Origin of the sequence: Parvibaculum sp. (assembly GCF_019635935.1) — a bacterium.
Taxonomy (GTDB): Bacteria; Pseudomonadota; Alphaproteobacteria; order Parvibaculales; family Parvibaculaceae; genus Parvibaculum.
The window spans coordinates 2162205-2219875 of the sequence record NZ_JAHBYN010000001.1 but is presented as its reverse complement, the minus strand read 5'-3'; the positions used below and the strand labels follow the sequence as shown (position 1 = coordinate 2219875).

48 protein-coding genes and 1 riboswitch (2 of these 49 cut by a window edge) are annotated in these 57671 nt (G+C 62.5%); of the genes, 20 read left to right on the top strand and 28 right to left on the bottom strand.

The window, feature by feature from the left end; translation table 11 throughout:
- The 7 genes from KF719_RS11040 to KF719_RS11010 all read right to left on the bottom strand — a co-directional run.
- On the bottom strand, window positions 1-61 hold the beginning of the coding sequence (locus tag KF719_RS11040; protein WP_293508769.1) for a hemerythrin domain-containing protein. 500 nt of this gene lie to the left of the window's left edge; only the first 61 of its 561 coding nucleotides appear in the window; it begins with the start codon at window positions 59-61; its stop codon lies beyond the left edge, outside the window.
- 17 nt (window positions 62-78) lie between these two features.
- Window positions 79-1212: a peptidylprolyl isomerase gene (locus KF719_RS11035; protein WP_293508768.1), complete on the bottom strand. Its 1134-nt coding sequence runs from the start codon at window positions 1210-1212 to the stop codon at window positions 79-81.
- The gene (gene narI, locus KF719_RS11030) at window positions 1212-1976 is read right to left on the bottom strand and encodes a respiratory nitrate reductase subunit gamma (protein WP_293508767.1); all 765 of its coding nucleotides are present in this window, start codon (window positions 1974-1976) and stop codon (window positions 1212-1214) included. The genes KF719_RS11035 and narI overlap by 1 nt, the downstream gene beginning before the upstream one ends.
- Before the next feature lie 74 nt (window positions 1977-2050).
- The gene (gene narJ, locus KF719_RS11025) at window positions 2051-2728 is read right to left on the bottom strand and encodes a nitrate reductase molybdenum cofactor assembly chaperone (RefSeq protein ID WP_293508766.1); all 678 of its coding nucleotides are present in this window, start codon (window positions 2726-2728) and stop codon (window positions 2051-2053) included.
- A 3-nt stretch (window positions 2729-2731) separates the two neighbouring features.
- Window positions 2732-4255, bottom strand: a complete 1524-nt coding sequence (gene narH, locus KF719_RS11020; RefSeq protein WP_293508765.1) for a nitrate reductase subunit beta — start codon at window positions 4253-4255, stop codon at window positions 2732-2734.
- Window positions 4252-7986, bottom strand: coding sequence for a nitrate reductase subunit alpha (locus KF719_RS11015; protein ID WP_293508764.1), 3735 nt, complete (start codon window positions 7984-7986; stop codon window positions 4252-4254). Before KF719_RS11015 ends, narH begins: the two co-directional genes overlap by 4 nt.
- Window positions 7987-7999: 13 nt before the next feature.
- Window positions 8000-10738: an MFS transporter gene (locus KF719_RS11010; RefSeq protein WP_293508763.1), complete on the bottom strand. Its 2739-nt coding sequence runs from the start codon at window positions 10736-10738 to the stop codon at window positions 8000-8002.
- A gap of 313 nt (window positions 10739-11051) precedes the next feature.
- Here KF719_RS11010 and KF719_RS11005 point away from each other — a divergent pair, with 313 nt between their 5' ends.
- The gene (locus KF719_RS11005; protein ID WP_293508762.1) at window positions 11052-11828 is read left to right on the top strand and encodes a cyclic nucleotide-binding domain-containing protein; all 777 of its coding nucleotides are present in this window, start codon (window positions 11052-11054) and stop codon (window positions 11826-11828) included.
- On the opposite strand, the gene moaA is transcribed toward KF719_RS11005, so the two are convergent.
- From moaA to KF719_RS10975, 6 genes are all read right to left on the bottom strand, one after another.
- A complete protein-coding gene (moaA, locus tag KF719_RS11000; protein ID WP_293508761.1) occupies window positions 11825-12817 on the bottom strand; it encodes a GTP 3',8-cyclase MoaA in 993 nt (330 codons plus the stop codon). The two genes, KF719_RS11005 and moaA, sit on opposite strands and share 4 nt — an antisense overlap.
- Window positions 12809-12936, bottom strand: a riboswitch (molybdenum cofactor riboswitch). Its footprint overlaps the gene before it by 9 nt.
- A gap of 81 nt (window positions 12937-13017) precedes the next feature.
- The gene (locus KF719_RS10995; RefSeq protein WP_293508760.1) at window positions 13018-14214 is read right to left on the bottom strand and encodes an NnrS family protein; all 1197 of its coding nucleotides are present in this window, start codon (window positions 14212-14214) and stop codon (window positions 13018-13020) included.
- A 241-nt stretch (window positions 14215-14455) separates the two neighbouring features.
- Window positions 14456-15640: a molybdopterin molybdotransferase MoeA gene (locus KF719_RS10990; RefSeq protein ID WP_293508759.1), complete on the bottom strand. Its 1185-nt coding sequence runs from the start codon at window positions 15638-15640 to the stop codon at window positions 14456-14458.
- Window positions 15637-15963: a cyclic pyranopterin monophosphate synthase MoaC gene (locus KF719_RS10985; protein ID WP_293508758.1), complete on the bottom strand. Its 327-nt coding sequence runs from the start codon at window positions 15961-15963 to the stop codon at window positions 15637-15639. The genes KF719_RS10990 and KF719_RS10985 overlap by 4 nt, the downstream gene beginning before the upstream one ends.
- Entirely contained in the window at window positions 15960-16505 is a 546-nt protein-coding gene (gene moaB, locus KF719_RS10980; RefSeq protein ID WP_293508757.1) for a molybdenum cofactor biosynthesis protein B, read from the bottom strand. Before moaB ends, KF719_RS10985 begins: the two co-directional genes overlap by 4 nt.
- On the bottom strand, window positions 16502-16777 hold the full coding sequence (locus KF719_RS10975; RefSeq protein WP_293508756.1) for a molybdenum cofactor biosynthesis protein MoaE: 276 nt from the start codon (window positions 16775-16777) through the stop codon (window positions 16502-16504). Before KF719_RS10975 ends, moaB begins: the two co-directional genes overlap by 4 nt.
- Before the next feature lie 302 nt (window positions 16778-17079).
- Between KF719_RS10975 and KF719_RS10970 the strand changes: the two genes are divergently transcribed.
- Window positions 17080-17433, top strand: a complete 354-nt coding sequence (locus KF719_RS10970; RefSeq protein ID WP_293508755.1) for a YbaN family protein — start codon at window positions 17080-17082, stop codon at window positions 17431-17433.
- An 84-nt stretch (window positions 17434-17517) separates the two neighbouring features.
- Here the strand turns inward: KF719_RS10970 and KF719_RS10965 are convergent, their stop codons facing one another.
- From KF719_RS10965 to KF719_RS10950, 4 genes are all read right to left on the bottom strand, one after another.
- Window positions 17518-20055: a GIY-YIG nuclease family protein gene (locus KF719_RS10965; RefSeq protein WP_293508754.1), complete on the bottom strand. Its 2538-nt coding sequence runs from the start codon at window positions 20053-20055 to the stop codon at window positions 17518-17520.
- Window positions 20048-21634 (bottom strand): Eco57I restriction-modification methylase domain-containing protein, encoded by a 1587-nt coding sequence (locus tag KF719_RS10960; RefSeq protein ID WP_293508753.1) that lies wholly within the window; start codon window positions 21632-21634, stop codon window positions 20048-20050. The genes KF719_RS10965 and KF719_RS10960 overlap by 8 nt, the downstream gene beginning before the upstream one ends.
- Complete coding sequence (locus KF719_RS10955) at window positions 21631-22281, bottom strand: DNA methyltransferase (RefSeq protein WP_293508752.1); 651 nt, start codon at window positions 22279-22281, stop codon at window positions 21631-21633. Before KF719_RS10955 ends, KF719_RS10960 begins: the two co-directional genes overlap by 4 nt.
- Before the next feature lie 120 nt (window positions 22282-22401).
- The gene (locus tag KF719_RS10950; protein WP_293508751.1) at window positions 22402-25701 is read right to left on the bottom strand and encodes a carboxyl transferase domain-containing protein; all 3300 of its coding nucleotides are present in this window, start codon (window positions 25699-25701) and stop codon (window positions 22402-22404) included.
- A 258-nt stretch (window positions 25702-25959) separates the two neighbouring features.
- On the opposite strand from KF719_RS10950, the gene KF719_RS10945 reads away from it, so the two are divergent.
- The gene (locus tag KF719_RS10945) at window positions 25960-28242 is read left to right on the top strand and encodes a TonB-dependent receptor (RefSeq protein WP_293508750.1); all 2283 of its coding nucleotides are present in this window, start codon (window positions 25960-25962) and stop codon (window positions 28240-28242) included.
- Between the two features lie 276 nt (window positions 28243-28518).
- Complete coding sequence (locus KF719_RS10940; RefSeq protein ID WP_293508749.1) at window positions 28519-29901, top strand: porin; 1383 nt, start codon at window positions 28519-28521, stop codon at window positions 29899-29901.
- 89 nt (window positions 29902-29990) lie between these two features.
- Here KF719_RS10940 and KF719_RS10935 read toward each other — a convergent pair whose 3' ends face one another.
- Complete coding sequence (locus tag KF719_RS10935) at window positions 29991-30788, bottom strand: substrate-binding domain-containing protein (RefSeq protein WP_293508748.1); 798 nt, start codon at window positions 30786-30788, stop codon at window positions 29991-29993.
- A gap of 67 nt (window positions 30789-30855) precedes the next feature.
- Window positions 30856-32190 (bottom strand): MFS transporter, encoded by a 1335-nt coding sequence (locus KF719_RS10930; RefSeq protein ID WP_293508747.1) that lies wholly within the window; start codon window positions 32188-32190, stop codon window positions 30856-30858.
- A 132-nt stretch (window positions 32191-32322) separates the two neighbouring features.
- Here KF719_RS10930 and KF719_RS18135 point away from each other — a divergent pair, with 132 nt between their 5' ends.
- The 4 genes from KF719_RS18135 (at window position 32323) to KF719_RS10905 (ending at window position 34860) form a co-directional block, all read left to right on the top strand.
- Window positions 32323-33804, top strand: coding sequence for an AlkA N-terminal domain-containing protein (locus KF719_RS18135; protein WP_363318014.1), 1482 nt, complete (start codon window positions 32323-32325; stop codon window positions 33802-33804).
- Window positions 33805-33815: 11 nt separating this feature from the next.
- Window positions 33816-34331 carry a methylated-DNA--[protein]-cysteine S-methyltransferase gene (locus tag KF719_RS10915; protein ID WP_293508746.1) on the top strand — a complete coding sequence of 172 codons (516 nt, stop codon included), beginning with the start codon at window positions 33816-33818 and terminating at the stop codon, window positions 34329-34331.
- A gap of 69 nt (window positions 34332-34400) precedes the next feature.
- Window positions 34401-34580 (top strand): PLDc N-terminal domain-containing protein, encoded by a 180-nt coding sequence (locus KF719_RS10910; protein ID WP_293508745.1) that lies wholly within the window; start codon window positions 34401-34403, stop codon window positions 34578-34580.
- A gap of 103 nt (window positions 34581-34683) precedes the next feature.
- Window positions 34684-34860 carry a Thivi_2564 family membrane protein gene (locus tag KF719_RS10905; RefSeq protein ID WP_293508744.1) on the top strand — a complete coding sequence of 59 codons (177 nt, stop codon included), beginning with the start codon at window positions 34684-34686 and terminating at the stop codon, window positions 34858-34860.
- 23 nt (window positions 34861-34883) lie between these two features.
- Here KF719_RS10905 and bioD read toward each other — a convergent pair whose 3' ends face one another.
- From bioD to KF719_RS10890, 3 genes are all read right to left on the bottom strand, one after another.
- Window positions 34884-35531, bottom strand: a complete 648-nt coding sequence (gene bioD / locus KF719_RS10900) for a dethiobiotin synthase (protein WP_293508743.1) — start codon at window positions 35529-35531, stop codon at window positions 34884-34886.
- A 180-nt stretch (window positions 35532-35711) separates the two neighbouring features.
- Window positions 35712-36884 (bottom strand): 8-amino-7-oxononanoate synthase, encoded by a 1173-nt coding sequence (bioF, locus tag KF719_RS10895; RefSeq protein ID WP_293508742.1) that lies wholly within the window; start codon window positions 36882-36884, stop codon window positions 35712-35714.
- A 71-nt stretch (window positions 36885-36955) separates the two neighbouring features.
- A complete protein-coding gene (locus KF719_RS10890; protein WP_293508741.1) occupies window positions 36956-37792 on the bottom strand; it encodes a hypothetical protein in 837 nt (278 codons plus the stop codon).
- Window positions 37793-37890: 98 nt separating this feature from the next.
- On the opposite strand from KF719_RS10890, the gene KF719_RS10885 reads away from it, so the two are divergent.
- The 7 genes from KF719_RS10885 (at window position 37891) to KF719_RS10855 (ending at window position 44875) form a co-directional block, all read left to right on the top strand.
- Window positions 37891-38550: a Fe2+-dependent dioxygenase gene (locus KF719_RS10885; protein WP_293508740.1), complete on the top strand. Its 660-nt coding sequence runs from the start codon at window positions 37891-37893 to the stop codon at window positions 38548-38550.
- 83 nt (window positions 38551-38633) lie between these two features.
- Window positions 38634-39671, top strand: a complete 1038-nt coding sequence (gene bioB, locus KF719_RS10880) for a biotin synthase BioB (protein WP_293508739.1) — start codon at window positions 38634-38636, stop codon at window positions 39669-39671.
- Window positions 39672-39682: 11 nt separating this feature from the next.
- Entirely contained in the window at window positions 39683-40984 is a 1302-nt protein-coding gene (locus KF719_RS10875; protein WP_293508738.1) for an adenosylmethionine--8-amino-7-oxononanoate transaminase, read from the top strand.
- 243 nt (window positions 40985-41227) lie between these two features.
- Window positions 41228-41923 (top strand): ParA family protein, encoded by a 696-nt coding sequence (locus KF719_RS10870; RefSeq protein WP_293508737.1) that lies wholly within the window; start codon window positions 41228-41230, stop codon window positions 41921-41923.
- Entirely contained in the window at window positions 41923-42852 is a 930-nt protein-coding gene (locus KF719_RS10865; RefSeq protein ID WP_293508736.1) for an SPOR domain-containing protein, read from the top strand. Before KF719_RS10870 ends, KF719_RS10865 begins: the two co-directional genes overlap by 1 nt.
- Window positions 42853-42918: 66 nt before the next feature.
- Window positions 42919-43560: an HAD-IA family hydrolase gene (locus KF719_RS10860; RefSeq protein WP_293508735.1), complete on the top strand. Its 642-nt coding sequence runs from the start codon at window positions 42919-42921 to the stop codon at window positions 43558-43560.
- Between the two features lie 61 nt (window positions 43561-43621).
- Window positions 43622-44875 carry a cytochrome P450 gene (locus KF719_RS10855; protein ID WP_293508734.1) on the top strand — a complete coding sequence of 418 codons (1254 nt, stop codon included), beginning with the start codon at window positions 43622-43624 and terminating at the stop codon, window positions 44873-44875.
- Window positions 44876-44956: 81 nt separating this feature from the next.
- Here KF719_RS10855 and KF719_RS10850 read toward each other — a convergent pair whose 3' ends face one another.
- Window positions 44957-47311, bottom strand: coding sequence for an MMPL family transporter (locus KF719_RS10850; RefSeq protein ID WP_293508733.1), 2355 nt, complete (start codon window positions 47309-47311; stop codon window positions 44957-44959).
- A gap of 630 nt (window positions 47312-47941) precedes the next feature.
- Between KF719_RS10850 and KF719_RS10845 the strand changes: the two genes are divergently transcribed.
- Complete coding sequence (locus KF719_RS10845) at window positions 47942-49075, top strand: ferritin-like domain-containing protein (RefSeq protein WP_293508732.1); 1134 nt, start codon at window positions 47942-47944, stop codon at window positions 49073-49075.
- A gap of 180 nt (window positions 49076-49255) precedes the next feature.
- Here KF719_RS10845 and KF719_RS10840 read toward each other — a convergent pair whose 3' ends face one another.
- Entirely contained in the window at window positions 49256-50527 is a 1272-nt protein-coding gene (locus KF719_RS10840; protein ID WP_293508731.1) for a cytochrome P450, read from the bottom strand.
- 127 nt (window positions 50528-50654) lie between these two features.
- A complete protein-coding gene (locus KF719_RS10835; protein WP_293508730.1) occupies window positions 50655-51968 on the bottom strand; it encodes an Hsp70 family protein in 1314 nt (437 codons plus the stop codon).
- A gap of 269 nt (window positions 51969-52237) precedes the next feature.
- On the opposite strand from KF719_RS10835, the gene KF719_RS10830 reads away from it, so the two are divergent.
- The 4 genes from KF719_RS10830 (at window position 52238) to KF719_RS10815 (ending at window position 55394) form a co-directional block, all read left to right on the top strand.
- On the top strand, window positions 52238-53359 hold the full coding sequence (locus KF719_RS10830) for a ferritin-like domain-containing protein (protein ID WP_293508729.1): 1122 nt from the start codon (window positions 52238-52240) through the stop codon (window positions 53357-53359).
- Between the two features lie 107 nt (window positions 53360-53466).
- The gene (locus tag KF719_RS10825; protein WP_293508728.1) at window positions 53467-54351 is read left to right on the top strand and encodes a phosphotransferase; all 885 of its coding nucleotides are present in this window, start codon (window positions 53467-53469) and stop codon (window positions 54349-54351) included.
- Window positions 54348-54824, top strand: coding sequence for an MmcB family DNA repair protein (locus KF719_RS10820; RefSeq protein WP_293508727.1), 477 nt, complete (start codon window positions 54348-54350; stop codon window positions 54822-54824). The genes KF719_RS10825 and KF719_RS10820 overlap by 4 nt, the downstream gene beginning before the upstream one ends.
- 273 nt (window positions 54825-55097) lie before the next feature.
- A complete protein-coding gene (locus tag KF719_RS10815) occupies window positions 55098-55394 on the top strand; it encodes a HigA family addiction module antitoxin (protein WP_293508726.1) in 297 nt (98 codons plus the stop codon).
- Between the two features lie 3 nt (window positions 55395-55397).
- Here the strand turns inward: KF719_RS10815 and KF719_RS10810 are convergent, their stop codons facing one another.
- From KF719_RS10810 to KF719_RS10800, 3 genes are all read right to left on the bottom strand, one after another.
- Window positions 55398-55970, bottom strand: coding sequence for an ActR/PrrA/RegA family redox response regulator transcription factor (locus tag KF719_RS10810; protein ID WP_293508725.1), 573 nt, complete (start codon window positions 55968-55970; stop codon window positions 55398-55400).
- Window positions 55971-55999: 29 nt separating this feature from the next.
- A complete protein-coding gene (locus KF719_RS10805) occupies window positions 56000-57439 on the bottom strand; it encodes an ActS/PrrB/RegB family redox-sensitive histidine kinase (protein WP_293508724.1) in 1440 nt (479 codons plus the stop codon).
- A gap of 74 nt (window positions 57440-57513) precedes the next feature.
- Window positions 57514-57671, bottom strand: partial view of an MBL fold metallo-hydrolase gene (locus tag KF719_RS10800; protein WP_293508723.1) — the 3' portion only. It continues 823 nt past the right edge of the window; 158 of the gene's 981 nt are visible here — the last part of the coding sequence; its start codon lies off the right edge, out of view; the stop codon is at window positions 57514-57516.

Genomic DNA, 57671 nt, shown 5'->3' with positions numbered 1-57671 from the left:
GCTCGCCCAGCAATTCCAGCGGTGCCGACTCGATTTCTCCGACCTTCTTTATGTTGACCATAGCCCATCTCCTTACCTTCAGGGTTTTGTCTCGACCCTGCCTCTCATCTCTATGAGGCGATGCGACGTGCGGACCGGAGGCAGCTGGTGTGCGACGACCACGTCAAGACTGTCTACAAGGGGAGAAGAACTGTCCCGCAGCTTGGAGATCAGCTGGGTCCATGCCTCGTCATTGGCAGACGCGAGAAATTTCCGGATTGACCGGGCGAGTACCCCGCCGGGTGCCTCCCCCTCCCGATCAGCGGTCAACTCGACAGATTGGCGAATACGTGGCGGAAGCTGATCATAAATGCTTTCGATGTCTGCCAGCGCGGAACCGAGCAGTCCGTCGAGGCGCGGGATGCTGTTCTCTTCTTCAGATAACCGACCATCGGTATCGAGCTTCAACCGGGGCTCTGCCGCCGAGTTCCCGAGAAGCACATCCACATAGCGCGCCGCTGCCCTGGTCCAGAACCGTGCTTCGATCTTCATCGCGATATGGGGGCGGACATACTCAAAGGGTAAGCGCGCGGCGGGTGACAGTTGGTCAAGGCGGAGAACATGCCAGCCATGCTCAGTCAGCACGGGCTCGCTTGAAACCTCGCCCGCCTTCATCTCCATAAGCGCGTTCCAGATTTCCGGAAGGATGTCGCCGGGGCGCAGCTGCCCAAGCGACCCGCCTTCGCTGGCTGATGGACATGCGGAATGTTCCATCGCCAACCGTCCGAAAATTTCCGGACGTGACCTTAGCTGAAAGATGAGGTCAGTCGCTTTTGCCCGCGCAGCGGCAGGATCAATGGCATCCTCACCGGAAACCGCCACCAGTATGTGCGCGGCCTCGATCAGAGGCGGAGACATAAATGCTTCTGGCTGGGCATCATAGACGGCTAGAAGATCGGCCTCGGAAGGTGCGTCGACATCTATTTCTTCACTGAGCACAGCGCGAATGAGTGCTTCTTCACAGGTCTCCTCTTGTCCGTCAAAATTGCGCTCCGGGTCAGCTTCCAGGCCAAGCTCTCTGGCGCGATCAAGCAGGACGGCCTTCACTGCCAGCGCACGTCCAGCCTGGGCACGTGCTTCTGACAGCGTCGCTGCCTGATGGTTCTGGATTTCCGTTGCCAGTAGCGTTTCAGGTACTTCCACGCCATGGAAGACGGCCGTAGGACCAGACATCACACACCTCCTGCTGATGATTTGGCCCGCTTGCTGTCAGCCGCCAGATCCCGCCGGGTCCGAACGAGTTGCCACCCCCGCCTATTGAGGTACCAGACCGGCGCCGAGAGCATGTGAACGAGACGCGTGAAAGGGAACACCAGGAAAATTGTCAGCCCCAGAAAAAGATGCGCCTTGAAGATCCAGTGAACATCCGCGACGTAGTTTGCCGCGCCGGGCCTGAAGGCGAAAATACCCTGGGCCCAGGACATGAACTTCACCATCTCTGAACCATCAAGATGCTGCGCCGATAGCGGGATCGTCGAAAGCCCAAGCGCGAGTTGAAGTGTAAGGACGACGAGTATTGCCGTGTCACCAAAGCTCGACGTCGCACGAATGCGTGGATCGAACAGGCGGCGATGAAGGAGGATCAGAGCGCCCAGGATTGCGAAGGTACCGGCTATCCCGCCCGCAATGATCGCAAGGACTTGCTTGGCGCTGTGACTGATTCCCAGCGCATCAAAGAGTTCAATCGGCGTCAGCAAGCCGATAAAGTGTCCAACGAAAATGACCAGCACGCCGACATGGAACAGCACCGATCCCAGCATGAGCTGCTTTCGTCGAAGCAGTTGGGATGACCCCGAGCGCCACGTATAGGGCTCCCGGTCAAACCGGACGACAGAGCCGATCACCAATACGGCAAGAGCGATGTAGGGATAATACCCGAACAGGGCCTGATCGAGCCATCCCGCGCTGGCAAGTGCAGTCGTGTAATCCTGAGCCATGACCGGCCTCCTTCTTCTCAGTCAGCAAGAAGCTCGTATCGAGCGCCCGTCCAATTTCATTTCTGTTCGCAAAGTTAGCCTCCGCGCATTTGATTGAGCATGGACTGAGCCTTGGAGCAGCCATCCTGTGTCGTGTCGGGGCCGAAGGTTACGGGTTCTTCGGCCCACGCCTTGTCGAGCGCCTCGAAGTCGTTGGGGTCGTCATCCTTGAGCGAAAGCAAACTTCGGACAGCTGCCTGGTCGGCAGGCTTGTCCGAGATGGACAGCAAAGCGCCGAAAGCGGATCGGTAGGGGCTCTGGCGTTTCTTCAGTCTTTCGGAGATCGCCTCCAGGACATGAGCCGCTTCTCCAATGAGCGATGCTGCCTGCTCATCCGGGAGAATTGACAGAAACTCCAGGAAAACCGGCAGGTAGTCGGGGAGATCGCTGACCTCCATTTCAAGGCCATGTTCGCGATAGAGTTCAATCAGTCCGACCATCGCCGGCCCTCTTTCCCGGCTTTCTCCGTGTACATGTTCGTAGAGGTGAAGAGAAAGACTACGCGTGCGGTCGAACAAATCGACGTATGCGGACTGCACCTCATACAGGTCACTTCCGGAGAGATAGTCGGCCAGTCTGCGTAGCGACGCCAGGATGCGGTCCGGCACCAGCCCTTCACCGCGGATAGCCTCAACGCAAACTCCAGCTTCCTTCTGGAGCATCGCCTCCGGATATGACATCAGGCGCGACAGTGCGCGATAAGTAACGGCCATGGCCTAAATCTCCATCGGTGTTTTTGCCCGCGAGCGCTTGTCCTTGCCGAACAGGCCGACTTCCGTACGCCCGCCGGAGCAACCATTACCGAATGTGAAACCACACCCTCCGCGAAGGCCATCCGCATCTTCACTGGTCTCGCGATGGTTCGTCGGAATGACGAAACGATCTTCGTAATTCGCGATCGCCATGTAGCGGTACATTTCATCGATCTGTTGCGCCGTCAGTCCGACGCGCTCCGCAGTCGGATGGTCGATCACCCCTTCAACAGTCTTGGCGCGCATATACCTCCGCATCGCCATCATCCGCTCGAGCGCTGCGACAACAGGCTCCTCCTTGCCGGCAGTCAGAAGGTTGGCCAGGTACCGAACCGGAATGCGCATGGATGCGACATCCGGCATCTCCGCATCGGTCTCGAGCGCTACGGCCGCCGCAGCCGACTGGATCGGCGAAAGCGGCGGGACATACCAGACCATGGGCAGCGTCCGGTATTCGGGATGCAGCGGGAACGCGACCTTCCACTCAATCGCCATCTTGTAGACGGGGCTTTGCTGCGCCGCCTTCAACCAGGCATCAGGTATGCCATCCGCACGAGCCTGAGCGATGACCGCCGGATCGTTCGGATCAAGGAACACGTCGATCTGGGCCTGGTATAGATCCTGTTCATCCGGCGTGCTGGCGGCAGCTTCGATCCTGTCGGCATCATACAGAAGCACGCCAAGATAGCGGATCCGTCCCACGCAGGTCTCGGAACAGACTGTCGGCTGGCCGACCTCAATGCGCGGATAGCAGAAGGTACATTTTTCCGATTTTCCGCTCTCCCAATTATAATAAACTTTCTTGTAGGGACATGCCGACACACACATTCGCCAGCCGCGACACTTGTCCTGGTCGATGAGTACAATGCCGTCTTCTTCGCGCTTGTAGATGGCTCCCGATGGGCAGGCAGCCACGCAGGTCGGGTTGAGGCAGTGTTCGCAGAGCCTCGGCAGGTACATCATGAAGGTCTGCTCGAAGGCGCCGTAGATGGCCTTCTCGACACCTTCGAAGTTGTAGTCCTTGCTGCGCCCTTCGAACTCGCCGCCGAGAATTTCCTCCCAGTTCGGGCCCCATTCGATTTTTTCCATTCGCTCGCCGGTTATCTTCGATCTCGGGCGCGCGGTCGGAAAGGCCTTCATCTCCGGAGCCGTCTGCAGATGCGCATAGTCGAAATCAAACGGCTCATAATAGTCGTCAATTTCAGGCAAATCCGGGTTGGCAAATATCTTTGCCAGGATCCGCCACTTTGCCCCCATACGCGGTTCGATCCGGCCGTTCTTTTTGCGTCGCCAGCCGCCATTCCAGCGCTTCTGGTTTTCCCAATCCTTGGGAAATCCTATCCCGGGCTTGGTCTCAACATTGTTGAACCAGGCGTATTCGACACCTTCGCGGCTGGTCCAGACGTTCTTGCAGGTCACCGAACAGGTATGACACCCGATACATTTGTCGAGGTTCAGGACCATTCCAATCTGTGCACGGATCTTCATTGTGCGCCCTCCGCTTGAGCCGCAGGTGTTTCGAGCCAGTCAACCTTCGACATCTTACGTAAGATGATGAACTCATCGCGGTTTGACCCGACGGTGCCGTAATAATTGAACCCGTAGGCGAGCTGAGCGTAACCGCCGATCATGTGCGTTGGCTTGAGAATTGCTCGCGTCACTGAATTGTGGATGCCGCCGCGCTTGCCGGTAATCTCGGATCCCGGCGTGTTAACGATCTTCTCCTGAGCGTGATACATGAACATCGTGCCTTCGCGGATTCGCTGAGAGACTACGGCCCGCGCTGTCAGCGCACCATTCGCATTGAAGACTTCGACCCAGTCGTTGTCGACGAGGCCGGCCTTCCTGGCGTCCGTCTCTGAAACCCAAACGACGGGTCCGCCGCGATTGAGCGTCAGCATCAGGAGGTTGTCAGTGTAGGTAGAGTGGATGCCCCATTTCTGGTGCGGGGTAATGAAGTTGAGGGTGATCTCCGGGTTACCGTTGGGTTTGTCGCCTTTCACATGGAGGGTCTTCAGATCGACAGGCGGCTTGTAGACCACCAGTGTCTCGCCGAATGCCCTCATCCAGTCATGATCCTGATATAGTTGCTGACGCCCTGTCAGAGTGCGCCAGGGGATCAGCTCATGTACATTCGTATAACCGGCATTGTAGCTGACATGCTCACTCTCGATGCCGGACCAGATCGGCGACGAGATGATCTTGCGTGGCTGAGCCACGATGTCCCGGAACCGGATCTTTTCGTCTTCCTTGGGAATGGCGAGATGAGCATGTTCTCTGCCGGTTTGCTTTTCGAGCGATTTCCACGCCTTGACTGCCACTTCGCCGTTGGTCTCTGGCGCCAGCATGAGAATGATCTCGCAGGCATCTATATCGCTCTCTATTCGGGGTCTTCCCCTGGAGACCGTGTCATTGAGCACCTTGCCATTCAGCGAGGTGAGCCTTTCGACTTCATCCGTCGTGTTCCAGCCAATCCCTTTTCCTCCATTGCCGAGATTGTCCAGGAGCGGTCCCAGCGCGGTGAATTTCGCGTAGATCTGGCTGTAGTCTCGCTCAACAGCAACGACAGAAGGCATTGTTTTACCCGGGATCGGGTCGCACTCGCCCGCATACCAGTCCTTTACGCCGTGTGCCTGCGCCAGCTCTCCGGCACTATCATGCTGGATCGGTATCAGGACGACATCTGTTTCCACCCCAAGCACTTCAGGCGCGACTTCTGAAAAACTCTTTGCAAGGCCCTTGAAGATTTCCCAATCTGACCGGCTTTCCCAGGCAGGATCCACGGCCGCGCCGAGCGGGTGAATGAAGGGGTGCATATCGGACGTGTTGAGATCGTTTTTCTCGTACCAAGTCGCCGTAGGCAGGACGATGTCGGAATAGACGGCAGTCGTCGACATACGAAAGTCGATACACACCAATAGGTCGAGCTTCCCGCGCGGCGCCTCATCGTGCCACTTCACCTGGCGCGGCTTGTCTCGACCCATTTCACCAAGGTCCTTGCCCTGAACGCCATGATCGGTACCAAGCAGATGTTTCAGAAAATACTCATGGCCTTTGCCGGACGACCCAAGAAGGTTGGAGCGCCAGACGAACATGTTGCGAGGCCAGTTGTGCGGATCGTCCGGGTCCATGCAGGACATTTCAAGTTCACCGGACTTCAGCGCCTGCGCGACATAGTTCTTCGCATCAGTGCCGGTCGCCTTCGCCCGATCCGCAATCTCCAACGGATTGACCTTCAGCGCTGGCGCTGAAGGCAGCCAGCCCATGCGCTCAGCCTTGGCATTGTAGTCGATGAAGCTCCCTGCCCAATCGCCGGCATCCGCAGTCGGCGAGAGGATTTCTTCAACGGGAACCGTCTCATAACGCCACTGATCGGTATGCGCGTAAAAGAACGAAGTCGAGTTCTGCTGGCGCGGCGGACGGACCCAATCGGTCGCAAAGGCCAGAGGCGCCCAACCGGTCTGCGGGCGAAGTTTTTCCTGGCCCACATAGTGCGACCAGCCGCCGCCAGACTGACCGATGCAACCGCACAGGACGAGCATGTTGATCACGGCGCGGTAGTTCATGTCCATGTGATACCAGTGGTTCATGCCGGCGCCGATGATGACCATAGACTTGCCATTGGTCTTCTCGGCGTTGGTGGCAAAACCGCGGGCCGTTGCAATAATATTCTCGCGCGAAACAGAGGTGATCTCCTCCGCCCAGGCAGGCGTGTAGGGCTCCATATCATCATAGCCAGCGGCCAGATGCTCTCCGCCATAGCCCTGATCGACACCATAATTGGCCATCAGCAAGTCATAGACGCATGCGACCAGCGCCTGCGAGCCGTCGGCGAGTTTGACCTTCTTGACCGGAATATTCCGTGTCAGGACACTCGGGTGGTCCGTCGAAGCGAACCCATTGGACGCCGTGTTCGCAAAATACGGAAACCGGACCTTCGCGATCTCATCCTCAATGCCCTTCAGGCCAAGGCGAAGTACCGTTTCCGCGCCACCAGCCTCACGTTCCTCAAGATTCCACTTGCCATCCTCACCCCAGCGGAAGCCAATCGATCCATTCGGCACAACGATTTTGCCGGTCTTTTCGTCAATCGCGACGGTCTTCCAATCGGGATTGTTGCTCTCACCAAGAGCGCCATCAAAATCAGCGGCGCGCAAAAGCTGTTGAGGTACAAACCCATCCTCCTGCGGGGCAAGACGGACAAGCAGAGGTAAATCTGTGTACTGACGTACGTAGTCCCGGAAATAGGGCACCTGCCGGTCCCGGTGGTATTCGGTCAGGATAACGTGACCGAATGCCATGCCAAGCGCCGCATCGGTTCCCTGCTTTGCCGCCAGCCAGAGATCGGAGAATTTGGATGCTTCGGAATAGTCCGGGCAGATGACGACCGACTTCACCCCTTTGTAGCGCGCTTCCGTATAGAAGTGCGCGTCCGGGGTGCGGGTCTGAGGAACATTCGACCCCCACAAGATCAGGAAATTGGAATTGTACCAGTCTGCACTTTCGGCAACATCCGTCTGTTCGCCCCAGGTTTGCGGACTCGCCGGTGGCAGATCGCAGTACCAGTCATAGAACGAACCCGTTACGCCGCCGATCAGTTGGAGATAGCGAGCCCCGGCCGCGTAAGAGACCATCGACATGGCCGGGATCGGAGAGAAACCAAAGACGCGGTCCGGGCCCCACTTGCGGATCGTATGTGCGTTCGCTGCCGCGATGATCTCATTCACTTCGTCCCAGTGGGCGCGTACAAAACCACCCATGCCGCGACGTGTGACGTATTCCTCACGTTTGGCGGGATCATCCTGGATGGACTTCCATGCCGCGACCGGCGGCAAAGACTTGCGCGCTTCCCGCCACGCCCGGAGAAGACGGGCACGAACAAGTGGATATTTGACCCGGTTCGCGGAGTAGAGATACCAGCTATAGCTGGCGCCGCGCGCACATCCCCGCGGTTCATGATTGGGCAGGTCGTCGCGCGTACGCGGGTAGTCTGTCTGCTGTGTTTCCCAAGTGACAATACCGCCCTTGACGTAGATTTTCCACGAGCAGGATCCAGTGCAGTTCACGCCATGTGTGGACCGGACAATCTTGTCATGGCGCCATCGGTTCCGGTAGGCCTCCTCCCAGGTGCGATCTTCGTCGCTGAGAACGCCGTGCCCTCCGGAAAAGGTCTCCGTATGCCGGCGAAAGAAGGTAAGGCGGTCAAGTGTATGGCTCATGATATTCTTCCCTTCATTCAGCTTGGGCGGGGGAAAGCGTTGGCGCGCGGCCGCTTTCAACGTCGAACAGGAGTCCCCCTGGCCGGACATAGACAAACCAGGTGATCAGCAGGCAGGAAACGTAGAAGGCGAGGAAAGCGTAGAGGGCTATGGCGGCACTCCCGGTTGCCGCCAGAGACATGCCGAAACTCTTCGGAATGAAGAAGGCGCCATAGGCGGCAATCGCGCTTGTGAAGCCTGTGATCGCGGCGCTTTCCTTTTCAGACTGGCGCAGCAGCACGTCACCTTTGAGGTGAGGCTCAAGACGTGCAAGTTCCTTTCGCATGATCGCCGGGATCATCTGGAAGGTCGATGCGTTGCCGACGCCGGTCGCGAAGAAGAGGACAATGAAGCAGGCAAAAAATCCCGCAAAGGCCCCCGGCTGGTCCTTGTTTCCGAGGAAGTACAGCACACCCACAGTGCCCACCATCATCATCAGGAACACAACCATCGTCACGCGCGCACCACCAAACCGGTCCGAGATCCATCCCGTGAATGACCTCGAAAGGGCGCCGACAAGCGGTCCCAGAAAGGCGATCTGAAGTACGTTGACTTCCGGGAACTGCGTTTTTGTCAGAAGCGGGAACGCCGCCGAAAAACCGATGAAAGATCCGAAAGTACCGGTATAGAGCCAGCACATGATCCAGTTGTGGGAGCGGCTGAAAATGACCGCCTGGTCCGCGAAGGATGCCTTGGCCGTGGACAGATCATTCATACCGAACCATGCGGCGAAGGCGCTCAGGGCAATGAAGGGCACCCAGATGAACCCGGCATTCTGGAGAAACAGTTCCTCGCCGGTATCAGCAATCTGCGGATTGCCGCCCAGCGCACCGAAGACGCCCACAGTGATGATGATCGGGATAAGGAACTGCATGGCGCTGACGCCTAGATTCCCAAGTCCGGCATTCATGGCGAGCGCATTGCCCTTTTCCTTCTTGGGAAAGAAGAAGCCGATGTTTGACATTGAGGATGCAAAGTTGCCGCCGCCAAAGCCGCACAGGAGCGCGAGCGCCAGCATGATCCAGTAAGGCGTTTCGGGGCTCTGCACCGCAAAGCCGATGCCGAACGCCGGGATCATGAGCGACCAGGTCGTCAGGGTCGTCCAGAGTCGGCCGCCAAATACGGGCACCATGAAGCTGTAGAATATCCGTAGCGTCGCTCCCGACAGACCTGGGAGGGCGGCAAGCCAGAACAGCTGGTCCGTGGTGTAGGAGAATCCGATTTGCGGCATCTTGGCGACGACGACAGACCAGACCATCCATACGCCGAAAGACAGGAACAGCGCCGGAACGGAGAGCCAGAGATTTCGAGATGCAATCTTCTTTCCTGTGGTCGCCCAGAATTCCGGATCTTCCGGCCGCCAGTCCTCGATAAGCTTGGGCGCCAGCGCGCGGGCTTCCTTCTCGCCATGGATCGGTTGCATCTCAGGGAGTTGGGGAAGCGCATCCAGCGTTGCGCCGGCCGCCTGACGCTCCATGTGCCGGATGGCGAAATGCATCCAGATGAGCGAAACCGACACAACCAGAAATAGAAGCATGAAACAGCTTGTCCATATTCCCGTCAGGTCATTGAGCAGCCCAAAGATGATTGGCATGAAGAACCCGCCAAGCCCGCCCATCAGGCCGACCAAGCCCCCAACCGCACCCACATCCTTAGGGTAATAGACCGGTATGTGTTTGTAGACCGCCGCCTTGCCGAGGCTCATGAAGAAGCCGAGTACGAAGATCGCCACCACGAAAGTGATCGGTCCTGTTGCCAGCCGGAAGCTGATCGGCCCACTAATACCGTCAACCACATAGGACGTCGGCGGATAGGACAGGAAGAAAGTGATCGCCACCGAAACCAGAAAGGTCCAGTACATGACTGTCCGTGCACCAACCTTGTCCGACAGGTGGCCTCCATACACCCTGAAGACCGAGGCCGGGATCGAATAAGCCGCCGCCAGCATGCCTGCTGTCTTTATGTCAAACCCGTAGACACCGATCAGGTAGTGCGGCAGCCAGAGCGCGAGCGCCACAAACGCGCCAAACACAAAAAAGTAATAGAGTGAGAAGCGCCAAACCTGAACGTTGCGAAGAGGCTCGAACTGAGACGCAAAACTGCGGGGACGCGCCCCTGAAAGCCGGCGGGCGGCAAGTTCGGGCTCATCCTTTGTAAACAAGAAGAAGATGATCGCGACGGCGACCAGCGCCAGTGCCCAGACATTGGCTACGCCTTCCCAGCCGATCGCAGCCATGACGAGCGGCGCTGCAAACTTGGTGACAGCCGCGCCGACATTCCCGGCACCGACGATGCCAAGGGCAGTGCCTTGCTTTTCAGGCGGAAAGAATTTCGAGACATAAGTGATCGAAACGGAGAAGGAGCCGCCGGCAATGCCAATGGCAAGAGCAGCCAGCAGGAACTGCGGATAGGTGGTGGCAAAGGTCAGGAGCCAGGTGGCGAGTGCGGAGAGGAGCATGACCAGGAGATTGACGATCCGTCCGCCATACTGGTCAGCCCAGATGCCGAGAAACAGGCGAGACAGCGAACCGGTCAGGATCGGCGTTCCGACAAGCAAGCCGAACTGCGTCTCCGTGAGGCCAAGATCTTTCTGTATCTGCACGCCCACAATTGCGAAGATCGTCCAGACCGCAAAACAGGCAGTAAAGGCGAATGTCGTCAGGCCGAGGGCGGTATTTGCACCTTTGACGGATGGTCCGGCGGCAGATGTCATGGATGCACTTCCCCTGAAAGCGCCCGAAATTTCCGAAGCGCCCCAAAGGTGTCACTCGCCGGAGGCGCAAGCCTTGATATTTGTGAAGCCAACGCTTGGCGGATGTCCGTCCACCTGCGCAACTTGAGATCAATCTTGCTTGGCCTGATCAGAGGAGGGTTCGCTCATGATTTCATGCGCGCATCTTGGTGACCGTTGCAATTGATGTGATTGACTTTTATCAAGCGGCGATTAGGCTGATCGAGGTCACGAACCAGTCTTACGCAGAATCGTCATGTGGACGACTCGCCTGCAGCGCGACCGGGGATCTCACATGCCTTTGAAGCCATCAGACGCCGCGCACGTCCGGAACCTTTCCCTCTTTCGGTCAGCCAACGACCAAACCTTTGGATGGGCAATTGCAGGTGCCTTCCTGCAGAAGTTTCCAGCCGGAACAACCCTGCTGATGGAAGGCGATTCGGTCGATTTTCTTTACATCCTGTTGGAAGGATCGGTCGAACTGGGCGCTGGCTGGAAATCCCGGGATACGACGCTGGCTGTCCTCAGACCCGTATCTACTTTTATCCTCGCCGCCGTCGTGCTTGATGCCGACGCGCTCATGTCCGCCGTGACGCTTGAGCGATCCGAAATTCTCATGGTGCCAGGCGAGTCCCTTCGCCGCGCAATGAAGGAGGACGCAGAATTCTGCTTCGCCGTCTCCGAAGAGCTCGCCGGTTGCTATCGGGGCCTCGTCCGCTCGATTAAGAATCAGAAGTTGCGGGATTCGACAGAACGGCTCGCAAACTACCTGCTGATCCAACGCGCCCAGCAGGGTGGCAAGACTGAGATCGTGCTTCCGCATGAAAAACGTGTGCTGGCGTCGCTTCTGGGGATGAGCCCGGAAAACCTGTCGCGCGCCTTCTCTAAACTACAGGCACAAGGCGTCACCGTAGTGGGCGCTCAAGTGCGACTGGACAAGACGGCGGCGCTTGAGAAATTCGCGCGTCCCAGCCTCCTCATAGACAACCATTACTCTCAGCCCCGAAATGAACTCGGTGAGGCATATACAGAGCGGCAGAAAGGGCTGCTCGACAGAGAACCCGGGGTTTAGCCGCCCGTCTGCGCAAGGTTCATAATATCGCCAGGATCGGCCGCGTGGAGCGCGTGCGAGGCCGGCTTGAACGCAAGCGCATCGGCAACGCGCTGCTGGAGAGCGCTCCTCTGCTCGTCAGACGCCAGAAGGTCCCTCAGATCGCGGCCACCTTGACCAAAGAGACAGAGCCGAAGTTGCCCACGCGCCGTCACCCTGAGCCGGTTACACCCGTTACAGAAACCGGGCGCATAGGGCGCTATGATCCCGATACGGCCAGCATGACCGGGATGACAATACTCGATTGCCGGCCCGTCATCTCTGCCGCGTGGTCGCGGTGTCCAGTTCCTCTCTTCGAGCCACCTGCCAAGGATCTGGCCACTTACATGCTGGTCTTCGAAGAATGCTCGGTTATCGCCGGTTCGCATCAGCTCGATGAAACGAATCGCAATGGGGCGATACCTGACAAATTCGGTCCAAGCTGAAAAATCCGTATTCAGAGCATCTCGCAACAAAACGGCGTTGATCTTGACCGCCTTGAGCGGAAGTGTTTGGGCGCGCTCAAGGCCTGCAAGCACATCCTCAAGGCGGTCATGCCCGGTAATCTTCCTGAACGTTTCCCGTTCAAGGGCATCGACGCTGACATTGAGATGGGTGAGGCCCGACGCAACCCAATTGTCGATATGGCGCGACAGGTTCCAGCCATTGGTCGTGAGGGCAACCTTGTCGATGCCTGGCTGCGCTGCGACCCGGGCGATCAGGCCACCGATATCCTTTCGTACCGTCGGTTCACCGCCTGTCAGGCGGACCTTTCCGATCCCCAGCCCGGAAAAAGCGCAAACCAGGCGCCCGATCTCGTCCGTGGACAGAAAATCCATAGACCCGGCTTTCTGGAAGCCATTGGGGAGACAATAGGTGCAACGGAAATTGCAGACTTCGGTCACTGATAGCCGCAGGTATCTGAACCTGCGCCCAAAGGCATCCGTCGCAGCTGCGCCGGGAACTGTCATCGCAAGGCTCCTTTCCAAGCACGGGAGGCGGCAGGGTTTCCCGCTGCCACCTACGGCCGGAGCGCCTTGACGCAGAAAGGAGGCGTTTTAGGTGGGCCGGCTCGGAGCGATTTTATTTAGGGTAGGGTGCCGACCCTTTTCTGTCTTTGACCTACCGGACGCTGACAATTGATGTGCGTCAAGGCGCACGCTCTGGCGCATCAAGCCGAACTCGCAGGACGGGGCGCAAGAAGCCGTGGACCATAGAGCAGCGCAAATCCCACAAAGGCGGTGGACCAAAAAACAGCTGCGGCGTAGTTGGCCTGCATCTGGGCAGGATATTCCATAAAGGCTGCCGCAACGCGCGTTCCCGCCGCGAGGTTGATCAGAACATAAATGAGGCAGGTCCCGGAGCCTGCTGTCAGGGCCCGGCCAGTATGCCCAAGGCTGGACCTTGTCATCACCGCAAGGGTCATCACACCGACAGCGCCCGCACCGGCTGCGTGGAGGCCGGCCACCGACGGCACATGGGACGGCAGCAGGCCATTGAGCCCCATCAGGACGAGGGCCAGCGCGGCCCACGCATACCCCACATGCAGGATGAGCACGAGCGGTTCGGCCAATGTGCGCTCGCCGCGCCAACGGGACAGACGTACCCCGTTTAAGATCCCCGCAGCCAGCAGAGCAACGCCGCTCATGGGCGACGGCCCCAAAGCCGACCATGCCGCGAGCGAGAGCAATGAAACTGCCAGCGCGACGGAATCAAAGCGTCCTTCAGGTTCGGGAAGCGGCCCGCCCTGCCGGGCGAGCCAGTTGCGTGTAAAGCTTGGCGTAATGCGTCCTCCGATCAGGAGGATCAGAAAGACCAGCACGGCGAGACCAGTCCGGATCGCTGTCTGTGGCAAGCCGCCTGCATTCAGGGAAGCCCAATGAAAGGCAACATTTGCAAGCGCCATTACCGTCACAGCTGCTGCGACCTTGAGATTCCGCGTATTCCTTCCGGCAATCACTTCTCGCCACACGACAAGAGCGAAGAGGACCAAAAACGCAGGCTCAACAATTGCTGGCAGCCAAGCTGGGCCCGGCTGCAACAGCATCATGATCCGTCCGGCCAGCCATATAACGACCAGCAGAATCAGCGGCGCGCCACAGACTGGAAGGCGACCGGTCCAGTTTGGAATGGCGGTCAGGAGGAACCCTGCCACAATCGCCGATCCGTAACCGAACACCAGTTCATGGACATGGAAGGCGAGACCCGCTCTCACCGGAAGCGTATCCGGGCCGAGCGCATAGGTCAGGATCCAGAGCGGCACGGACACCGCCGCCCAGATCGCACCCAGAAGAAAGAATGGGCGAAAGCCGAAGCTGAACAGGGCCGGCCCCCTGTATGCGCGGATCTGCTCAGCTGATGTTGCCATGTGAAGGTGTCCTTCTTTCGTCTCAGCCGCATCTGGAATGGCCGCATTCAAGGCAACTATTGCAGCCTTTCTTCCGGATCAGGGCTTTCTATCCGCATCCCGGACAACAGGAAGCATCGTTCGCTATGTCTGACGGGACGCGCTCCCGCTGCCCGAGATACTCTACAACGATCCGGCCGGTCACGGCGGGCAGCGACGGCAGATAGTGCCCGTCAAGAAAAGCACCCGCACGATAAACCGGTCAAAACCTTATCGCGGGAACGTAGTCTCCAGCCTGAAAGGCGCTCCCTCCCGACCGGAGTCGCACCAGCAGGTCTGCGTCAAGCAGGCTTGCCTGGCTGGAAGAGTCCTGGCTTCCGAGAGGCAAGGCACCTTCAGGTGTAATCCGTGCCCGGACGTATGTCTCTCGATCACCCGCCGCCGGGACGTCGGCGGCAAGGCGCCAGTCTTCGAAGGTTACACTTCTGGCGGCATCTCGCCCACACAGCCCGGCAAGCAGAGGCGCGAGAAGGAGCCTCGCCGTCACGAGCGCGGAGGTCGGGTTACCTGGAAGTCCCATCACAAGCCGGCCACGAATTCTGGCAAGCCAGACCGGCTTTCCGGGTTTCATGGCAACCCTCGGAAAGATGTAGTCCGGCGCCTCACCGAACATCGTTCGTGAAAGGTCGCGGTCTCCAACCGACGCGCCGCCGATCACAATGACGAGGTCTGCCTCCTCCAGGGCCGCAGCAGCCAGTTCTGAAAGCAAGCGGGTATCATCTGCGCTGCGCCTCGACCAAAGAACGGCGCCGCCTTCTCTCCTGACAAAAGCTGCAATTCCGTAAGAAACGCTTTCGGGAATCGTGCCGGGTATGCCGGCTGCGTTTCCCGGAGTGGCAAGTTCGTCCCCCGTTGCGATGATTGCAACGTTCGGCCGGACAAACACCCGCAGGACAGGCTGGTCGGCGGCAGCGGCTGTCGTCAAGGCGCGCCAGTCAAGCCGGCGTCCAGCTGGAACGAGTACATCTCCCTCGCAGAAATCAGACCCTGCGATCCGGATGTTACGGCCCGGACCGTAAGGCCGGACGATGGCCACGCAATCGCCTTCCCGCTCGACATTTTCCTGCACAATAACCCGGTCAGCGCCAACCGGTACGGGCGCACCGGTGAAGATGCGGAATGCAGAACACGGGGGAAGCACTTGCCCTGGCGGCGTGCCAGCGGCCGACTCGCCTTCAAGGGGCAAACGAACAGGAAGGTCCCCGAGGTCACAGTCACGCACCGCGTAACCGTCCATAGCCGACACATCCTGTCTCGGCATGGACAGGCGTGCGACGACAGGTTCGGCAAGCACCCGGTCTGCCGCATCGGCGAAGGCGATCGTTTCCAAAGCGATCGGGGCGGCGATTTCCAGTACACGGCGCAACGCCTCATCAAAGCTGATCATCGCGCTGGCTCGCCGGCCGTCCCGTCACCCGACTTTCCTCCGCTCGTGGCGTCCAGCCGGAACCCTGGCAAGTCCTCATCAAGCTCGATCGGCAAGGCCAGCGGGATGAGTGCATGCGTCCGCCTGGCGGCCATGATACCGGCGATCTCTGCCGTCGTAATGACCGCGCCCTTTGGCGCGCGCCGTTCCCTGGGGAATTGCAAGGTCGTGGACTGGCATCGGACTCTTCCTGTGGCAACAGCGCAGCGCAGTGTTACGTCCTTGCTGCCAACATCAACCATGTGTAAGCACCCGTCTTCATCAAGATGGGTCAGTTTTGTCATGGGCAGACCCCTCTGTACCGCTCGATCTGACCGACCAGCGAACAAGGACGATAGCGGCTGTCGAGTTCGAAGGCGAAGACATGGTCCCAGGCGTCGCGGCAGGCTCCGGTTGACCCCGGCACACAGAAGACAAAGGTGTCTCCTGCCTGCCCGGCAAACGCGCGGGACTGCAGGGTCGAGACACCGACCGTGCCCATGCTCACCTGATGGAACACGACGGAAAATCCGTCCATTTCCCGGCTGAAGAGGGGCTTGATCGCCTCGGGGGTCACGTCACGCGGCGAAAACCCCGTCCCTCCGGTCGTCAACACGACATCGACCCCGGGATCGGCGATCCAACGGCCGATCGCGGATCGGATCTCGTCCACATCGTCTCGGACAATCCTTCTTTCAACGACGACATGACCGGCGCCTCGTGCACGGTCTGCGAGCAGGGCTCCCGATGTGTCTGTTTCCTCCGTGCGCGTGTCCGATACCGTCAGCACAGCAAGGTTAAGTGGATAAAAGGCAAGACTTTTATCAATCCCCGGCACTTTCTTCATTCCATCATCTCTCGATCCTGAGTGTCTCTGTCTGCTGATTCAATCCAGCGCTCACCGAAAGTCTCCCGTTCCTGCTTCCAGAAGACAGCTTCGCTCTTCAGCCGGTCCATGAGATAATCTGCCGCAGGAAATGCCTCGCGGCGATGATCGCTGGCGGCCGCAACGAGGACAACGACCTCGCCCGGTGTCATGGCCCCGGCTTGCTGGACAACTGTCAGAGCGTGCAGATCGAACCGATTGAACCCTTCTGTGAATTCGCGACGCGGCACCATAAGGCGCGCTGGATCAGGCGGCGGCCCTCCGAAGGCAGAGGTCAGAGGTTCGAATCCTCTCGGGTGCGCCACTTGCCCCCGCCACTTGTCCCGCACATTATCCCGCAACTTGTCCCCGGTCTATTTGCCATAATAGGGCCTTCTGTCATCGTACTGTCACTGAACTGTCACAAAACTGTCGTAAACCGCGATTTCAATGATCCGTGTACGGAGCGCCGGCGACTTGTCCCCGGGTTTATCCTCGGGGTTATCCCCGGACTTATCCCCGATCCGGGGCGCGGCGGACAAATCCGGAGCCTCGCTTGACGAAAATCCTCTATCTGATCGCCGGCTTCGCGGCGCTGGCGCTGGGCGGGCTCGGCATGTTGCTGCCGCTGCTGCCGACCGTGCCGTTCCTGATTCTGGCCGCCTTCTGCTTTGCGCGCAGCAACAAGGCGCTGGAGCAATGGCTGCTCGCGCATCCGGCGTTCGGCCATCATATCCGGCTGTGGCGGGAGCGCGGCGCGATTTCGCGGAGGGGCAAACAGGCGGCGCTGGCCGCCTTCGCGGTCAGCATCGCCGCCGCGCTCGTCTTCGCGCCGTTCCCCTGGTCGCTGGCGCCGATCGCCGCGGCGGCGATCGGCGGAAGCTGGATCTGGACGCGGCCGGAGGGGTGAGGGATTGGGACGTGTACGGAGGGTGTCGACGACGGAGAAAGAACGGCTATCGTTCAACGACCATGTGGGGCAGCTCAGCGCCTCTCACTCTTTCGCCACCACCGTGTCATAAAGCCCGTATTGAGTCAGCCCCTCGTGGCTTTCAATCCCCGTGTAGCGAAGCGAAGCATCTTCATAGCGGCGAAACGCAAATACTGCCTGGTTCATTTGCTCGGTATTGAATACCTTGAGCTGCACGAGCAGGTGGAAGTCCTTCACAGTCAGGCCGGTCACGGTCAGAAACAAATCCGGCTCCAGCTTCGTGATGACATCCTGAAGCGTGTTCTCACGGAAGTCCGTCAGGTACATGAACGCGGGAATGCGTGTCGCGAATTTTATGAGCTTCTCCTGAACCAGTTTGCGCTTCGACTTGAATTCCCTTTCCTCGGCCGTGAGTTCCTTCTTCTCTTTCTCCGTCAGATCGCCTTCCTTCGCCTTTTTCCTGAGTTCCTTCACCTTGTCGCTCTTGTTGATGATGGTCTCGATGATGCTATCGCCCAGTGAGCGCCAGCCTTCAATGCGCTCCACAGCGGCCATTGCCTCGGGGTTGTCGAGGACGCGGCGAAGCGTCTCGTTGTCCACGTTCACCAGTAGCGCGCTCTCCCATTTACGCGCGAGCAACGTGGCCGACGTTCCCGCCATTGCGATGTCAAGGATGCCCCCCGCGTCAATCTGCGTCATGTTTGCGCCGTCATAGGCCAGCACGGGTAGAAACGACACGAGGTCATTGACGGCATTCTCCGGGTTCGGCTCGTTGGGCGATAGCCCGATCCCATATTCGGAAAGTTGCCGCAGTGCGCGCGTAGGCGCGAAATCGAAGACGAAACAAATGGGCTTAAGGATTTCCTCTTCGTTGGGATCATCGCCATTTGGATTCTTGATGGACCATTGCGACTGCACACGGAATGCTGCCTGAAAATAAGTCTCAGGCGATTTCAGGTTGCGCAGCATCAGGATCGACGACCATTGCGGCACGGTCACGCCCGTCGTCAGCTTGCCACAAGACAGCGTGATGGTCTTGGTGTCGAACCCACTCCCGATTGCCTTACGAACAGGCGGCAAGGCATCCAGTCCAATACCGGCGGACGCACCGGCAGCGACGACGATCTCGTAGTCGCGCCAGAAGGTGTTGTGCTTCTCGGTCAACAGACTTGCCATTGCGTGGCACGCCGCCACATTAGGTAGAAACCAGAAAGAATGTTGAAGGTAGGGGAGTAGGCGTACGTCCGAATAGGGGAACGGCGGCCGGGTGCCTGTCTTGAGGTTTTCGACCGCCCTCGGCGCATACTGCCCCCGGATGATGTCCAGCCACTTCTGCACATCGTTCTTGTGCTTGAACTGCGCACCCTTTCCGGTACCGGTGGCCGCGAAAAATTCGTTGAGATCGAACTCATCAAACTCCCCGGCGCTGGCAATTGCCACCAGTTCGTCGGGCATTTGATATGTGAGCAACCGCATCTGTGGCAACGCGCCATAGGGATTCCACTTGTCCGGATACTTTACGGCGAAATCTGCTTTGGCACGCTGTTCGTCCGTATAGGTCCAGTTGAAAATCTGTTCTTCGATAAACTCGCCCGTGGCCAGCGCCTTGAACGGCGTGCCGGAGAGATAAAGGTAGGCCTTGGTCGTGATGGGAAGGAACTCTGTCTCCTTCTCCGACAGGACGGTGAGGTCCTCGTTTACCTCCTCCAGTCCGGCGGTATATTCGAGCTTGGCCTCTTTCTTGGCGACCGCCTCCTCCTCGCCCTCGAACAGTTCCTTCGCGGTGTCGCGCCAGGCGCCGAAGTGATACTCGTCGAACACCACAAGGTCCCACCTCACCTTGTGAAGCCACTCGTTCTTCGGCTTGATATTGCCCGCCGCGTCGCGGCCCAGCAAATCCTGAAATGAGCCGAAGTAGACAACCGGTCTTTTCGCGTTGATTTTGGTTGGATCGCTATCTGAGTTGCGCGAGAGATACTGCCAGCCATCGAAATCCATATGACTTTCAAGGTCCGTCTGCCAAGCATCCTCGACAGCGGGCTTGAAGGTCACGACCAGCACCCGTTTGGCTCCAAGCTTTTTCGCGAGCTGGTAAGTGGTGAATGTCTTGCCGAAGCGCATCTTCGCGTTCCAGAGGAAGCGCGGCACGGCGTGCATGTCCTCGTTCCAGATGGAGTGGAAGTAAGCGTGCGTCTTGTTCACAGCCTCGGTCTGTTCCCATCGCATTGGGAACGTTTCGTGATGGGTGCCAGTGAGCTGCTGCCCCGTCCGTAGTTCGGTAAGCACGGTCTTCACGTCTTTGACCGTGCAGCGTACCCATTCCAGTTCGCTGTTTGTAAAGCCCTTTCGGACAAGCGCAGCGCGCACTTCGTAATCGGAAAAGACGGTGCCGTCGTCACACTCGGCGGGTTCGTCAAGTTCGATACGGAAGTTCTTGATGGCGGCGGTCTTGAGTTGCTCGGAGATGCGCCTCTTCACGTCCCGCGTCGTCTGACCGATCTTGAGAAGACCCGCATGCGCTCCATCACTAATGGAGTAGGCGTAGATGCGCGGGCGCGCTTTCGGTTTCGGAGCGAGGATTTCGTCGATGGTCTTAGACATCGAAAAGTTCAGCGTCCATTGGGCGGATCATGCTTTCTATGAAGGCAATCTCATCTTTTGTTATACCGTACTTTTTATACAGCAACTCGTCTGTCCAAGTCTTATCCCACGACTGCTGAGGAACCCAGGAATAGGTCGAACGTAGCGCGTGTTGCGTGATCTTTCGCAGAGATACCAGGAAGCGGAATAGTCGAGTCCGGTAATAACTCGCGAAACTTTTGGCCGCACGCTCTGAGCGAAAAGGTGACGCCACCAAATAAGACTGCGTACACGCTGACGGCGGCGCAGCAACAATCTCCTTGCCGAGGATTTGATGAGGAAATGTTTCGCCCGCTCCATAAGCTTCGGGAACGAGCACCTTCCATGCGTCAAGTAAGTCAATATTTTTTCGGATATTCGCTCGCTTGGTGAAGCCCGACATGCGCTTTCCGCGACTAATAAGATGGAGGGCGATCCTTCCGGGACCCCCTTTTTCGTTCCAATCTTCGAAGTTTGTCGCAATGCCGAATGGTGTATCGCCTGACACGAGATCAAGGACAGAAGGTTCCTTTTTTGAAAGGACCTTTCTCAATATTCCGAGCGCGCGCTCATCGCGGACGAAAACATCGAATTCGCCCAATTGTCGATTCTTCTGGAGGTGTTCCTCTCCCCCGGCCACTCGCGTAACATCGCAGGTTCCCTGATGCGCGGCGTCCCAAAGGAAATAACACACACCGCCCTTAATCTGAACGCCGGGAAATGCGTCACCGGAATCAGGAAAGTCCGCCAGACTTCGCAGATGACCACTGTTGAGCATCTGCGCTCTGAACTCATCGAGACCCCGCCCCCCAGCCATCCACCGTGATGGGATGACCATGCAGGTATATCGTGGTTCCAGCTTGAGCGCCTGCTGAACGAATAGATGATAGATAGAAGAGTCGCTTGAGCCACCAGCACCACCCGTCATCTGGTACGGCGGGTTGCCCACTATCACATCGAACTGCATGTCGTCTCCAAACAACTCGGTCATCCGAGTCTTGATGTTATCGGCGTGGATGAATGCGTAGGCATGGTTCTCAAGACCTTTCTTCCGGTCGAATGTAGCCTTCGGCGCGCCGCAATACTTGCACTTCGCCTCATCCCAGGCGTGTTCCACCCGCTCGAACCAGATATTGCCGCTCTCTGTGGTGAACGATCCGGCAACGGAGTGTTCGCCGTTGGCGTGCTTGGAGCAGTAAAGGCTGCGCCGAGCCAACAGGCTGGTCAGATGGGTGATGCCGATGCCAAACACCTGTTTCGTCAGAATGTGGTCCACGCGCACTTGGAGGTCCGGCATTTCGGCCGCCAAGCCCTCGTTCAGGCGGCGGGTGATCTCCCGCAGAAACACGCCAGATTTGGTGAAGGGATCCAGAAACTTCACTTTCTTGTCGGTCCAGATGTTCGCCCCGCTGTGATCTGCCGCCCAGGCGTCGGCCAACGTGTCCAGCATCCGGTTGGCGAACTCGGGCGGCGTAAAGACCTCATCGTTGGAGAGATTCGCGATGCAGGTGAGCACATCGGGGTTGCGTCCGCGCAATGTAAAGCCAACCTGCATGCTCATGCGGCTTCCTTCGGCGTGCCGTCGCCGGCGGCGAGTTCACGCGCCGTCATCGGCGGGTAGGTCTTGGTCGGGGTGAAGATTTCGTGCTTGCCGAGATGCGCAAACAGCGTGCCCTCTTCAGCAAAGCCCGACATGTGGGTGAGGACATCCAGGCGAAAATCGCGGCGTTGAAATTTTCCCCTACCGAGATAACTCCATTGCGCAAAGGTGATCGGCCCGCCGTCGCTTGTCCGCATCGCCAAAGCGTCGCCGTGGATAAGATTTTGCGACAAAACGTATGAGGCGGCTCGATAGAGGTCGTCGCCCTCATTCAAGTTCAGGTACCTGGAGAGCACTTCCAGCATGTTCGCGCGGCATTCGGCGATATTGTCCGCCAGCAGTTCAATTCCGTACAGGCACGTCACCGCGAGGATAGCGTAGTGCTGTTTTTCAAACTCCGATTTCCCGTATTTGAGTTCGACGGCGGCGAGCTTGCGCTTGAGGATCGGGATGAGGAAGTTGCCGCTGCCACAGGCCGGCTCCAGAAAGCGGGAGTCGATGCGCTCGGTCTCTCCCTTGACGAGATCGAGCATGGCTTCGACCAGCCACGGGGGCGTAAATACCTCCCCGTGATCCGCGACGCGTTGCTTTGATCTTATCAGTGTCATGCGATTCGCTATTTTCTCTACCGATTCCGACACCTGGGCGACATGCCAAATTGGCAGATCAGCTCAATGGAGCGTAGCCGAATATAGACGATTCAGGAACAATTGGACGACTTCACACCCTCACCACGTATCGACAAACCCCCTGCCCTTTTTCTCGCGCGGGGGGCCGGCGGATTTGAGGCCGCGCATGACCCAGGCGCGCGTGTCCTTCGGGTCGATGACGGCGTCGATTTCCAGAAACGAGGCCATGTTGATCGCCTTGCCGTTTTCGTAATAGCGGGCGACCATTTTTTGATAGAAGGCGTCGCGCTCGGCGGCGTCTTCGATCGCTTCCATTTCGCGGCGGTAGCCGAGCCGCACCGCGCCTTCGAGGCCCATGCCGCCGAATTCGCCGGTCGGCCAGGAGACGATGAAGAAGGGGGCGTGGAAGGAGCCGGCGGCCATGCCCTGCGCGCCGAGGCCGTAGCCCTTGCGCAGGACCACCGTGAAGAAGGGGACGCGCATGGACGCGCCGGTGACGAACATGCGTGACACATGACGCACTTGCGCGCGTTGTTCGATCTCGGGGCCGACCATGAAGCCCGGCGTGTCGCAGAGCGACAGCATGGGCAGACCGAAGGCGTCGCAGAGCTGCATGAAGCGGGCGGCTTTATCTCCCGCTTCGGCGTCGATGGCGCCGCCGAGATGCATCGGGTTGTTGGCGATGAGGCCCATCGGCCGACCCTCGATGCGGATGAGGCAGGTGAGGATGCCGATGCCGAAGGAGGGGCGGAGCTCCAGCACCGAGCCCCGGTCCGCCAATGCGGCGATCACTTTACGGATGTCGTAGGCGCGGAGGCGGTTTTCCGGGATCAGGCGGCGGAGATCGCGCTGGTCGGCGGCGTCCCATGCGGGGAGCGCGCCTTGAAAGTATGACAGGTATTTTTTGGCCGCCGCGACGGCTTCGGCCTCGTCCTCGACTGCGATGTCGACGACGCCGTTGGCCGTTTGCACATTGATGGGGCCGATGTCTTCCGGCGCGTAGACGCCGAGGCCCCCGCCCTCGATCATGGCCGGGCCGCCCATGCCGATGTTTGAGTCGCGCGTGGCGATGATGACATCGGAGCAGCCGACAAGCGCCGCGTTGCCGGCAAAGCAGCGGCCGGAGACGACCGAGATCAGCGGCACCTCGCCCGAAAGCTTCGCGAATTTGACGAAGCTCGGCGTGTCGAGGCCGGCGACGCCCGCGACATCGGTGTCGCCGGGGCGGCCGCCGCCGCCTTCGCCGAAGAGCACCAGCGGCAGGCGCCAGTCCTCGGCGATGGTCAGCATACGGTCTTTCTTCTTGTGGTTCATCGCGCCTTGCGTGCCGGCGAAGACGGTGAAGTCATAGGCCATGATCATGGCGCGCGATTTGTCCTCGCCGAAATGCGCGCCGTTGATGGAGCCGACGCCGGCGATCATGCCGTCGGCCGGGCTCATCTTGATGAGCTCGTCCATCGGGCGGCGGCGGCGCTGGGCGGCGAGCGCCAGCGCGCCATATTCGATGAAGCTGCCTTCGTCGACGAGGTCGGCGATGTTTTCGCGCGCCGTTCGCTGGTTGCGCTTGCGGCGGCGGGCGACGGCGTCGGGGCGGCCTTCATCGAGACCGATGCGGTGTCGCTCGATCACTTCGGCGAGGTCGGGGCGGATCGCGTCGGGGTCGGTTTCGGTTTCAGTGTCGGCGGCGCGGGCGGCGGCGTCGGATGACGGCTCGATGAAGAGGAGCGGTTCGTCTTCGAAAAGATTGTCGCCGGGGCGCGCGGCGAGCTTGCGGATGTAGCCGCCTTCGGGCGCCGTCACCACATGCTCCATCTTCATCGCCTCGAGCACCGCTACCTGCTGGCCGGCACTGACGAGTGCGCCTTCGGCAACGTCGATCGAGACGACGCGGGCCTGCATCGGCGCGGCGACGGCGCGCGTGCCGGGCGGGGCATCGATGGCTTTCGCGGGCGCGGCGGGGGCGGCACCGCCGGCCTGCCCATGAAAGAGTTGCCGGTGGCCGGTTAAGGGCGGGCGCGCGAGTTCACCCGCGTGGTCCTCGACGAATTTTGTGTAAAAATCGTTCGCGACGAATTCCGGGCGCTTCAACAGGTTCATGTGGAAGCCGATATTGCTGGCGACGCCTTCGAGGCGAAACTCGCAAAGCGCGCGATAGGCGCGGGCGGCGGCGTCGGCGTAATCGGGCGACGGCGAATGGGCGATCAGTTTCGCCAGCAATGAATCGTAGTTCGGGCTGGTGCGGTAGCCGGCATAGCCGAAGCTGTCGACGCGGATGCCGGGGCCCGATGGCGGCTCGAAGGTGGTGATGACGCCGCCTGCCGGCTTTGCCGAACCGTCGGCGGTCATCGTTTCCATGTTGATGCGGAGCTGGATCGCGTGGCCGCGGGGGCTCGGCGCATCGGCCTGCAGCAATCCGAGATCGGCGAGCGTCGCGCCGCCGGCAAGCCGGAGCTGCGTTTTCACCAGATCGATGCCGGTCACCTCCTCGGTGACGGTGTGTTCGACCTGGAGGCGCGGATTTGCCTCCATGAAAGCGAAAGTGGCGTCGCCCGGCGCGCTGGCGTCGAGCAGAAACTCGAAAGTGCCGAGGCTCCTGTATTTCGCGGCTTCGGCGAGGCGGATGGCGGCGGCACAGAGCGCATCGCGCATCGACTTGTCGAGCGTGGGGCTCGGCGCGATCTCGACCAGCTTCTGGTTGCGGCGCTGCAACGTGCATTCGCGTTCGCCGAGATGCGTCACATGCTTGCCGTCGGCGACGATCTGGATTTCGATGTGGCGGGCCTTGCGGATCAATTTCTCGACATAGACATCGCCGCGGCCGAAGGCGGATTTCGCTTCCGACTGGCAACGCGCGAAAGCCTCGTCGATTTCGGCGGCGTCCGTCACCGCGCGCATGCCGCGGCCGCCGCCACCGGCGACTGCCTTGATCATCATGGCGGGATTTTTTCCGAGCGATGCGAAGAAGGCCTTCGCGTCTTCGAGGCTTGTCGGGCCGTTGGTGCCGGGGAGCAGCGGCACGCCGCATTTTTCGGCAAGCGCGCGGGCGGCGATCTTGTCGCCGAAAAGATCGAGCATTTCAGGCGCCGGACCGACGAACACGATGCCGGCTGCGGCGCAGGCGCGCGCGAAATCCGCATTCTCCGACAGGAAACCGTAGCCCGGATGGATCGCGTCGCAGCCTGTGGATTCTGCAAGCGCGACAACGCCCGCGCCGTCGAGGTAAGCGGCGGCGCCCTGGCCCTTCAGCGCATGGGCCTCGTCCGCCGCCTTCACATGCAGCGAGGCGGCGTCGTCCTCGGCGAAGACCGCGACGGTTTCGAGGCCGAGTTCGGCGGCGGCGCGGGCGATGCGGATGGCGATTTCGCCGCGATTGGCGATCAGGAGCTTGCGGATGGTCATGCGACCACCGCCGGTGCGGCTGCGAAATTCATTGTCTCTTCCCCAATAGCGATGGCCCGCAAGATAGGGGGCGGGGCGACGGGGGGTCAAATGGGGGATGGCGGGAAGAAAAGGGGACGGCTGCGACATTCCTGCAACTAGAAATGCGAGTCACTTGCATTTACAAGTGCGGCGGACATCTGTATGACAGGCTCTTGATAATCATTCGCAAGAACGGCCGGGGGCTATGCCGAGGCCGGATGTCTCAAGGGGAATTCCATGCGTTCATCGTTTTCAACCGCCGCCCTGCTGCGCGGCTGCAGCAGCCTTGCGCTTGCCACCGCGCTTCTCGCCGCCCCGGCGGCGATGGCCGAGGAAAGCGCCGCCGAAACGGCGCAGGCCGAAGAGGGCAAGGTTCACATCCTGAAGGGGCTGCTGGTCACCAGCACCGCCGAAGAGACGGCCGAGGTCGGCGGCGGCGTTACCTTCATCGACAAGGAAGAGCTCGAGAAGTTCTCCTATACCGACGTCAACCGGGTGTTGCGCGTGGTGCCGGGCGTCCAGATCCAGGAAGAGGACGGCTACGGCCTTCGCCCGAATATCGGCATTCGCGGATCGGGCAACGACCGCAACAACAAGATCGTCGTCATGGAAGACGGCGTGTTGATGGCGCCGGCTCCTTACGCCGCGCCCGCCGCCTATTACTTCCCGTTCACCGGCCGCATGGAAGCCATCGAAATCACCAAGGGCGCGGCGGCGATCAAATACGGTCCGTCGACGGTGGGCGGCGCGGTCAACATGTTCTCGACCTCGATCCCCGACAATGCGGATGGCAGCCTTTCAGGGACACTGAAAGTGCTGGGCGGTGAGGACAACACGTTGCGGGTGCATGGATATGCCGGCGGCTGGATGCCGCTCAGCGACGCGTGGGATGTCGGCATCCTGCTTGAAACGCTGCAGGACCGCACCGACGGCTTCAAGACCGTCGATGGCGGCGGCGACACGGGCTACCGGGTGCAGGATTATGTCGGCAAGCTCGGCTTCCGCAGCAAGGCGGGATCGGGACTGCGCCACGCCTTCGAATTCAAGGTGCAGGTGTCGGACGAACATTCCGATGAAACCTATCTCGGTCTCACGCCCGCCGACTTCGCGGCCAATCCCTACCGGCGCTACGCGGCGAGCCGTCTCGACCAGATGAATGTCGACCACAAGACGTTCCAGGCCACGCATCGCGTCGATTTCAGCAACGATACGAACCTGACGACCACCGCCTATTACACCGATACCGCCCGCGCGTGGTACAAGATCAACGATGTGCGGCAGACCGGCGCACCCGGCTGGACCAGCATTTCCGCCGCCGTCATGGATCCCGCCAACAGCGTCGAACGCGACATCCTGCGCGGCATCGTGAACGGCGACATCCGCGTGCGGAACAACAACCGCGAATATTACACGGCCGGCATCCAGTCGGTGCTCGGCACCACCTTCCTGACGGGCGACGTCGCGCATTTCGTCGAAGTGTCGGCGCGCTATCACGAGGACGAGGAAGACCGCTTCCAGAACCAGGACGTCTACAACATGACCGGCGGGCAGCTGACGCTGGCGGCGGCCGGTGCGCCGGGCAGCCAGGAAAACCGCATCGGCGACGCCAGGGCCTGGGCGTTTTTCGTGCGCGACACGATCGACTGGGGCAACCTCACCGTCGTGCCGGGCTTGCGCTACGAGACGATCAAGCTGCGCCGCACCGATTACGCGCTCAACGATCCGGCGCGCGTCACACCCATCGCGGTTCTCGAAAACTCGGTCGATGTGCTGATCCCCGGCATCAGCGCCACCTATAATCTGAGCGACGAGTGGCAGCTTCTGGGCGGCGTGCATCGCGGCTTCGCGGCGCCCGGACCGGGCTCGACATCGGATGCCGAAAAGTCGGTCAACTACGAAGCGGGCTTCCGCTATGGCGCCGGCGATTTCGCGTTCGAGGCGATCGGTTTCTTCAACGATTATTCGAACCTGCTCGGCACCTGCACGGCCTCGACCGGCGGCGGCTGCGTCGTCGGCACGCAATTCGACGGCGGCGACGTCGATGTGAAGGGCATCGAGGTCATGGCCGGCTATGACGCGGGCGGCCTCATCGGTCTCGGCCTCAAGGCGCCGCTGGCGCTCGCCTACACCTATACGACGAGCGAATTCAAGACGAGTTTCGCCAGCGGCTTCGGCCCGTGGGGCACGGTGACGGCCGGCGACGAGCTGCCTTATCTGCCCGAGCATATGCTGACGCTTTCGGCCGGGCTCGAGGGCGAGGCGTGGCGGACCAACCTGCTGGTCTCCTATGTCGACAAGACGCGCGCCGTCGCCGGCCGGGGCGCCATTCCGGCCAACCAGCTCATCAACGAGCGGGTGATCCTCGATCTTTCGGCCGAATACGATGTGGTGCCGGGCGTGACGCTGATCGGCATTGTCGAGAACCTGACCGACGAGGTTTACAACGTCTCGTTCGACCCTGCCGGTGCGCGGCCCGGCAAGCCCCGGACGGTGCTGGGCGGCGTCAAACTCAGCTTCTGACCGCAATCCACCCCATCGGGGGGCAAGCGGGGCGGCTCTGCAACAGCGGAGCCGCCCCGTTTCCGTTCAAGTCCTTGTCACAAAAGTGAAAAATGGCGCCGCGTCAAAGCGGTGCAATCCGGCAACAGGCCGGGGCTGTCATATCACTGTCATAAAAAGTCGACCGATCTGTCACATAGCTCTGTTACTTGCGAAAGCCATGGGGGGTGTTCGCGACGTCTGTCGCGGCTGCCAGTCCTGCAACAGAAGCTCATTCACAGAACACGGAGACGTCAAATGACGTTGCGAAACATTCTGCTGGCCGGCACCGCTCTTGGCGCCGCCGCACTCCTCTCGGGTCCGGCTTTCGCCGCGACCAGCGCACAGGCCGAACTCAACGCCCTCAAGGCGCAGATCGAGGCCCTTCAGAAGAAGATCGACGACGTCGAAATCCAGCACGGCAACAAGATCAAATCGCTGGAAGAACGCAAGAGCGACGTCGAAGTGAGCCTCAACAACGGCCGTCCGGTCTTCAAGACCGCCGACGGCAATTTCAGCTTCGGCATCACCGGCCGCGCCCATCTCGATGTCGGCGCCTACGACCAAGATGCGGCCAGCGCTGCCAACTTCGGCGGGCTGCGCGGCAACGCCAACTTCCGCCGCGCCCGTGTCGGCCTCAACGGCACCTTCGCCAAGGACTTCGGCTACAACATCGAGTTCAACTTCGGCGACAGCGGCACCGAATCCAATGCGCGCATCTATGAAGTCTTGCTGACCTATAACGGCATCGAAAACACGCAGCTCGTTCTCGGTGCGACCAAGCCGAAAATGACGCTGGACGATTCGACCTCGTCCAACGACATCACCTTCATCGAGCGTGCGACGGCGGTCAATCTCGCCATCACGCCGGCAGCCGGCGAAGCGCGCATGACCGCAGGCGGCACCTACAACACCGACAACTTCTTCGGTGGCCTCTATTACACGATGGGCTCGGCCGCGGCGGGCGGCGGTCTCGATGACTATGACAGCTCGAACGTTGTCGGCCGTCTTGCCTATGCGACCTCGCCGAAGGAAGGCCTCAACGTCCATATCGGCGCCTCGGGCTCGCACTCCTTTAACGTGCCGGCCGACACGATCCGCTTCCGCGACCGTCCGGAACTGCGCGTCGACCCGCTGCGCTACATCGATGCCAACTTCGTCGGCACGGCCGACGCGGTGAGCGTCTACGGTCCGGAACTCGCGCTCAACTACGGCCCGTTCCGCGCCCAGGGTGAGTATTACATCTACGACATCAGCCGCAACGGCGTGCTCGCCGATGCCAGCTTCGATGCGTGGTATCTGCAGGCCTCGTGGATCCTGACCGGCGAGTCCTACCGCTACGACATCAAGAAGGCCGCCTATTCGGGCGTCCGTCCGGCCAATCCGTTCGGCTTCGGCAAGGGCGGCAGCGGCGCATGGGAAATCGCGGCGCGCTACAGCGAAGCCGATCTCAACGACGCGAGTGCCGGTATCGCCGGCGGCGAGCAGGAGATCATCACGGTCGGTCTCAACTGGTACGCCAACAACAACCTGCGCTTCATGCTCAACTACCTGAACGTGGATGTGAAGAACCGCGGCGGTGTCGTGAACCCGAACTTCGGCCACGACGCGGTGGCGCTGCGTACGCAGTTCGCTTTCTGATAAAACGTCCGAACCGATCCTCGCAGGTCGTCAGACGGAACTCCCGGCGAATTTATTCGCCGGGAGTTTTCGTTTGTGCCGCTTCATCTTCAGTCGAGGCCGAGCGCCTTGCGGTCTTCGGCGGCGAAGACATAAGGCAGCGCGAAGTAGCCGGCGATCTCTGCATCGCGCTGGCCCTCCCGCGACAGCACATAGTCGATCGCATGCCGCGCCGCGGGCCCCCGCGCCGTAACGCGGACGACGCGCGCCAGCGGCCAGGCCGCGCGATGGGCGCTCGCCTCGCTCGGTCCGACGCATTCGCCGCCATCGGAAAGCCTGAGCGCGCGCACAGCGTCGCTGCGATAGCCGGCCGGCGCGTAGCCGATGCCGCCCGGCGACGCGCCGATCTCGCGTATCAATGCGGAGGCGCGCGCAACGGTTTTCGCGTCGGGCGCAATGGCGCCGCCTTTCAGCGCGGCGGCGACGAAGAAGTCGCGTTCGCCACCCGCCGGCCGGTCGAAGACGATGACGGGACGCGACGCCCATTCGCCGCCGAGACCGGCGGCGCCCCATGCCGCATCGCCGGCAAAAAGCGGGGCGAGATTTTCAAGCGGCAGGCAGGAAAGCGGATTGTCCTTGTGGACGAAGACGGCCAGCGCCTCGATGGCGGCGCGCGCGGTCAGGATACCGGGGCCTTGCGCCGCGAGCGGCGCGGCCCGCACATCGGCATGGCGCGCGGCAAAGCCCTCGCGCCAGAGGAGCTGCAGCCGCGCATTGGCAGGTTCGGCGGCGATCTCGACCGTGCCGCTCAGGGCGGGCGCGGCTTCGTAAGCCCGGTAGCGTTCGTCGACCGCTTGTGCCGGAGACGCCAGCACCAGCGCGCCGAGAACGGGTAGAAATCTTTTCATCCGGCGCTCCGGTGCGGGTCTGCCCTCACCCAGCCATGCCGGAGATTTGCGACAATCACGTGACGTCCTATTTCAGCCCGTGAAGGCGCGCCCTTTCGAGGTCTTCCTTCAATGACGATGCGCCGAGCCAGAAATGCAGCGCCGCCCAGGGCCAGACGACCATGACGGTGAGCAGCGCATAGCGCAGCGACTCCTGCCCGAAGCTGGGTGCGTAGAGATCGCTGATCAGGCCGACCGCCTGGGGCCCGAGGCCCATGCCGATCAGGTTGAGGATCAGGAAGAGCACGGCCGAGGCGACGGCGCGCATGCGCAGCACGACGAGGCCCTGCGTCATTGCGAGGCTCGGTCCGATATAGGCGGCGCCCGCGAAGGCCGGCACGAGGAAGAAGAACATCGCCCAGTATTTGTCGGGCGAGAGATAGAGACCGATCGAAAGCGGGAAGCAGACCATCATCACGATTGCCACGACCCACATGTTCCAACGCACATCGCGCTTGCCGTAGCGGTCGGCCGCCCATGCGGTCGCATAGGTGCCGGCGCCGCCGACAAAACCGATGATCAGCGCCAGCCAGGTGCCGATCTCGCCGGGCGACATCTGATAGGAGCGCATCAGGAAGGCCGGTATCCAGGTGACGCCGGCATAGCCGCCGAAAGCCGCCAGCGCGCAGGCGAAGGAAATATGCCGGAACGAACGCTGCGACCAGAGCAGACGGAACACCTCGCCGACTTTCGGCGCATCGCCCGCGGCCTGTGCGGTGGTGCCATCGGCGTGTCCGCGCTGGGGCTCCTTCAACGTGAAGCGGATCAGCAACGCGATCAGAATGCCCGGCGCGCCGACAACGAGGAAAGCCGCGCGCCAGCCATACCACTGGCTGACCCAGCCGCCGACCAGAAAGCCGATCAGGATGCCGATATTGATGCCGAGCGAATAGATGCCCATGGCGGAGGCGCGCTTCTCGGGCGGGAACATGTCGGAGATCATTGAATGCGAGGGCGGGCTCGACCCCGCCTCGCCGATGCCGACGCCGATGCGCGCCAGCGCCAGTTGCGCAAAGCTGGTCACGAAACCGCACATCACCGTCATGGTGGAGAAGATGGCGATGGCCGCCGAGACGATGTTGCGGCGGTTGGTGCGGTCGGCCAGCATGGCGATCGGAACGCCGAGCGTCGCGTAGAAGATCGCAAAGGTGATGCCGGACAGAAAGCCGAGCTGCGTGTCGCTGACGCCGAGATCCTGTTTGATCGGTTCGAGCAGGATCGCGAGGATCTGGCGATCCACGTAATTGGCCGTATAGCCGAGCATCAGAATGAAAAGCGCATAGTTTCGATAGGCGGGCGAAAACCCCTGCGACGGCGCAGCGGCGGCCGCGGCGCCCGAAACGGCGCCGGCACGATCTGTCATTGACGTCCTCCCGAATTCCCTCTTGAGGCGACACTAGCAGCGGCAACGGCGAACTCAAGCGGTTCGGTGGCGCCCGACGGACCTGTCCGATTTTGGCGAGCGGACCGGCCCGCGCCGTCCTACACTCTGCCCATGAAACAGACCGCCGACATATCCCCGTCCCGCGCCGCGGGCCTCGACCCCGATCTCTGCTACCGCGCGATCGCGGCCAAGGATGCGCGTTTCGACGGACGCTTCTTCGTCTGTGTCCGCACGACGGGCATCTATTGCCGCCCGGTCTGCCCGGCGCAGGTCCCCAAGCGCGAGAACTGCCGCTTCGTGCCCAGCGCGGCGGCGGCAGAGGCGCTCGGTTTCCGCTCCTGCCTGCGCTGCCGCCCGGAGGCCGCGCCCGGCACGCCCGCCTGGGCGGGAACCGCGGCCAGCGTTTCGCGGGCGCTCCGGCTTATCGAGGAAGGCGCGCTCGACGACGGCAAGCTCGATGACCTCGCGGCGCGCCTCGGCATGGGCGAGCGGCAATTGCGGCGGCTGTTCCTTGCGCATGTCGGCGCCGGGCCGCAGGCGGTCGCCGCCAATCGCCGGTTGCTCACCGCCAAGCAATTGATCACCGATACGGGTCTGCCGCTGGCGCAAGTCGCGCATGCGGCAGGCTATCGCAGCCTTCGCCGTTTCAACGATGCGATCCTGCAGGCCTATGGCGTTGCGCCGGGCGAAATCCGGCGTACGTCCGAGACGGCGGCGGGCGGCGCGATCCGACTGCGGCTCGGCTATCGCCCGCCCTTCGACTTCGAGCGCGTGCTCGCCTATCTCGGGGGCCGCGCGATACCGGGCGTCGAACAGGTGACGGCGGCGCGCTATGCGCGGAGTTTCCGGGTCGACGGCGTCAGCGGCGTGCTGTCCGTCGCGCCGGCGCCGAAGGGACACGCGCTTGAGGCGCGCATTGAGATTGCCGGCGCGGAGAAAGGCACAGGCCTGCCGATGCGGCGCATCGCGGCGCGGCTCAGGCGGCTTTTCGATCTCGATGCCGAACCTTCGGCCATCGTCGCCGCCTTCGAAGGCGATCTGCTGATCGGCCCGCGCATCACGCGCGCGAAGGGATTGCGCGTGCCGGGCACGTTCGACGGTTTCGAGCTTGCGATCCGCGCGGTGCTCGGCCAGCAGATTTCGGTGAAGGGCGCGACGACGATTGCCGGGCGCATCGTGGAAAGGTTCGGCGAGCGCTTCGACAGCGGCGTGGACGGCATCACGCATTTCTTTCCGGCGCCGCAGCGCCTGGCGCGCGGCGACTATGCCGGGCTCGGCCTGACCGGCGGGCGCATTGCGACGCTGAAAGGTCTTGCCGCCGCGGTTACATCCGGCGCGCTCGATTTCGGCCCGCGCGAAACGCTGGAAGCGAAGATTGCCGAACTGACCGCGCTGCCCGGCATCGGCGAATGGACGGCGCATTATGTGGCGCTGCGGGCGCTCGGCGAACCCGACGCCTTTCCAGCCTCCGATCTCGGATTGCGGAAAGCGGCCGGCGGCGGCGCACCCGTTACGACCAAGGAGCTTGAGCTGCTTTCGCAAGACTGGCGTCCCTGGCGCGGCTATGCGGCGCTGGCGCTGTGGACATTATAGAGGTGAGGACGATGAAACTTCCGGACGACGACACGCTCGCCACCGCGACACTCGACACGCCGATCGGGCGCCTGCGGATCGCCGCCATCGACGACGGCCTTGCGGCGGTGCTGTTTCCGAACCAGAAGGATGCGGGCTTCCCGAAGCGCGAGGGCAGCGCGAAGGCGCGGGCGCATCGCGACAAAGCACTGAAAGCGCTCGATCTCTATTTCGAGGGGCGGAAGAAGGATTTCAGCGGCCTCACGCTTGCCGCCAGCGGCACGCCATTCCAGAAAAGCGTGTGGCGGGCGCTGGCCGACATTCCCTTCGGCGAGACGCGCTCCTATGCCGAGATCGCGCGCGCCATCGGCAATCCGAAAGGCATGCGCGCCGTCGGGCTCGCGAACGGCCGCAATCCAATCCCCGTCATCGTGCCCTGCCACCGCGTGATCGGCGCCGACGGATCGCTGACCGGCTTCGGCGGCGGCTTGCCGACAAAGAAATGGCTGCTCGAATTCGAGGGAATTTCCGCACCGCGCCTTCTCTGAGCGGTTTGCATGTGCGGCGGCAGGCTTTAGGCTGTCGCCGTTGCATTTCGCGTGAAGGGAAACATCTCGATGCCCGGCGGACCTTTCGGAGGCTTTTTCGGTATATTGCTGCTGGTGGCGGTCATCTATGCGATCGTCCGCATTGCGCAGAGCGGCGCCGACCCGATCTGGAAGGCGGTGTGGATCGCCGGCGTGATTGTCGTTCCGATCGTCGGATTGATCCTCTGGGCGCTGATTGGCCCAAAATAGGGCAGACACGGACAAATTTTTCGCGTCACGGCCTTCATTCTGCCTTGCTTGAGCCGGAACATCGCAATCCGGTTCGAAACAAGACAGAAGAGGAATCCCCCGCATGCTTCTCAATCTTGTCATTACACTGATCGTCGTGGGCGTGCTGTTGTGGCTCGTCAACAACTACATACCGATGGATCCGAAGATCAAGCAGATCCTCAACGTCGTCGTCGTGATCGTCGTCATTGTCTGGCTGCTGCAACTCTTCGGCGTTCTCGGCGCCATCGGCGTCCGCTGACGGCGACACCCGTCGCCCGGCCTTCAGAAGAGGTCGGCGAGCGGCACGGTCCGGCCACGCGACAGGGCGCGCACCGGTATGCCGCCCGAAAAGCGCGCAATGGTTTCGGCCGTTTCCTCGACCGGCACGGGGCCTGGCGCCGCCTCGCTGACGACAATGGCGCGCGGTGGCAGACCTTCGCCGCGCATGACGGCAAGCGTGGTCAGCGTGTGACTGATCGTGCCGAGATAGGCGCCGACGACGAGGAGCGGCGCTATTTTCATGCGCGCATCAAGCGCCTTCATCCAGTCGAGCACCGTGCGGGTGGCGTCGAACGGCACCATCAATCCGCCGACACCTTCGATGACGAGCGGGTCGTGCCTTGCCGCGGCGTCGACGCATTCTTCCACCAGTGCCGCGAAATCGATCGTCCGGTTTTCGCGTTTCGCCGCCATGTCGGGCGACAGCGCCGCCTTGAAGCGCCAGCGCGAGACCAGCGCCGCGTTTTCGAACGTCACGTCCTCGCCCATCGCGGCCAGCAGCATCGCCGGGTCGCTTTCGGGGAAGGTCGCCTCGTCGAAACCGCTGACCAGCGGCTTGATGGCGCGCGCCTTCAATTCGCGGGTCAGCATGGCCGAGACATAGGTCTTGCCGATTTCGGTGCCGGAGGAGGTGACGAAGATCGCGGTCATGTTAGCTCGTTCGTTGAAGCCCCTCCCCCTCGCGGGGAGGGGTTGGGGTGGGGGGTGTCTTCGCAAGAATTCCGATGCAACCGGTTTTATCGACTGCTGTAGCCCCCCACCCGAAAAATCCGCCAAGTGCGAATTTCTCGACCTCCCCGCGAGGGGGAGGTGAGGAGGGCGCTGTCTTACCTACTCAGCGGCCTTGCGCGGGATAATCCGTTCACGGACGAGGGCGACGAGACGGGCGATGTCGGCGTCGTCATGTTCGGCGGTGAAAGTGAAGCGCAGCCGCGCGGTGCCGGCGGGCACGGTGGGCGGGCGGATGCCGGTGACGAGGAAGCCTTCGGCCTCAAGCAGCGCCGAGGCGACCAGCGTCGCCTCCGCGTCGCCGAGGATCAGCGGCACGATGGGGCTTTCGGGCGCGGGCAAACCCAGCGCGCGGGCAAAGCCGCGCGCCTTCTCGACCGGACGCCTGCAATAATCCGGGTTCGCGCGAATGAAATCGAGCGCGGCGATCGAAGCGGCGACCGCGCCGGGCGGCAGGCCGGTCGAATAGATCAACGTGCGGGCGCGGGTGCGGATCAGGTCGCAGACGGCGCGGCTGGCGCAGAGATAGCCGCCATAGGAACCGACGGCCTTCGACAGCGTGCCCATCTGCAGCGGCACCGCGGCTTTTTCCGCGCCCATGAAACTCGAACCGCGCCCGTCGCGGCCGACAACGCCAATGCCGTGCGCGTCATCCGTCATCAGCCATGCGTCGTGGTGTGCGGCGCGTGCTGCCAGTTCGGCAACCGGCGCGGCGTCGCCATCCATGCTGAAAATGCCGTCGGTCAGGATCAGGCAATGTTTCGCGGTTCCGCGCCGCGCGGCGAGCAGGGCATCGAGATGCACGAGATCGTTGTGGCGGAAGATCGCAAATTCGGCGCCCGAGAGTTTCGCGCCCGACATCAGGCAGGCATGGGAAAGCTCGTCGGCGAGGATGAGATCGCCCGCGCCCACCAGCGCCGGGACGATGCCGAGATTGGCCATGTAGCCCGAACCGAAGACGACGCAATCCTCCGCTTCCTTCCATTCCGCGAGGCGGCGTTCGAGTTCGGCGAAAAGCGGATGATTGCCGGAGACGAGGCGCGAGGCTCCGGCGCCCACGCCATATTTTTCGGTCGCAGCGATGGCGGCGCGTTTCACCTCCGGATGCTGCGAGAGATTGAGATAGTCGTTGCAGCAGAAGGAAATCAATTCGCGGCCGTTCCGCGTCGCACGCACGCCTTCGCGGCGGTCGGTCTCGATCAGGCGGCGGCGCAGCGCCACAGCCTCCAGCGCCGCAAGCTTGCCGCTTGCGAAATCGTCCAGTGAACCCGCCATCGCGCTCTCCTTTGCCGGGGAGGTATGGGCCGTGGCGGCGGTCTCGCGCAAGTGCTTTGTCGGAAAACGCTCTAGAGGCGGCTCGATTTCAACAGGATACGCGAACTGGCCGCGAGCAGCGTGGACGCAGGGATATCGGCGTCCGCCGGCGGCGTCGGTCCCTTGTAGGCGAGGCCGAAAACCTCGCGCGCCTCGCGCAATTCCTGCTGGAGTGCGCCCGCATCGTCCCGTGCATCGAGCGCGGCCAGCAACGTGGCGGCGCGCGCCTCGGCGACTTTCCAGAATCCATAGCCGTCGAGCCAGGCCTCGTCCGTGCCGCCCGTCGAGGTCGCGGCGTCATATTGTTTCGCCGCGCGCTCGAACATGCCGGCGGTCAGCGCGGCCTCGATCTGCAGGGCGCTCCGGTCGCTCGCCGGGGCCTTTTCGGCCGCCGCATCGAGCGCCATCAACACTTTCGCCGCCGCTGCCTCGACATCCGCCACCGGGGCGTCGCCGAGCGCCAGCTCGACCGCGCCCGTCATGTCGTCCATGAAAAGAGCGACGCCGCGCGCCTCGAAGACCGGCTCGAGATCGATGTAAACCTCCGAAATCGGATGCGCGAACATCTCGCCGGCGGGACGCCTGCCGCCCTCGACGTCGAGCATGGCGATGCCGGCCAGGTAGTGCGCACGGATGATGTCGAGCGCCGTCAGATAGGCCACCGGATCCGTCGCGGCGGCCGCCGGATCGACGCCGCCCTCGCCGCCTTCTCCGCCCTCTCCTTGTCCTTCGCCTGCCCCCTCGCCCATCGCGGCGATCCGGAAATCGCCATCGCCGGACCCGTCATGGGCGGAAATGCCCGTCTTGCCGGCAACGGCACTCGAGGCCGCGATGAGGGCGGCGGCGCTGATGCCGGTCCATAGTTTCATGCGATATTTCATGGCGCGTCCTCGCTGCTTGCGGCCTCGACCTTTAGCGTGGATTGCCTTACTTTGCAAACGACTTGCATTCGCATGGAAGCCACGTCTTGTTCATCCAGATCGCAAACATTCTGACGGCGGCCGACCTCAGGCTCGCCGATACCGTGTACGCGCAGGCCGACGCCTTCGAGAGCGGCGCGCGCACGGCCGGGCGCATTGCCCGCGCCGTCAAGAACAACGAGCAGGCCAAACCCTCGGGGCTTGCCGCCGACCTGACGGCGCTGATCGAGAAGCGCCTGCTCAAGAACGAGGTCTTCCGCGCCGCCGCACAGCCGGGCAGCATCATCCGCACCCTGCTCTCGCGCTACACGGCCGGCATGGGCTATGGCCTGCACGTGGACGACGCCTTTATTGGGGGCCGCCGCGCCGACCTTTCCTTCACGCTCTTTCTCGCGCCGCCGGAGAGCTATGAAGGCGGCGAACTCGTGGTCGAGGAACTGGCGGGCGAGCGCCTGATCAAGCTCGAGGCGGGCGCGCTGGTGCTCTACCCGTCGGCGACGCTGCACCGGGTCGCCGAGGTGACCAAGGGCGAACGCCGCGCCGCCGTCGGCTGGATCCGCAGCCGCGTCCGCAGCGCCGAGGACCGCGAAACGCTGTTCGATGTGGCGCTGGCGCTACGTCAGGCCGAGGCAGCCGGAAACCGGGCGCTGACGGACCGGCTTTTGAAGATCCAGGGCGCGCTGCTGCGCCGCTGGGGCGAGGAATGAAGGACGGACCCCGCCAATCTTGCATTGCGGGACGAGCCGCCTATGCTGCCTCGCAATATCCGACCGGCAGCAGGAGCCGAGCCATGACGATCCAGACCCGTATCGGCGAAACAAATCCGCAGGGCGGTGCCCTCTCCGCGCGCACCAACCCCGACCAGACCCGTCACGACTGGACGCGCGAAGAGCTACAGGCGCTTTTCGACCTGCCCTTCAACGACCTGATGTTCGAGGCGCAACTCGTCCATCGGCGCTGGTTCAAGGCCGACGAAGTGCAGATGTCGACGCTCTTGTCGATCAAGACCGGCGGCTGCCCGGAAGATTGCGGCTATTGCGCGCAAAGCGCCAAGTTCGAGACCGGGCTCAAGGCGTCGAAGCTGATGGAAGTCGAGCGGGTGCTGGCCGAAGCGCGCCGGGCGAAGGACGCCGGTGCGACGCGCTATTGCATGGGTGCGGCGTGGCGCGAGCCCAAGGACCGCGACATGGACATGGTCTGCGCGATGGTCGAGGGCATCAAGGACATGGGCATGGAAACCTGCATGACGCTCGGCATGTTGTCGGGCCAGCAGGTGCACCGTCTCGCGCAATCGGGCCTCGACTACTACAACCACAATATCGACACCTCGGAAGAATATTATCCGAAAGTCATCAGTACACGGACCTATCAGGACCGGCTCGACACGCTGGAGCGGGTGCGCAATGCGGGCATCAATGTCTGTTCGGGCGGGATCGTCGGCATGGGCGAAAGCCCGTCGGACCGTATCGGCATGCTGATGACGCTCGCCAATCTCGAAGAGCATCCGCAAAGCGTGCCGATCAACATGCTGATGCCGGTGGAAGGCACGCCGCTGGGGATGAGCGAAAAGGTCGATCCGATCGATTTCGTGCGGCTGATCGCGGTGGCGCGTATCGCCATGCCGAAATCGGTGGTGCGCCTCTCGGCGGGGCGCGAGCACATGTCGGAGGAAACGCAGGCGCTCTGTTTCCTCGCCGGTGCGAACTCCATTTTCATCGGCGAAAAACTTCTGACGACGAAGAACCCCGAAGCCGACAAGGATGCGAAGCTTTTCGCCAAGCTCGGCATCAAGTCGATGCCGGCGCATAGCTGCCCGTCGGAGAAGTGACGGCCCCGCCCTTGTCCGTCCCGCCCGCCAACCCGCTTGTCAACGATCCGCCGGCATGGCTTGTCGAGGGCGCGCCGCATTTGTGGCTGCCCTATACGCAGATGCAGACGACGCCGATGGCGCTGCCGGTGGTCAAGACCGAAGGCGTGCGTCTGACGCTCGCGGACGGGCGCGAGCTCATCGACGGCACATCGTCCTGGTGGACGGCGGCGCATGGCTATAATCATCCGCATATTCGCGAAGCCGTGACGGCGCAGCTTCAAAAGATGCCGCATGTGATGCTGGGCGGGCTCGCGCATGAACAGGCCTGCCGTCTGGCGACGCGGCTTTCGGATTTGCTGCCCGGCGATCTCGGCCATGTGTTCTTTTCGGAATCGGGTTCGGTCTCGGTCGAGATCGCGATGAAGATGGCCGTGCAATACTGGATCAACAACGGAAAGACGGGCCGCACGCGGTTTGTGGCCTTCAAGGGCGGCTATCACGGCGACACGCTGGCCACCATGTCGGTTTGCGATCCCGACGAGGGCATGCACACGCTTTTCAAGGGCGCGATTGCCGAACAGCTCATCGCCGAACTGCCGACCGACGACGAGAAGGCCGCGGCGCTCGACGCGTTTCTCGGCGCGCATGGCCATCGGGTCGCCGCCGTTCTCACCGAACCGCTGGTGCAGGGCGCGGGCGGCATGCGCTTTCACGACGCCGAAACGCTGCGCCGGTTGCGGAGATTGTGCGACAAACACGATCTGCTGCTGATCCATGACGAGATATTCGTCGGCTTCGGGCGCACCGGCACGATGTTCGCCTGCGAAGCGGCCGGCATCGTGCCCGACATCGTGACGCTGTCGAAGGCGCTGACCGGTGGCACCATGGCGCTGGCGGCAACGATTGCGCGCGCGCCGGTGTTCGAGGCGTTTCTCGGCGAAGACGGCGGCCGCGCGCTGATGCACGGGCCGACCTATACCGGCAATGCGCTGGCCTGCGCGGCGGCCAATGCGTCGCTCGATCTTTTCGAGCGCGAGCCGCGGCTTGCGCAGGTCGCGGCCATCGCCGGCCAGCTTGAGCGCGAGCTGGCGCCGGCCCGCAATCTGCCGGGCGTCCGGGATGTGCGCGTGAAAGGCGCCATCGGCGTCATCGAGCTTGAGCGGATGGGCGATCTCAACGCCATCAAGCGGCGCTTTATCGAGGAGGGGGTTTTCATCCGCCCCTTCGGCAATATCGTCTACACGACGCCGCCGCTGACGATCGGCACGGCGGATCTCGGCCGGCTGACGGCGGCGATGCTCAAGGTGACGGCAGAAATCGCCGCCGCATGAGGCGCGCTGTGGCGGCATAACCACATTTTCTAGCGTGAACCCGCTTTTTCACTTCAATATATTGAGCCGAAATGGGTCAACCGGTACTCTCGACCGGGGGCTGATTCGGCCTTTTCGATATTCGTTCACAACCGTGACGGTGGGTTCCGGCGCGCGCCAGCGCAAAGGACCGCGGCGGCAGCGTTATGTTCTTCAGAACCGCGCCACATCCCGGCGCGGTCGGGCACCGGGAATACGAAAGCCATGCACGTCATCGCATTCGCCTCGCAAAAAGGCGGCTCCGGCAAGACGACACTTGCCGGCCATATCGCGGTCGAAGCCGAACGCCAGGGCGCGGGGCCCGTGGCGCTGATCGACACCGATCCGCAAGGCAGCCTGTCGCAATGGTGGAATGCGCGCGAGGCGGAGCGGCCCTTTTTCGCCCGCGCCTCCAGTGCCGGGCTCGAAGCGGACCTTGCGACGCTGAAGGATGGCGGCGTCCGCCTCGTCATCATCGACACGCCGCCCGCCATCACCGCAACCATCGGCCATGTGATCGGCCTTGCCGATCTCGTCGTCATCCCGACGCGCCCCAGCCCCCACGACCTCAGGGCCGCCGGGGCGACGGTCCGGCTTTGCGAGGAAGTCGGCAAGCCGCTGGTTTTCGCGGTCAATGGCGCCAGCCCCCGGGCCCGCATCACCACCGAGGCCGTCATCGCGCTTTCCCAGCACGGCCCGGTCGCGCCCTCGATCCTGCATCAGCGCATCGACTTCGCCTCCAGCATGATCGACGGCCGCACCGTCATGGAAATCTCGTCCCAGACCAAATCGCCCGAAGAGGTCGGCGAGCTTTGGCGGTTCCTCGACGACCGGCTGAAAGGCCGCGAAACCGCGCCGCTCGCCACCGCCAGCTTTCTGACCGGCAGCCACGGCGCGCGCGATCTCCGGGGTGCCGCCTGATGTCGAAGAAACCTGCCTCATTGACGAGTGACCTGCTGGCGCGCAAGGGTGAGGCGGAGCCTTCCTCGGCCGACCCGGCGTCGCGCGTCACGCTCACCGGCGGCCGGCAGCCGGACTTCAGCGGTATCGGCCGTTCGGAGGGCCCGTCCCAGGGGCTTTATGCCCGCCCCGTCACGGAGAGGCCGGAGATGCACGGAATGGACGAGGAGGAGCGGCCCCGCCCGCCCGAGCCCGAAATCATCTACACGCCGGAGGATTACGACACCGGCAGCCGGACGCGGCTGATCGCCGGCGCCTTTATCGGCCTGGCGCTGCTTGGCGGCGTCATCGTTGCGATGTCGCTCAACGATGGCGGCGACGTGGCGCCGCTTTCGTCCGAAATCATTGCCCCGCCCGCCGCAACGCCGTCGGAGCCGGCGCCGTCCGAAACGATGCAGGCCGCCGCGCCGGCGCCCACGCCGGAACCCGAGCCCGAAGTCGCCGCCGCGCCCGAAGAGGCGGCACCGGCGACCGAAGCGGAAGCCACCGCGCCCGAGGCCGCAACACCGGAAATCGAAACCGCCGAAGCCGAAGCCGCGCCCGAAGCGCTTGTGCCGGAACCGGCGCCCGCCCCCGCAACGCCTGCGCCCGCCGCAACCGCGACAGCACCCGCCACAACCGCGACAGCACCCGCCACCGGCGGCACCTTCGTGGTGCAGTTGGCGGCGGTGCGCGAGGAAGCGGCGGCAGGCCCCGCCTACAAGGCCCTGCAGGACAAGCACAGTGCCATTCTCGGCGGCCACGCGCTCGACGTGGAACGCGCCGATCTCGGCGACAAGGGTATTTTCTATCGTGTCCGCGCCGCCGGTTTCGACAGCAAGGCGGCGGCGACCACGGCCTGCGGCAAGCTCAAGGCCGCCGGTCAGGACTGTCTCGTTCGCGCGCGCTGAGGCTTTCCGTTACCGCCCGGCCCATGTAGGTTCCCGCCAAACGCAATCTGGAAAGGCGGGAACGAGATGGTCGAGGCAGTGATCTGGGATTTCGGGGGCGTGCTGACGACGAGCCCGTTCGAGGCCTTCGCGCGCTACGAGCGCGAGCGCGGACTGCCGAAGGATCTCATCCGTTCGATCAACGCAACCAATCCCGACAGCAATGCCTGGGCGTTGTTCGAGCGCAGCGAATGCACGCTCGACGAATTCGACCGCCTGTTCGCGGCGGAGGCCGAGGTGCTCGGTCACCAGGTGCCGGGCCGCGACATCATCGAACTTCTGTCGGGCGACATCCGGCCTGAAATGGTCGAGGCGCTGAAGCGCTGCAAGGCGCGGGCGAAAGTCGGCTGCATCACCAACAATGTTTCGGCGGGCGAGGGCGCCGGCATGGCGCGCAGCCACGACAAGGCCGCCGCCGTGCAAGGCGTCATGTCGCTGTTCGACCATGTGATCGAAAGCTCGAAGGTCGGCATCCGCAAGCCCGATCCGCGCATCTACGAAATGGCCTGCGAGGCGCTCGGCGTTTCCGCTGCGGCAAGCGTCTATCTCGACGATCTCGGTATCAACCTGAAGCCCGCAAGGGCGCTCGGCATGACGACGATCAAGGTCGTGACGCCCGAACAGGCGCTGAAGGAACTCGAGGCCGCGGTCGGTTTTCCGGTCGCCTGAGCTTGAGCGGTCGCGCCAAAGAAGCCTAAGCTTCCCGAAAAGAACAACGGGAGGAGAAGCCATGCTCAGGCCCAAGGCGCAGGCGATCGATCTCGGCGGCAAGCCGGATCTGAAAGACCCCGATCTCTATATGCGCGACGACCATCACGAGGTGTTTCGCAAATTGCGCGCGCAAGAGCCCGTGTACTGGAACCCGGAAGCGGATGCGTCGGGCTTCTGGGGCATCACGCGCTACGCCGATATCGAGGCGATCTCGAAAAACCCGAAGCTCTTTTCCTCGGCCAAGGCGAATGGCGGGCACCGGATTTTCAACGAGAACGATATCGACGGCAACGAAACCGACGCCTCGATGATTTCGATGGACCCGCCGGAACATGCCGGCTACCGGCGCATGGTGACGCCGGGCTTCGTGCCCAAACGCATCACCGGCATGGAAGACCGCATTCGCGAACGCGTGACGCGCCTGCTCGACAATCTGCCGAAGACCGGCGAGGCCGAATTCATCTCGGCGGTCGCAGCCGCGCTCCCCATCGAGGTGCTGGCCGAACTTTTCGGCGTGCCGCAAAGCGACGGCGCGAAGCTCTTCGAATGGTCGAATGCGACCGTCGGCGAGGACGACCCCGAACTTCGGGTCTCCGACGAATATATGCGCCAATGCGTGCTCGAAATGGCGGGCTATGCGGCCGGGCTCTGGCAGCAGCGTCTTGAAAAGCCGGGCGAGGACCTGATCTCGATGCTGGCGCATTCGAAGCCGGGCGGCGAGGCGATGAATTTCCCGACCTATATCGGCACCTTCATTCTGCTGGTCGTCGCCGGCAACGAGACGACGCGCAATTCGATTTCGGGCGGGCTGCTGGCCTTGTCGCAAAACCCGCAAGAGCGGCAGAAGCTTCTCGACGACCCGTCGCTGATCCCGAGCGCGGTGCAGGAAATCGTGCGCTGGGTGAGCCCCGTCCTGCATATGCGGCGCACCGCGACCGCGGACACCGAAATTCGCGGACAGCGGATCAGGAAGGGCGACAAGGTGGTGATGTGGTATGCGTCCGCCAATCGCGACGAGGAAGCCTTCGACGATCCCTACCGCTTCGACGTGACGCGCTACACGAAGCCCGATGTGCCGATGCAGCTCGGCTTCGGCGCCGGCCAGCATTTCTGTCTCGGTTCGCGGCTCGCCGAATTGCAGCTCAAGGTTCTGTTCGAGGAGTTGCTGAAGCGCTTCCCCGACATCCATGTCTCGGGGCCGGTTCGCCGGCTGCGTTCGAATTTCATTTCGGGCATCAAGGAAATGCCGGTCCGCTACACGCCCGAACGCTGACGCCGGAACCTTGCAAACAAAAAGAGCCGCCGGTCGCCCGGCGGCTCTTTCTATTTTCAGGCCGTTTCAGGCCCGCGCGGTTCAGTGAACCGGCGCATTCTTCATTTTCGCGACGGGCCGCGAGCGCGGGAACAGCATTTCCAGCGTCACCGCAAGCGCCGGCAGCACGGTCACCGCCATGACCATGTTGACCATGAACATGAAGGAGAGCAGCAAGCCCATGTCGGCCTGGAATTTCAGGTCCGAGAAGGCCCATGTCGACACGCCCACCGCCAGCGTCAGCGCGGTGAAGAAGGTCGCCATGCCGGCTTCCAGCAGCGACTGGCGGAAAGCGTCGGAGATGTTGAGGCCTTCGCCCAGGTAGTAGGGCACGCGGTTGTAGATGTAGTAGGCGTAGTCGACGCCGATGCCCACCGCGAGCACCATCACCGGCAGCGTGGCGACGGTGAGGCCGATCTGCAGCATCTCCATGAACCAGTAGCCGAAGAAGGTGCCGAAGGTCAGCGGCAGACAACACGCGATGACGGCGCGCCAGTCGCGATAGGTCAGCGCCACCAGCGCGATGATGACCGCGTAGACCCACATGATCATCGGCAGTTCGGTTTCGGTGATCTCCTGGTTGACGGCCGCCTGCACGCCCATGTTGCCGGAGGCGAGACGGATCGTGACGCCTTCCATCTCATGGGTGTTGCGGAACTGCTCGATGGCGGCGATCGCGGCCTTGATCGTCGTCGCCTTGGAGTCGCGCAGATAGAAGTAGTGCGGCAGGATCGTGCAGGTCTGATTATAAAGCGCGGAGGCGCCCGGCACCGTGTTCGAGGCCTGCGCCAGCGCCGGCCGGTTGCGCGGAATGTCCTTCCACTTCAGGTTGCCTTCGTTCCAACCGGCGGCCGATCCCTTGATCGCGAAAGGCAGCGATACGACAAGCGTGATATCGGGCACGTTCTGCATGTGCCAGGAGAAGCGGTTGAGGAACTCGACGTAGGGGTATTGCACGCAAGCATCCGGCGGCGTCTCGACAACGGCGATCAGCACGTTGAGGCCGAGTGCATAGGAGTTGGCGATCTCGGTCGAGTCGACATTGTAGCGCGCGTCGGGGCGAAGCTCCGGGGCACCGGCGTGAAGCGCGCCGACATGACGGTTCATCGCCTGGCTGACGGCGATCACAAAGAGCACGGTCGCGCCGGCGAGCAGCAGCGGCGCCACCTTGCGATTGGCGACGAAGCCCAGCGAGGTCATGATTTTCAGGCGCACGGCGCGCGAGCGCTGGACGCGGTGAACGAAATTGTCGTCGAACTTCAGATAGCTGACCAGCAGCGGCAGCATCACGAGGTTGGTCGCAACTTTCAGGATAACGCCGATCGAGGCCGTGATCGCCAGTTCGCGGATCATCGGCACCGGGATCAGGTAAAGCGTCGCGAAACTGACCAGCGTCGTGATCAGCGCCATCGAGCCCGGAATGAAGAGCCGCGAGAAAGCAGTGCGCGCGGCGGTTTCGGCATCGGCGCCATTACTGATTTCGGCGGTGACGACGTTGATCTGCTGCACGCCGTGACTGACGCCGATGGCAAAGACCAGGAACGGCACCAGCACCGCCAGCGGATCGAGGCCGTAGCCGAGGAAATTCAGCAGGCCGAATTGCCAGACGACCGAGGTCAGCGAGGCGAAAAGCGTCGCGCCGGTGAGCAGCACCGAGCGGGAATAGAGATAAACGGCCAGCGCCGTCAGCACGAAGGCGACGAAAAAGAACACCACGACGGTGCCGGCGCCGTCGGCGATGTCGCCGATCAGCTTGGCAAAGCCGATGATGCGGATGGTGTGGTCTTCGTCTTCGTATTTCTGGCGGATCTGGGCTTCGAGCTTGGCGGCGAGATCGAAGTAATCGAGACGCGCCTGCGTCGAGGGGTCGTAGTCCTGCAGCTCGGCAACAACCATCGCGGAATGGAAATCGTCGGCGACGAGACGGCCGACAAAGCCGCCGCGAATGACGTTGTTCTGGATGTTCATCAGGTTCTGCTCGGTCATCGAATCGGCGGTGACCTTGCCGGAAATGACGTCGTCGGCGCTAATGCCTTCCTCGGTAATTTCGATGTAGCGGGTATTGGGCGTCCAGAGCGAGGTCACGGTGTGGCGCGCCACGCCGGGCAGGAAGAAGATGTCGTCGGTCAGATCCTTGTAGACCTTGAAAAATTCCTTGGTCCAGATCGTGCCCTGATTGGCCTCCATCACCACGATGATGCGGTTGGAGCCGAAAAGCTGCTCGCGATATTCCTGGAAGGTCTGGATGTATTCGTGGCCGATGGGGAGCTGCTTGTCGAAGCCGGCATCCATGCGCAGTTGCGTCGCATAGAAGCCCGTCACGACCGTAAATCCGAGAAGCCCGGCCAGAATGATGAAACGCAGGCCGAAGACGACATTCTCAAGTAACTTAATCATGGACTTTACCCATCGCTCCCCTTGCCGCGGACCGCGCATTGCGGCCGACGGCGTCGTTGCAAATCCCCGCCTGCCGGATCGCCGGACAAGCACTTGTGCCGGCCACGCGCGCGCCCATTGATGCGGCGGCGTCGACCGGCCTTTTTTCGTCCCGGAGGTTTGCCGCCGCCCGCGCATGTCGCGCCGGGCGCAGCACTGGCGGCTTCACTGGAGCCGCCCCTCCCGAATAGTCAGTGCTCGCGGGCTCAACCCTCTCGGGCAGGGCGCAAGCGCATCGTCGTTCGGGGTATGCCCCCTCCCAGGATGCCTTTCTCTTGTGGCGGTGCGCGATCTGTCCCCCGCGCGCCCGTCCGGAACGGTCATCTTTCGTGACCTAAGCAAATAGCACAATTTCGGACGTTTTGTATCGTTACGGAGTCGTTATCCGCGAAATTTAGGCGGGCACGGTTAATCCCGTGTCACTAAAGTTGACACGGGCGTCATTTTTTCCTTGACCGCGGGGGCGGGCACCCTAATCTGGGCGGCAATCAGACAAGACGGACCCTGCGGACGCGCGAGCGCCGCAATAACCCGTCGCAATTTGCATGTTGCCGGAAACATCTCTTTCCGGCCGTCATTCCGGAGGACCCGATGACCGAGATTCGGCAGATCACCAAAGACAATGCCTATGACGCCGTCGCGCCCGACGATTTTCCGGCGATGATGGAAGTCGAGCGCTATGGCCAGCGCTCCACCGCCTTCGACAAGATCATTTCGGCGACCCACGATCATTTCTGGGATCCGCTCGACAAGAAGTACATCGATTTCTCGGAGCCCTTCGACTACGAGAACATCATGATCATGCCGGAAGAGATGATTCCGGAATTCCGCCTGCCCTGCTTCCAGAACCTGTCGGAAAAAGACAAGGTCCGCTTCGCCAACGAAACGGCGCGCTGGTCCTTGTCGGCGATCCTGCACGGCGAACAGGGCGCGCTGAACCTGTCGGCCTCGCTCTGCCACATTCTCCGCGATCCGGGCGCGCAGGAATATGCCGCCAACCAGACGCGCGAAGAAGCCCGCCACGTGACGGCCTTCGCGAAATACGTCCAGGCGCGCTGGGGCAAGCCGCTTCCTTGCGGCCAGACGCTGGCGACGCTCCTGACCGACATCGTCCGCGCGCCGGAGGTCTACAAGAAGATCGTCGGCATGCAGATGCTGGTCGAAGGCCTCGCGATGGGCGCCTTCGCGACGCTTTATGCGCGCTCCAACGATCCGCTGCTCGTCAAGCTGACGCAGCTCGTGATGACCGACGAAGCCTTCCACCACAAGTTCGGCAAGATCTGGGCCGACCGCACGATCCCGAACCTGTCGGAAGAAGAGCAGAACATCATCGAGGACTGGGCGGCCGAGTGCTTCCAGACGCTGCTGTTCAACCTCGTGAACCCCGAGCAGAAGCAGATCATCTATGGCGATTTCGGCCTCGACTGGCAGCAGGTCCAGCTTGAGATGCTCGAAGCCTTCGGCGACGAAGACCGCCGCGAGCAGATGAAGGAAGGCACCAACATCTTCCGCGTGCTCATCAAGACGCTCCTGAAGGCCGGCATCATCACCGACCGCACCAAGGCCTTCTATGCGACCTATGTCGACATGGACGAGCTGAAGGGCGAAGGCGACCGCATGGTCGGCGACGACATTGCCGAGGACGGCATCCGTTACCTCCAGAAGATCAACTTCGGCGCCAATGTCGACGCGCTGAAGGAAGTGACGATTTCGGCGGCCGAGTAAGTCCGCCGTTGCGTGAGCAGGTCCGGTTCCCCTCAATCCGGACCTGAAGAAGCGATCCCCCGCACAGACTGGGCGGCTCCACACCGGAGCCGCCCTTTTTATTGTTGGATGCAATGGCCAGCGCGCAAAAAAGCCGGGCGCAGATTTCTCCGGCCCGGCTCTTTCGTTGCGGCTGTTGCCTCAGTGCTTGCGCTTCGGCAGCTCGACCATCATCTGTTCATAGCCCTTCACGAAGGGCGAAAGCACGCGGGTCGGCTCCGCGAGAACGCGGATCGGCTCGTCGGGCCAGCGCTTCAGGATTTCTTCCCAGACGATGCGCAGCTGCATCTCGGCCAGGCGGTTGCCGACGCAGCGGTGAATGCCGAAGCCGAAAGAGAGATGCTGGCGGGCGCGTTCGCGGTCGATGACGAGCTGGTTCGGATTGGAAATCACATCCTCGTCGCGGTTGCCCGAGACGTACCACATCGCAACCTTGTCGCCCTTTTTGATCTGCTTGCCGCCAAGCTCGATGTCCTGAAGCGCGGTGCGGCGCATATGCGCCAGCGGCGTCTGCCAGCGGATGATCTCGGCCACCATGTTCGGGATCAGCGACGGGTTCGCCTGCAGCTTCCGGTACTGCTCCGGAAACTTGTTGAGCGCATAGAGGCCGCCCGTGATCGAGTTGCGCGTCGTGTCGTTGCCGCCGACGATCAGCAGGATCAGGTTGCCGAGATATTCCATCTTGTCCATGTTGCGCGTCGATTCGCCGTGCGCCAGCATCGAGATCAGGTCGTTGCCCGGCTCGCGCGCATTGACGCGTTCGTTCCAGAGACCGATGAAATAGTCGGCGCATTCGAAAAGCTCTGCGCGGCGCGCTTCCTCGGATTCGATGATGCCGGATTCTTCCGACGCGGTCGCAACGTCCGACCAGCGCGTCAGCTTGCGGCGATCCTCGAAGGGAAAGTCGAACAGCGTGGCGAGCATCTGCGTCGTCAGTTCGATCGAGATGCGATCGACCCAGTCGACGGGTTGCTCGGTATCCATCTCGTCGAGCAGTTTGCCGGCGCGTTCGCGGATCGTGCTTTCGAGCTTGGCGAGATTGGCCGGCGCGACGATCGGGCTCACCACCTTGCGCTGGTCGTCGTGCTTGGGGGGATCCATCGCAATGAACATCGGCAGCTTGAAGTCCTCGTCCTGGTCGCGCAGCGTTATTCCGCCCTCGGACGAAAACACCTGATGGTTGGTGTCGACCGCCATGATGTCGTTGTATTTCGTCACCGACCAGTAAGGCCCGAACTCCTCGTTCGTCGCGCAGTAATGCACCGGCGCTTCCTTGCGGAGCCGTTCGAAGTAGGGCCACATCGTGTCGGTCTTGAAGAAATGCCCCTGGCCGACATTGATCTCTTCGAGCGGTATCGAATAGGCGTGCTCGCGCGCTTCGTCGATTTCGTATTTTCTCGCTGCGTCGCTCATCGGTGTCCTCCCGGGCGCTTCATGTTCCGTTACAGCAAGAATACGCCGGATACGCGGACCTGTCATACGCAAAATGACGCAGGCGTCATTTTGCGTAGCCGGTTTTGCCGGAGGGAAAAGGCCGGTTTCAGGCGCCGAAACGCTGGCGGGCGGCCAGCGCCAGACCGGTCGCCACCGAGGTCAGTTCGCCACCGCCGGCAAGCTTTTCAGGCCCGAAACGGTCGGAAAAAAGCCGCCGGACCGCCGGGATGAAGGCGGAACCCCCGGTCAGGAAGACCCGGTCCACCTGCGCCGGCGCGATGCCCGTTTCCTCGAGCAGCCGGACGACACAGGCCTCGATCTCGGCCAGTTCCGGGGCGATCCAGCGGTCGAAATCGGCGCGCGCGATTTCGGCGTCGATCGTCACCGGCCCGGTCTCGAAGCCGAGACGCACCGCGTCCGCGTCCGACAACGCGACCTTCGCCGCCTCGACGGCGCGGTAGAGCGCAAAGCCGCGCTCACCGGCGATCAGGCTCAAGAGCCCCGCGACCTCGGCCGGCGCTTCGGCGGTCTGTGAAATTTCCTCCAGCATGCGCCGCGTCTTGCCGGTGTTGATCATGCTCAACTGATGCCAGCGTTTCATCGTGTCGTAGAGCCAGGACGGCACCGGCAGCGTCTTGCCGCCGCTCGCATAGGAGGTGCCCTTGCCGAGGCGCGGCGCGACCGCGTGCTCGACGATGCGCGCATCGAAGGCGTCGCCCGCAATGCCGACGCCCGAAACGCCGACAATGGTTTCGCCGCGATCCTTCAGCCCGCGCAGGCCCGGCCCCACATGCAGCAGGCAGAAATCGCTGGTGCCGCCGCCGAAATCGCCGATCAGCACAAGCTCGTCGCGCACAAGAGATGCCTCGTATGCATAGGCCGCCGCGACCGGCTCGAATTCGAAATGCACCTGCGGAATGCGCACGCCCGCCAGCGCTCCGCGCAGGCGCGACACGGCGAGATCGTCGTGGCCGGTGTCTGGCGTACCGAGACTGTTGCGCACGAAGCGCGCCGGGCGTCCGACCACCACCGGGCCGGTCAGCATCGCCTGCGCCAGCGCGCCGGCTTCCTCCGTCGCATCGACCAGCCGCGCGACAACGAAGCCGACGAGATTTTCGAGCGTGAAGCGGCTGCCGAAAATGCTGGTCGCGGTGAAGGTCGGATTGGCGAGCCAGGACTTGATCGACTGGATCAGCCGGCCGTCTGCGCCGGTCATCAGGTAGGCGTCCATCGCGGCCGGGCCGGCAAAGGCATGCGGGCGGCCGTTCGGATCGCGTTCCTCGTCGTCGAAATAGAGGATCGAGCGGAAGGTGGGGAGCGTCTCCTCCCCGTGGCGGACGGGCACAAGCCGCGCCGCGCCGTGTTCGGGAGCGACCGCCAACGCGCTGTTGGTCGTCCCGAAGTCGAGTCCGATGAACATGGGCCACCTCGTATCCGTCTGACCCCGGCAAGGGGCCACGGCAATACATCTGAGGAAAATCGGGGTTGCGTTCGGGGTTTCCGGGGGCGAAAGGGCCGCGAGGAATACAGGCCCGGCGCGGGCTTGTCGAGTCCGGCGCCGCGCCGCCGCCTCATGCGCAAAATGACGCAGGCGTCACTTTTGGATTGTTGTGCGGCGCATCAATACCCACACTCACATTGTGACAATTTTCCGGCGTGGAGATCCCGCCGGCCCAGTGGAGAGAGCCCATGACCGCCGTTCGTCAGATCACCAAGGACAATGCCTATGACGCCGTCTCGCCCGACGACTTCGAGGCGATGATGAACACCGAACGCTACAACCGGCGCTCCTCGGCCTTCGACAAGATCATCTCGGCGACGCATGACCATTTCTGGGATCCGATGGACAAGCGCTACATCGACTACAGCGAGCCCTTCGACATCGAAAACGAAATGCTGATCGACCCGCAGCTCGTGCCGGAGCTGCGGCTCGCCTGCTTCGAGGCGCTGCCGGAAAAGGAGAAGATCCGCTTCGTCAACGAGACGGCGCGCTGGATGATGTCGGCGATCCTGCATGGCGAGCAGGGCGCGCTCAACCTGTCGGCGTCGCTCTGCCACATCCTTCTCGATCCGGGCGCACAGGAGTATGCGGCCAATCAGGCGCGCGAGGAAGCGCGTCACGTCACGGCGTTTGCGAAATATGTGCAAGCCCGTTTCGGCAAGCCCCTTCCCTGCGGCGAGACGCTGGCCGGCCTGCTCTCCGAAATGGTCAATGCCAAGGAGGTCTACAAGAAGATCGTCGGCATGCAGTTGCTGGTCGAGGGTCTGGCGATGGGCACCTTCGCGACCTTCTTCAACACCGCGCGCGATCCGCTGCTGGTCAAGCTCTGCCAGCTCGCGATGACGGATGAGGCTTTCCACCACAAGTTCGGCAAGATCTGGGCCGACCGCACGATCCCGAAACTCGCCCAGGACGAGCGCGACATCATCGAGGACTGGGCGGCGAGCGTTTTCCAGACGCTCTTGTTCAACCTCGTCAATCCGGAACAGAAGAAGCTGATCTATGCCGATTTCGGCCTCGACTGGCGCGAGGTGCAGGCGCAGATGCTCGAAGCCGTCACCGACGACGAGCGGCGCGAGGGCATGAAGGATGCCGCCAATATTTTCCGTGTGCTGATCAAGACGCTGCTGAAGGCAGGCATCATCACCGAGCGCACCAAGGCGTTCTACGCGGTCTATGTCGACATGGACGAGCTGAAGAACGAGGACGACCGCATGGTCGGCGACGACATCGCCGAACAGGGCATCGACTTCCTGAAGACGGTCAACTTCGCCAAGAAGAATCCGATGGCGAGCGTCGCGGCCGACTAGGCATTGGAAATTCCCGAAGGGTCCTCACCGAAGGGATAAACTTGAGGGCGGCTCCGAAAGAGCCGCCCTTTTTTCGTTCCCGCGTGCCGCTCTGCTACACTCTCCCGATGAACGATATTCACGACAAGCTGCGCGATGCGATGCCCGATCTTCCGGCGCCGCCCTGGCCGCTGATCGGCGAGGGGCTCTGGTCGTCGGTCCACGATCTCGGCGACGGCACGGTGCTGAAGCTGGTCAGGCGGCAGACGCCGGGCCTCGGCTCAGGCGTCGCGATCCACCGCCGCGAGGCGCTGGCGCTCACAGTGCTTGACGGCCTTGCAACCGCGCGCGTCGCGGTGCCGGCGCTCATTGCGGAAGGCGCGTTCGACGGCGGGGTCCATGCCGGCTGGCTGCGCATCGCGCGGCTCGACGGCGCGGTGCCGCGCGAGGACCGCATCGTCTATGCCGATGCCGCAACGCGCGACGGTTTCGGCGAACGGCTCGGCGCCGCGATTGCCGATTTCCATGCCGAGGCGACGCCGCGCGCCGCGGCGAGCAAGCTCGGCGACAGCATTGCGCGCGGGCTGACGCTGGCGCGCGACCGCTTCAGCCAGCCCGCCGATCACCATGCCGCCGATGCCGTGCTCGCCGCCTGGGCGGAAGAATGCGCCAAAGGCCCGCTCGTCTTCACGCATGGTGACGTCAATCTGTCGAACCTGCTCGATGCGGGGCGCAACGCACCGCTCGGCCTTGTCGACTTCGCCGAGAGCGGCTGGAGCCTCGCCGAAGCCGACTTCCGTCACCTCGATAGCTATGGGCCGCTCAGCGACGCCGTGATGCGCGGCTATGCGGCGCGCGCTAGCCACGCGCCCGACCGGCGCCGCATCGCGCTTGCCGCCGCCGCCAACGCGCTCTGCACCATCGCCATCGAAGGCGCGTCGGGGCATCCGCGCGAGGCGATCCGGCGGCGCGGCCAGCTCGAACATTGTCTCGAAGCGGCGGGGCTTCCATGAGCGACGACCTGCCCGGCATCGAGGAAGATGAGTTCCGCCTGTTCGACGGGCGGCAGTCGCAAACGGCGGCCAATGTGCAGCGCGGCTGCTGCCGGCTGCTCGCGCAGATGGGCTATGCCGCGATCACCGAGCTGACGCTCGCCACCGGCCGGCGCGTCGACATCATCGCGCTCGGCCCGAAAGGCGAGATCGCCGTCCTCGAAATCAAGTCGAGCCTCGTCGACTACAAGACGGATTCGAAATGGGAGGAGTATCTCGATTTCTGCGACCGCTTCTATTTCGCGGTGCCGCCGGAATTTCCGCGCGAAATCATTCCGGCGGAAGTCGGTCTCGTCGTCGCCGACCGCTATGGCGCCGAGATTTTGCGCGAAGGCCCGGTGACGCCGCTCGCGCCCGCACGCCGCAAGAAACTGACGCTGCACGCCGCCCGCGTCTCGGCCCGGCGCGTCATCCGGTTCCTCGATCCGGAGTGAGTGGAGCAACCTCGATCCGCTTTCTGTCAAATCCCACCCTCCCCCTGTGGGAGGGTCGAAAAATTCGAGCGGAACGCGAGAAATTTTTCGGGGAGGGGTGAGCGTGGAATCTCGGCGCATAACCCATCACGCGCCATCCGCCGAAAGCGGAGAACCCCTCCCCAAAATTCGCGATGCGAATTTTGACCCTCCCACAGGGGGAGGGTAGGACGAACTGTGAAACCGAGTTCGATTCACGCTATGCTGAAAAGATCACGTTGAGAGAATGCCAACATGGAAGGTCGTAGACTCATTCATCCCGGCGAAGTTCTGGCGGAGGACTTCATGGCGCCGCTCGGCCTCAGCGCCAACGCGCTGGCAAAGAGGCTCGGTGTACCGGCGAACCGCGTCAGCGCCATTGTCGGCGGCAAGCGGGATGTCTCGCCCGACACGGCGCTTCGGCTCGAACGCGCTTTCGGCTCCTCGGCGGAATTCTGGCTCAATCTGCAGGCGCGCTACGATCTCGAAACCGCGCGCGATCATGCCGACAGAAGAGAGCTCGCCGCGATCAAGATGATTGAACCGGCCTGAGCCTCACTTCGGTGCGCGTTTGGCGAGGATGCGTTGCAGGGTGCGGCGGTGCATGTTGAGACGGCGCGCCGTTTCCGAGACGTTGCGGTCGCAAAGCTCGTAGACGCGCTGGATGTGTTCCCAGCGCACACGGTCGGCCGACATCGGGTTTTCGGGCGGTCCGGCCTTGTCGGCGCCAGTGGCGAGAAGCGCCGCCTCGATGGCGTCGGCATCGGCGGGCTTGGCCAGATAGTCGGCGGCGCCGAGCTTCACCGCCGTCACGGCGGTTGCGATGTTGCCATAGCCGGTCAGCACGATGATGCGGGCTTCCGGCCGCGCTTCCTCAAGTGCGGCCACCACGTCGAGGCCGTTGCCGTCCTCAAGCCGCATGTCGACCACGGCAAAGCCCGGCTTCTTCGTGCGCGCCAGCTCCTTGCCTTCCTTCACGGTGCTCGCAGTCGAAACCTCGAAGCCGCGCCCCTCCATCGCGCGGGCGAGCCGCGTCAGGAAGGGGACGTCGTCATCGACAAGCAACAGTGTGCGGTCTTCGGGGATATGGGGATGGTCGCCTTCCGGCGCGGCGGCTGTTTTCTGCACTTATCTCTTCTCCAGCGGTTCTCGCAAGTCTAGGACGAAGCGCCCGCCTGCGCCACCCTGTCAGCTTCGGGGGCGCTGCCGGGAAAGGCCGTTTCGGCCTCGATGGCGCGGCGCGGCCAGCTGATGGTCACTTCGGCGCCGGGTTTCCCGTCGCTGCGATTGGCGATCGCGACGATTGCGCCGGTGCGTTCCAGCAGCGTCTTGCCGATGAAGAAGCCGAGGCCCATGCCTTCATGCGCATCGTCGATGGCGGGTGCGCCGCGCTTGCCGGCGCTGCGGCGCGGCCGCGTCGTCACATAGGGCTCGCCGAGTTTCTCCAGCACGTCGGGTGCGAAACCCGGCCCGTCATCAACAATGGCGACGACGATGCGGTTGCGGTTGTGATGCGCCGAGATCGCAACTTCGGTCCGCGCAAAATCGGCGGCGTTTTCGATGAAGTTGCCAAGGCCGTAGAGAATTTCCGGGCGCCGCCAGATTTCCGGTTCGGCCGCGCCTTCTTCCTCCGCCACCACCTCCATCAGGAACACGACATCCATGTCGCGATGCGGGCGCGTCACCTCGTCGAGCAGCGCCTTCAGCGGCAGGCGCGAATAGACGGCGTCGCCGTCTTCGGGACGGCGCGACAGGCGCGAGAGAATTTCCTTGCAGCGTTCGGCCTGGCTGTTGAGCAGCGCGAGGTCTTCCTTCATTTCCGCTTCGCTCATGCCGCCGCGCATCAGCTCCTTCGAGACCAGCGAAATCGTGCCGAGCGGTGTGCCGAGTTCATGCGCGGCGGCGGCGGCCAGTCCGTCGAGCGCCGAAAGGCGTTGCGCGCGCGCCAGCACGGCTTGCGTCGCCGACAAGGCCGCCGACATGCGGCGCGATTCCTGCGAGATGCGCCAGGCATAGGCGGCAACGAAGCCGAGGCCGAGCAGCAGCGCGATCCAGTGACCGGTGACGAAGAGCGGCGGCAGCACCAGCACCTCGCCCGGATACCAGGGCAGCGGCATGTGAAACCACGCCAGCAGCGTCACATAGATGAAAGCCTGCGCCAGCAGCAGCCCGGTCGAACGCAAGGAGAGCGTCGTCGCCGAAATCGTGACCGGCGCCATGAAGAGCAGCGCGAAGGGATTTTGCAGGCCGCCGGTCAGAAACAGCAGCACCGCAAGCTGCATCAGGTCGATGGCGAAATAGACCGCCGCCTGCCATTCGGGCAGGCGCGTCGTCGAACGGTAGCGCAGCGTCAGGAAGACATTGAGCCAGGCCGAGGCCGCGATCACCGCGAGGCAGAGGCCTAGCGGCAGCGGAAAACCCATCCAGAGATGGGCGATCAGCACGGCGGCAAGCTGGCCGGCGATGGCCAGCCAGCGCAGGATGACCAGTGTCTGCAGGCGAACCCGCCCGCTCGCATCGCCCGCCGGCGCGATCCGGCCGGCGAGAAAATTCCGGCGCAGCCAGTGCATGCTGCCCTTGTCGACGATCATTGCCATGAGATGCCGCTTTCGTTTGTCCGGCGGCTATTCTAGCGCGTCTTTCGGCAGGCGGGGATAAGTCGCTGCCCCTCTCAGGCGTTCGACGGCCAACCGGTCAGCGGGCGGCTTTCGCCGATCGCCATGATCCAGGCATCGGCGGCCGGGTAGCCGGCATCCGCGGCGGCGGCGCGGAAGCGCTCCGGCGGTTCGAAGGGCGGCTCGACGGTCAGCAGCACGGTTCCCCAATGCA

What these genes read in the sequence shown, in the direction of transcription:
- KF719_RS10815 (WP_293508726.1), top strand. Translation starts at nt 55,098, where the DNA reads ATGGAAGGTCGTAGACTCATTCATCCCGGCGAAGTTCTGGCGGAGGAC.
- KF719_RS10930 (WP_293508747.1), bottom strand. Translation starts at nt 32,190, where the DNA reads ATGACAGATCGTGCCGGCGCCGTTTCGGGCGCCGCGGCCGCCGCTGCG.
- KF719_RS10935 (WP_293508748.1), bottom strand. Translation starts at nt 30,788, where the DNA reads ATGAAAAGATTTCTACCCGTTCTCGGCGCGCTGGTGCTGGCGTCTCCG.
- KF719_RS10960 (WP_293508753.1), bottom strand. Translation starts at nt 21,634, where the DNA reads ATGAGCATGCAGGTTGGCTTTACATTGCGCGGACGCAACCCCGATGTG.
- KF719_RS10870 (WP_293508737.1), top strand. Translation starts at nt 41,228, where the DNA reads ATGCACGTCATCGCATTCGCCTCGCAAAAAGGCGGCTCCGGCAAGACG.
- narH (WP_293508765.1), bottom strand. Translation starts at nt 4,255, where the DNA reads ATGAAGATCCGTGCACAGATTGGAATGGTCCTGAACCTCGACAAATGT.
- narI (WP_293508767.1), bottom strand. Translation starts at nt 1,976, where the DNA reads ATGGCTCAGGATTACACGACTGCACTTGCCAGCGCGGGATGGCTCGAT.
- KF719_RS10820 (WP_293508727.1), top strand. Translation starts at nt 54,348, where the DNA reads ATGAGCGACGACCTGCCCGGCATCGAGGAAGATGAGTTCCGCCTGTTC.
- KF719_RS11010 (WP_293508763.1), bottom strand. Translation starts at nt 10,738, where the DNA reads ATGACATCTGCCGCCGGACCATCCGTCAAAGGTGCAAATACCGCCCTC.
- bioB (WP_293508739.1), top strand. Translation starts at nt 38,634, where the DNA reads ATGACGATCCAGACCCGTATCGGCGAAACAAATCCGCAGGGCGGTGCC.
- KF719_RS10860 (WP_293508735.1), top strand. Translation starts at nt 42,919, where the DNA reads ATGGTCGAGGCAGTGATCTGGGATTTCGGGGGCGTGCTGACGACGAGC.
- KF719_RS10975 (WP_293508756.1), bottom strand. Translation starts at nt 16,777, where the DNA reads ATGGTGCCGCGTCGCGAATTCACAGAAGGGTTCAATCGGTTCGATCTG.
- KF719_RS10915 (WP_293508746.1), top strand. Translation starts at nt 33,816, where the DNA reads ATGAAACTTCCGGACGACGACACGCTCGCCACCGCGACACTCGACACG.
- KF719_RS10850 (WP_293508733.1), bottom strand. Translation starts at nt 47,311, where the DNA reads ATGATTAAGTTACTTGAGAATGTCGTCTTCGGCCTGCGTTTCATCATT.
- KF719_RS10985 (WP_293508758.1), bottom strand. Translation starts at nt 15,963, where the DNA reads ATGACAAAACTGACCCATCTTGATGAAGACGGGTGCTTACACATGGTT.
- moaB (WP_293508757.1), bottom strand. Translation starts at nt 16,505, where the DNA reads ATGAAGAAAGTGCCGGGGATTGATAAAAGTCTTGCCTTTTATCCACTT.
- KF719_RS10910 (WP_293508745.1), top strand. Translation starts at nt 34,401, where the DNA reads ATGCCCGGCGGACCTTTCGGAGGCTTTTTCGGTATATTGCTGCTGGTG.
- narJ (WP_293508766.1), bottom strand. Translation starts at nt 2,728, where the DNA reads ATGGCCGTTACTTATCGCGCACTGTCGCGCCTGATGTCATATCCGGAG.
- KF719_RS10990 (WP_293508759.1), bottom strand. Translation starts at nt 15,640, where the DNA reads ATGATCAGCTTTGATGAGGCGTTGCGCCGTGTACTGGAAATCGCCGCC.
- KF719_RS10805 (WP_293508724.1), bottom strand. Translation starts at nt 57,439, where the DNA reads ATGGCAATGATCGTCGACAAGGGCAGCATGCACTGGCTGCGCCGGAAT.
- KF719_RS11035 (WP_293508768.1), bottom strand. Translation starts at nt 1,212, where the DNA reads ATGTCTGGTCCTACGGCCGTCTTCCATGGCGTGGAAGTACCTGAAACG.
- KF719_RS10845 (WP_293508732.1), top strand. Translation starts at nt 47,942, where the DNA reads ATGACCGAGATTCGGCAGATCACCAAAGACAATGCCTATGACGCCGTC.
- KF719_RS10825 (WP_293508728.1), top strand. Translation starts at nt 53,467, where the DNA reads ATGAACGATATTCACGACAAGCTGCGCGATGCGATGCCCGATCTTCCG.
- KF719_RS11015 (WP_293508764.1), bottom strand. Translation starts at nt 7,986, where the DNA reads ATGAGCCATACACTTGACCGCCTTACCTTCTTTCGCCGGCATACGGAG.
- KF719_RS10905 (WP_293508744.1), top strand. Translation starts at nt 34,684, where the DNA reads ATGCTTCTCAATCTTGTCATTACACTGATCGTCGTGGGCGTGCTGTTG.
- KF719_RS10835 (WP_293508730.1), bottom strand. Translation starts at nt 51,968, where the DNA reads ATGTTCATCGGACTCGACTTCGGGACGACCAACAGCGCGTTGGCGGTC.
- KF719_RS11005 (WP_293508762.1), top strand. Translation starts at nt 11,052, where the DNA reads ATGCCTTTGAAGCCATCAGACGCCGCGCACGTCCGGAACCTTTCCCTC.
- KF719_RS10995 (WP_293508760.1), bottom strand. Translation starts at nt 14,214, where the DNA reads ATGGCAACATCAGCTGAGCAGATCCGCGCATACAGGGGGCCGGCCCTG.
- KF719_RS10965 (WP_293508754.1), bottom strand. Translation starts at nt 20,055, where the DNA reads ATGTCTAAGACCATCGACGAAATCCTCGCTCCGAAACCGAAAGCGCGC.
- KF719_RS10940 (WP_293508749.1), top strand. Translation starts at nt 28,519, where the DNA reads ATGACGTTGCGAAACATTCTGCTGGCCGGCACCGCTCTTGGCGCCGCC.
- KF719_RS10945 (WP_293508750.1), top strand. Translation starts at nt 25,960, where the DNA reads ATGCGTTCATCGTTTTCAACCGCCGCCCTGCTGCGCGGCTGCAGCAGC.
- KF719_RS10890 (WP_293508741.1), bottom strand. Translation starts at nt 37,792, where the DNA reads ATGAAACTATGGACCGGCATCAGCGCCGCCGCCCTCATCGCGGCCTCG.
- KF719_RS10950 (WP_293508751.1), bottom strand. Translation starts at nt 25,701, where the DNA reads ATGACCATCCGCAAGCTCCTGATCGCCAATCGCGGCGAAATCGCCATC.
- bioF (WP_293508742.1), bottom strand. Translation starts at nt 36,884, where the DNA reads ATGGCGGGTTCACTGGACGATTTCGCAAGCGGCAAGCTTGCGGCGCTG.
- KF719_RS10830 (WP_293508729.1), top strand. Translation starts at nt 52,238, where the DNA reads ATGACCGCCGTTCGTCAGATCACCAAGGACAATGCCTATGACGCCGTC.
- KF719_RS18135 (WP_363318014.1), top strand. Translation starts at nt 32,323, where the DNA reads ATGAAACAGACCGCCGACATATCCCCGTCCCGCGCCGCGGGCCTCGAC.
- KF719_RS10855 (WP_293508734.1), top strand. Translation starts at nt 43,622, where the DNA reads ATGCTCAGGCCCAAGGCGCAGGCGATCGATCTCGGCGGCAAGCCGGAT.
- KF719_RS10865 (WP_293508736.1), top strand. Translation starts at nt 41,923, where the DNA reads ATGTCGAAGAAACCTGCCTCATTGACGAGTGACCTGCTGGCGCGCAAG.
- bioD (WP_293508743.1), bottom strand. Translation starts at nt 35,531, where the DNA reads ATGACCGCGATCTTCGTCACCTCCTCCGGCACCGAAATCGGCAAGACC.
- KF719_RS10840 (WP_293508731.1), bottom strand. Translation starts at nt 50,527, where the DNA reads ATGAGCGACGCAGCGAGAAAATACGAAATCGACGAAGCGCGCGAGCAC.
- moaA (WP_293508761.1), bottom strand. Translation starts at nt 12,817, where the DNA reads ATGACAGTTCCCGGCGCAGCTGCGACGGATGCCTTTGGGCGCAGGTTC.
- KF719_RS10955 (WP_293508752.1), bottom strand. Translation starts at nt 22,281, where the DNA reads ATGACACTGATAAGATCAAAGCAACGCGTCGCGGATCACGGGGAGGTA.